Source organism: Mycobacterium sp. NGS56 (genome assembly GCF_059812425.1).
The window spans coordinates 1-44275 of the sequence record NZ_JCALCQ010000020.1 but is presented as its reverse complement, the minus strand read 5'-3'; the positions used below and the strand labels follow the sequence as shown (position 1 = coordinate 44275).

General features: G+C 66.7%; 40 protein-coding genes, 2 tRNA genes and 2 pseudogenes. 16 read left to right on the top strand and 28 right to left on the bottom strand.

What is annotated here, in order from left to right; all coding sequences use genetic code 11:
- Window positions 1–19: 19 nt before the first annotated feature.
- The 4 genes from rsmD to AC5Y4F_RS26170 form a co-directional block, all read right to left on the bottom strand.
- Complete coding sequence (rsmD, locus tag AC5Y4F_RS26185; RefSeq protein ID WP_499999514.1) at window positions 20–574, bottom strand: 16S rRNA (guanine(966)-N(2))-methyltransferase RsmD; 555 nt, start codon at window positions 572–574, stop codon at window positions 20–22.
- Between the two features lie 10 nt (window positions 575–584).
- On the bottom strand, window positions 585–1232 hold the full coding sequence (locus tag AC5Y4F_RS26180) for a vitamin K epoxide reductase family protein (RefSeq protein WP_067931971.1): 648 nt from the start codon (window positions 1230–1232) through the stop codon (window positions 585–587).
- The gene (locus AC5Y4F_RS26175; RefSeq protein ID WP_067931972.1) at window positions 1229–1996 is read right to left on the bottom strand and encodes a DsbA family protein; all 768 of its coding nucleotides are present in this window, start codon (window positions 1994–1996) and stop codon (window positions 1229–1231) included. Before AC5Y4F_RS26175 ends, AC5Y4F_RS26180 begins: the two co-directional genes overlap by 4 nt.
- A gap of 101 nt (window positions 1997–2097) precedes the next feature.
- On the bottom strand, window positions 2098–3213 hold the full coding sequence (locus tag AC5Y4F_RS26170) for an alpha/beta hydrolase (RefSeq protein WP_499999511.1): 1116 nt from the start codon (window positions 3211–3213) through the stop codon (window positions 2098–2100).
- A 455-nt stretch (window positions 3214–3668) separates the two neighbouring features.
- Here AC5Y4F_RS26170 and AC5Y4F_RS26165 point away from each other — a divergent pair, with 455 nt between their 5' ends.
- Window positions 3669–4514, top strand: a complete 846-nt coding sequence (locus AC5Y4F_RS26165) for an aldo/keto reductase (protein ID WP_499999521.1) — start codon at window positions 3669–3671, stop codon at window positions 4512–4514.
- 4 nt (window positions 4515–4518) lie between these two features.
- Here AC5Y4F_RS26165 and AC5Y4F_RS26160 read toward each other — a convergent pair whose 3' ends face one another.
- The 3 genes from AC5Y4F_RS26160 to AC5Y4F_RS26150 are packed head-to-tail and all read right to left on the bottom strand — an operon-like array spanning window position 4519 to window position 9154.
- Complete coding sequence (locus tag AC5Y4F_RS26160) at window positions 4519–5232, bottom strand: HNH endonuclease family protein (protein WP_499999508.1); 714 nt, start codon at window positions 5230–5232, stop codon at window positions 4519–4521.
- Window positions 5229–7448, bottom strand: a complete 2220-nt coding sequence (gene recG / locus AC5Y4F_RS26155) for an ATP-dependent DNA helicase RecG (RefSeq protein ID WP_499999505.1) — start codon at window positions 7446–7448, stop codon at window positions 5229–5231. Before recG ends, AC5Y4F_RS26160 begins: the two co-directional genes overlap by 4 nt.
- A gap of 2 nt (window positions 7449–7450) precedes the next feature.
- Window positions 7451–9154, bottom strand: coding sequence for a DAK2 domain-containing protein (locus AC5Y4F_RS26150; protein WP_499999520.1), 1704 nt, complete (start codon window positions 9152–9154; stop codon window positions 7451–7453).
- Window positions 9155–9403: 249 nt separating this feature from the next.
- Between AC5Y4F_RS26150 and rpmB the strand changes: the two genes are divergently transcribed.
- On the top strand, window positions 9404–9598 hold the full coding sequence (rpmB, locus tag AC5Y4F_RS26145) for a 50S ribosomal protein L28 (RefSeq protein ID WP_067931976.1): 195 nt from the start codon (window positions 9404–9406) through the stop codon (window positions 9596–9598).
- Window positions 9599–9707: 109 nt separating this feature from the next.
- Here rpmB and AC5Y4F_RS26140 read toward each other — a convergent pair whose 3' ends face one another.
- Together AC5Y4F_RS26140 and AC5Y4F_RS26135 are read right to left on the bottom strand one after the other, a co-directional pair.
- Window positions 9708–10529: a mycofactocin-coupled SDR family oxidoreductase gene (locus tag AC5Y4F_RS26140; protein ID WP_067931977.1), complete on the bottom strand. Its 822-nt coding sequence runs from the start codon at window positions 10527–10529 to the stop codon at window positions 9708–9710.
- Window positions 10530–10531: 2 nt separating this feature from the next.
- The gene (locus AC5Y4F_RS26135) at window positions 10532–11431 is read right to left on the bottom strand and encodes an SDR family NAD(P)-dependent oxidoreductase (RefSeq protein ID WP_499999503.1); all 900 of its coding nucleotides are present in this window, start codon (window positions 11429–11431) and stop codon (window positions 10532–10534) included.
- 84 nt (window positions 11432–11515) lie between these two features.
- On the opposite strand from AC5Y4F_RS26135, the gene AC5Y4F_RS26130 reads away from it, so the two are divergent.
- The 3 genes from AC5Y4F_RS26130 to AC5Y4F_RS26120 all read left to right on the top strand — a co-directional run bounded on the left by AC5Y4F_RS26130 (window position 11516) and on the right by AC5Y4F_RS26120 (window position 14127).
- Window positions 11516–11959, top strand: coding sequence for a nuclear transport factor 2 family protein (locus AC5Y4F_RS26130; RefSeq protein ID WP_067931980.1), 444 nt, complete (start codon window positions 11516–11518; stop codon window positions 11957–11959).
- A 93-nt stretch (window positions 11960–12052) separates the two neighbouring features.
- On the top strand, window positions 12053–13294 hold the full coding sequence (locus tag AC5Y4F_RS26125) for a hypothetical protein (RefSeq protein WP_067932029.1): 1242 nt from the start codon (window positions 12053–12055) through the stop codon (window positions 13292–13294).
- Between the two features lie 2 nt (window positions 13295–13296).
- Entirely contained in the window at window positions 13297–14127 is an 831-nt protein-coding gene (locus AC5Y4F_RS26120; RefSeq protein ID WP_499999499.1) for an oxidoreductase, read from the top strand.
- 89 nt (window positions 14128–14216) lie between these two features.
- Here AC5Y4F_RS26120 and AC5Y4F_RS26115 read toward each other — a convergent pair whose 3' ends face one another.
- The 3 genes from AC5Y4F_RS26115 to AC5Y4F_RS26105 are packed head-to-tail and all read right to left on the bottom strand — an operon-like array spanning window position 14217 to window position 16836.
- Complete coding sequence (locus AC5Y4F_RS26115; protein WP_499999518.1) at window positions 14217–15146, bottom strand: NADP-dependent oxidoreductase; 930 nt, start codon at window positions 15144–15146, stop codon at window positions 14217–14219.
- Window positions 15147–15151: 5 nt separating this feature from the next.
- Window positions 15152–15835 (bottom strand): uracil-DNA glycosylase, encoded by a 684-nt coding sequence (locus tag AC5Y4F_RS26110; RefSeq protein ID WP_067932030.1) that lies wholly within the window; start codon window positions 15833–15835, stop codon window positions 15152–15154.
- A 41-nt stretch (window positions 15836–15876) separates the two neighbouring features.
- Window positions 15877–16836: a thiamine-phosphate kinase gene (locus tag AC5Y4F_RS26105; protein WP_067931983.1), complete on the bottom strand. Its 960-nt coding sequence runs from the start codon at window positions 16834–16836 to the stop codon at window positions 15877–15879.
- Between the two features lie 180 nt (window positions 16837–17016).
- Here AC5Y4F_RS26105 and AC5Y4F_RS26100 point away from each other — a divergent pair, with 180 nt between their 5' ends.
- Window positions 17017–17577, top strand: coding sequence for a DUF3515 domain-containing protein (locus tag AC5Y4F_RS26100; RefSeq protein WP_082947502.1), 561 nt, complete (start codon window positions 17017–17019; stop codon window positions 17575–17577).
- A 176-nt stretch (window positions 17578–17753) separates the two neighbouring features.
- Here the strand turns inward: AC5Y4F_RS26100 and AC5Y4F_RS26095 are convergent, their stop codons facing one another.
- Window positions 17754–18890 carry a D-alanine--D-alanine ligase family protein gene (locus tag AC5Y4F_RS26095; RefSeq protein ID WP_067931985.1) on the bottom strand — a complete coding sequence of 379 codons (1137 nt, stop codon included), beginning with the start codon at window positions 18888–18890 and terminating at the stop codon, window positions 17754–17756.
- An 83-nt stretch (window positions 18891–18973) separates the two neighbouring features.
- Window positions 18974–20008: an NAD(P)H-dependent glycerol-3-phosphate dehydrogenase gene (locus tag AC5Y4F_RS26090; RefSeq protein WP_067931986.1), complete on the bottom strand. Its 1035-nt coding sequence runs from the start codon at window positions 20006–20008 to the stop codon at window positions 18974–18976.
- Window positions 20009–20176: 168 nt separating this feature from the next.
- On the opposite strand from AC5Y4F_RS26090, the gene cofC reads away from it, so the two are divergent.
- The 3 genes from cofC to mutT1 all read left to right on the top strand — a co-directional run bounded on the left by cofC (window position 20177) and on the right by mutT1 (window position 24147).
- Window positions 20177–20839, top strand: a complete 663-nt coding sequence (gene cofC, locus AC5Y4F_RS26085) for a 2-phospho-L-lactate guanylyltransferase (RefSeq protein ID WP_067931987.1) — start codon at window positions 20177–20179, stop codon at window positions 20837–20839.
- A gap of 82 nt (window positions 20840–20921) precedes the next feature.
- Window positions 20922–23111: an RNA degradosome polyphosphate kinase gene (locus AC5Y4F_RS26080; protein ID WP_067931988.1), complete on the top strand. Its 2190-nt coding sequence runs from the start codon at window positions 20922–20924 to the stop codon at window positions 23109–23111.
- Window positions 23112–23199: 88 nt separating this feature from the next.
- Window positions 23200–24147 (top strand): 8-oxo-(d)GTP phosphatase MutT1, encoded by a 948-nt coding sequence (gene mutT1 / locus AC5Y4F_RS26075; RefSeq protein ID WP_067931990.1) that lies wholly within the window; start codon window positions 23200–23202, stop codon window positions 24145–24147.
- A gap of 145 nt (window positions 24148–24292) precedes the next feature.
- On the opposite strand, the gene AC5Y4F_RS26070 is transcribed toward mutT1, so the two are convergent.
- The 3 genes from AC5Y4F_RS26070 to leuC form a co-directional block, all read right to left on the bottom strand.
- Window positions 24293–24937: an HU family DNA-binding protein gene (locus AC5Y4F_RS26070; protein WP_067931994.1), complete on the bottom strand. Its 645-nt coding sequence runs from the start codon at window positions 24935–24937 to the stop codon at window positions 24293–24295.
- A 211-nt stretch (window positions 24938–25148) separates the two neighbouring features.
- On the bottom strand, window positions 25149–25745 hold the full coding sequence (gene leuD, locus AC5Y4F_RS26065) for a 3-isopropylmalate dehydratase small subunit (RefSeq protein WP_067932033.1): 597 nt from the start codon (window positions 25743–25745) through the stop codon (window positions 25149–25151).
- A gap of 25 nt (window positions 25746–25770) precedes the next feature.
- A complete protein-coding gene (gene leuC, locus AC5Y4F_RS26060) occupies window positions 25771–27210 on the bottom strand; it encodes a 3-isopropylmalate dehydratase large subunit (protein ID WP_499999495.1) in 1440 nt (479 codons plus the stop codon).
- An 84-nt stretch (window positions 27211–27294) separates the two neighbouring features.
- On the opposite strand from leuC, the gene AC5Y4F_RS26055 reads away from it, so the two are divergent.
- Together AC5Y4F_RS26055 and AC5Y4F_RS26050 are read left to right on the top strand one after the other, a co-directional pair.
- Window positions 27295–27996, top strand: coding sequence for an IclR family transcriptional regulator (locus AC5Y4F_RS26055; protein WP_499999492.1), 702 nt, complete (start codon window positions 27295–27297; stop codon window positions 27994–27996).
- A gap of 131 nt (window positions 27997–28127) precedes the next feature.
- On the top strand, window positions 28128–28640 hold the full coding sequence (locus AC5Y4F_RS26050; RefSeq protein WP_067932035.1) for a pyridoxamine 5'-phosphate oxidase family protein: 513 nt from the start codon (window positions 28128–28130) through the stop codon (window positions 28638–28640).
- 12 nt (window positions 28641–28652) lie between these two features.
- Here AC5Y4F_RS26050 and AC5Y4F_RS26045 read toward each other — a convergent pair.
- From AC5Y4F_RS26045 to AC5Y4F_RS26030, 4 genes are all read right to left on the bottom strand, one after another.
- Window positions 28653–28725: transfer RNA gene (locus AC5Y4F_RS26045), tRNA-Glu, on the bottom strand.
- A 73-nt stretch (window positions 28726–28798) separates the two neighbouring features.
- A tRNA-Gln gene (locus AC5Y4F_RS26040) sits at window positions 28799–28870 on the bottom strand.
- 151 nt (window positions 28871–29021) lie between these two features.
- Entirely contained in the window at window positions 29022–30500 is a 1479-nt protein-coding gene (gltX, locus tag AC5Y4F_RS26035; protein ID WP_082947504.1) for a glutamate--tRNA ligase, read from the bottom strand.
- Complete coding sequence (locus tag AC5Y4F_RS26030; protein WP_067932000.1) at window positions 30497–31303, bottom strand: fumarylacetoacetate hydrolase family protein; 807 nt, start codon at window positions 31301–31303, stop codon at window positions 30497–30499. Before AC5Y4F_RS26030 ends, gltX begins: the two co-directional genes overlap by 4 nt.
- Window positions 31304–31580: 277 nt before the next feature.
- On the opposite strand from AC5Y4F_RS26030, the gene AC5Y4F_RS26025 reads away from it, so the two are divergent.
- Window positions 31581–32885, top strand: a complete 1305-nt coding sequence (locus AC5Y4F_RS26025; RefSeq protein ID WP_067932002.1) for an MFS transporter — start codon at window positions 31581–31583, stop codon at window positions 32883–32885.
- Here the strand turns inward: AC5Y4F_RS26025 and AC5Y4F_RS26020 are convergent.
- Window positions 32785–33795 carry a 3-isopropylmalate dehydrogenase gene (locus AC5Y4F_RS26020; RefSeq protein WP_067932004.1) on the bottom strand — a complete coding sequence of 337 codons (1011 nt, stop codon included), beginning with the start codon at window positions 33793–33795 and terminating at the stop codon, window positions 32785–32787. The two genes, AC5Y4F_RS26025 and AC5Y4F_RS26020, sit on opposite strands and share 101 nt — an antisense overlap.
- A gap of 37 nt (window positions 33796–33832) precedes the next feature.
- The gene (serA, locus tag AC5Y4F_RS26015; RefSeq protein WP_067932006.1) at window positions 33833–35419 is read right to left on the bottom strand and encodes a phosphoglycerate dehydrogenase; all 1587 of its coding nucleotides are present in this window, start codon (window positions 35417–35419) and stop codon (window positions 33833–33835) included.
- Window positions 35420–35430: 11 nt separating this feature from the next.
- On the opposite strand from serA, the pseudogene AC5Y4F_RS26010 reads away from it, so the two are divergent.
- Window positions 35431–35586 (top strand): annotated as a pseudogene (locus AC5Y4F_RS26010) (hypothetical protein); the annotation flags it as partial.
- A gap of 7 nt (window positions 35587–35593) precedes the next feature.
- On the top strand, window positions 35594–36196 hold the full coding sequence (wrbA, locus tag AC5Y4F_RS26005; RefSeq protein ID WP_067932037.1) for an NAD(P)H:quinone oxidoreductase: 603 nt from the start codon (window positions 35594–35596) through the stop codon (window positions 36194–36196).
- A gap of 71 nt (window positions 36197–36267) precedes the next feature.
- Here the strand turns inward: wrbA and ilvC are convergent, their stop codons facing one another.
- From ilvC to AC5Y4F_RS25990, 3 genes and pseudogenes are all read right to left on the bottom strand, one after another.
- On the bottom strand, window positions 36268–37269 hold the full coding sequence (ilvC, locus tag AC5Y4F_RS26000) for a ketol-acid reductoisomerase (protein ID WP_067932008.1): 1002 nt from the start codon (window positions 37267–37269) through the stop codon (window positions 36268–36270).
- A gap of 62 nt (window positions 37270–37331) precedes the next feature.
- Window positions 37332–37832, bottom strand: a complete 501-nt coding sequence (gene ilvN, locus AC5Y4F_RS25995; RefSeq protein ID WP_067932010.1) for an acetolactate synthase small subunit — start codon at window positions 37830–37832, stop codon at window positions 37332–37334.
- Window positions 37832–39657: pseudogene (locus tag AC5Y4F_RS25990) on the bottom strand (acetolactate synthase large subunit). The gene ilvN and the pseudogene AC5Y4F_RS25990 overlap by 1 nt, the downstream one beginning before the upstream one ends.
- Before the next feature lie 411 nt (window positions 39658–40068).
- On the opposite strand from AC5Y4F_RS25990, the gene AC5Y4F_RS25985 reads away from it, so the two are divergent.
- Window positions 40069–40425 carry a PH domain-containing protein gene (locus AC5Y4F_RS25985; RefSeq protein WP_067932038.1) on the top strand — a complete coding sequence of 119 codons (357 nt, stop codon included), beginning with the start codon at window positions 40069–40071 and terminating at the stop codon, window positions 40423–40425.
- 9 nt (window positions 40426–40434) lie between these two features.
- Here AC5Y4F_RS25985 and AC5Y4F_RS25980 read toward each other — a convergent pair whose 3' ends face one another.
- Entirely contained in the window at window positions 40435–41292 is an 858-nt protein-coding gene (locus AC5Y4F_RS25980) for a DoxX family protein (protein ID WP_067932013.1), read from the bottom strand.
- A 251-nt stretch (window positions 41293–41543) separates the two neighbouring features.
- Here AC5Y4F_RS25980 and AC5Y4F_RS25975 point away from each other — a divergent pair, with 251 nt between their 5' ends.
- Window positions 41544–42674, top strand: a complete 1131-nt coding sequence (locus tag AC5Y4F_RS25975) for a PQQ-dependent sugar dehydrogenase (RefSeq protein WP_067932014.1) — start codon at window positions 41544–41546, stop codon at window positions 42672–42674.
- Window positions 42675–42709: 35 nt separating this feature from the next.
- Here the strand turns inward: AC5Y4F_RS25975 and gatB are convergent, their stop codons facing one another.
- Window positions 42710–44224, bottom strand: a complete 1515-nt coding sequence (gene gatB / locus AC5Y4F_RS25970; RefSeq protein WP_067932015.1) for an Asp-tRNA(Asn)/Glu-tRNA(Gln) amidotransferase subunit GatB — start codon at window positions 44222–44224, stop codon at window positions 42710–42712.
- Between the last annotated feature and the right edge of the window lie 51 nt (window positions 44225–44275).

Here is a 44275-nt window from a genome sequence, read left to right as displayed (position 1 = left end):
ATGACGGTACACGCCCACCTCAACGACGCTCGGCCAGCTCCAAACGGGTGTCGCCGTAAACCCGTGGTGGCCATACCGACCAGCCGGACGGCCAATTCAGCGGCGCACTCCCGGCCGCCCGCTCCACCACAGCGACGCTGCCCTCGTGCACCCAACCATGGGCGGGCAACGCGGAAAGCACGGCCTCGACCTCGGCGGCGTCTACGTCGTAGGGCGGGTCGGCCAGCACCAGATCGAACGCGGCCGCGGTCCCGGCCGCCAGCACGGTTGCGACCGCTCCCCGGCGCAACGTCGCGCCGCGCAGACCCAGGGTTTCGATGTTGCGCGCGATGACGGATCCCGTGCGCGGGTCCGACTCCACGAAGAGCGCGGCGGCCGCGCCGCGGGACAACGCCTCCAATCCCAGTGCACCGGAACCGGAATAGAGGTCCAGCACGTTGAGGCCGGTCAGCTCGCGGCGGGCGGTCAAGATGTTGAAGAGCGACTCGCGCACGCGGTCGGTGGTGGGCCTGGTGCCGCGCTGCGGGACCGCAATGCGCCGGCCGCCGGCCACGCCGCCAATGATCCGGGTCACCTGCCCATACCTACAACAGCGTGGACCAGTAGTCCCAGAACCGCGCCATGATCATTGAGAACACTGCGGTGAACCAGAGTGCGGCGATGGACCACCGCCACTGGAAAAGCACCCATCCAGGACCGGACTGCCGACGTTGCAATACCGGGCGATAAGCGATCGAGGCGACCACTACCAAAAGCGAAATGGTGACCACCCACACCACCATGCAGTACGGGCACAGCGCATTGATCCGATACAGGCTCTGGAAGATCAGCCAGTGCACGAACACCGCGCCGACCGCCACGCCGATCGTCATCCCCAGCCAATACCATTGCGGCAAAGCCACTTTGGTCAACGCCAGTAGGCCGGTGACGACGACCACGGTGAAGGCCACCAGCCCCAACAGCGGGTTGGGGAAGCCCAGCACGGACGCCTGGGGGGTGACCATCACCGAGCCACAGGCCAGGATCGGGTTGATGTTGCAGGACGGCACGTATGACGGGTCGAGCAGGATGTCGATCTTCTCGACCGTCAGCGTCATCGATGCCGCCAGGCCGACCAGACCCGAGATCAGCACCCACCAGGCGCTGAGCGCCGGAACGCGCGCCGCCTCAGCTGGTTCCGGTGTCAGGTCCCCGGGGGGGTCGGCCGCTTCTGTCGACACCGCACCGGTCATGTGGAGGCTGGGGCGACCGCGCCGTCGATGCCCGGAATGTTGCCCACGATTTCTTTGATCTTGTTGACCATCGCCTCAGGTGTCGAGGGATCGTAGTCATCGCCGTTGATTTTGATGGTCGGCGTGGCGTTGATATGCGCGGCCGCCGCCGCACCGGTGACCTTGGAAAGGTATTTGCCGCTGTTGATGCAGTCCGGCACCCTGCCCACCACGCCCGCCTCGCGGGCGAGTTCGATCAGCCGCGCATTGTCGGGAAAGGTCTTGCCGGTTTCGCTCGGCTGAATGTCGGTGCTGAACAGCGCGGAGTGGAAGCGCCGGAATGCGTCCTGGTTCTCATCGGCGACGCACAGCGCCGCAGCACCCGCCCGCGAGGAATAGTTCTGGTTTCGTGAGCTGTCAAGGATGGACACCATGGAGTAGTCCGCCGCGATCGCGCCGATGTCGATGAGCCTGGAGACCGTCGGACCGAAGGTGCGCTCGAAGTTGCCACAGGCCGGGCACAGGAAGTCCTCGTAAAACGTCACCACGGCCTTGGGATTACTGCTGCCCGGCTGGGTGACCAGCTTGCTCGACGTCACCCGCACGGCATCGCCGGCGCCGCTGGGTGCGGCCTTCTTGTGATGCGACGTGACGATGTAGAAGACGAGGGCGACCGCGAAGATCACCACGAACGCGGTGCCGCCGATCTGGACGAGCCTGCTCGACTTACCGGCCGAGGCCGACTTCATGTCAAATCGGGGGGGACGTTTGGGTTTGTCGGCCACAGGTTCCCTGATCTTTCGGTACGAGTTATCGGTCTGTCAGGTTGCGGACAAAGCGATCGGACAAAGCGTCTCTAGGTTACCGGCGCCCGCGGCTCACCGAGTCAGACCCGGCTCAGGTGTGCCCGCAAGGCGGAAATCAGTTCGCTGGTCGCCACCATGCTGTCGCCGCCCAGCGGGAACAAATTGACGAAGCCATGGGTCAGCGAACCCAGGTAGCGCAGGTCTACCGAGACGCCGGCGGCCCGCAGCGCCTCGGCGTAGCTCTCGCCTTCGTCGCGCAACGGATCGAAGCCGGCGACCGCGATCAGTGCGGGCGCCAGTCCCGTCAGCGATTCGGCCAGCGCCGGCGACACTCGCGGGTCGGTCCGGTCCAGATTCGAACGCCGCAGATATTGGGATTCAAACCAGTCGATGTCCCGCTTGGTCAGCACGAAGCCGCGCGAGAAGAGGGTCAGCGACCGGTTCTGAGCGGTGCAGTCGGTCTTGGGATAGATCAGCCATTGCAGCGCCGGCGCGGGACCATCCTCGTCGCGCGCTATCTGGCTGACGACGGCGGCCAGGTTGCCGCCCGCGCTGTCCCCGCCGACCGCGACCCGTCCCGGAATCGCGCCGAGCTCGCCGGCGTGCTCAAACGCCCAGATGAAGGCCGCGTAAGCGTCGTCGATGGCGGCCGGGGCCGGATGTTCGGGTGCCAGACGGTAGTCGATCGACAAAACGTGAATGCCGGCGTCACGACAGATCAGCCGGCACAGCGCGTCATAGGTGTCCAGATCACCGATCGACCAACCGCCACCGTGGTAGAAGACCAGCAGCGGCGCGGCCGCGCCATCGGCCGGACGGTAGTGGCGGGCCCGGATCGCGCCGGCCGGGCCGGGGAGCGACAGTTCGTCGACGTCAACGTGGATCTGCGGACCGGGCAGCCCCACGATCTGCTCGCGCAGCTGGGTGCGCGACGCCTGCACGTCGTCGTCGACCACCAGCCCGTCGATCCCGACGGCGCGTAGGCCCGACAGCATCAGCTGCAGGGTCGGATCCAGTGTGTTGCCGTCGATGATGACCGAACGACTGCGGACCAGCCCTCGCCGCAGCGCGGTCGGGATCCACGGGATGACCTTGGTCCCGAGATTGGTGATGGCGCCCTGGATCCGACTGGCCAGCGGCACCGAATGTTCGGCCCCAGACGGAACTCCCGGCGCCCCTGACAGGAGCCTGGTCATGAACAACCCCCTTACGACAACACGTGCTAACGCTCGACGACGAACGGCCATCAGTTCTCACCGCACATCGGCACTCAAGGCTTACCGGCCCGGGTGGCCACCAAACGGAGCGGTCAACACCGCCGTCGATCATCCGGCCCATCGACATCACCGGCTCGCCGCATCGCGGAAGCCCGCCGATAGCGGACCGCCGCGCGACTAACTGTACGGGGTCGCCTAACGGGTGCCGACGGCGCGGATAGACGCCCGTCCAGGTGTTGGTTAGGTTGCCTTTACACACTCGGTACTATCGTGATCCCAGGTCGGTGAGCTTTCATCGAATTGCGAGCAACTTCGACGTGTTCGATATCGAGCGCCTCGAACTCGGCGCCGGACAGCGTCGATCTCGTCGCTCGATGACGGAACCCGGCTCGGTGCACATCTCGAACCTTCAATTTCACAGGCAGGTGAATGAATTGGCCGGCGAGTCGGGCTCCGCCTTACCCTCAATTGCTCTCAACGACGAAAACACGATCCCGGCCCTCGGCCTGGGCGTCGCGGAATTGTCCGATGACCAGACCGAACGTGCGGTGTCGGCTGCGCTGGAGCTCGGCTGCCGGCTGATCGACACCGCCGCTGCTTACGGGAACGAAGCCGCCGTCGGGCGTGCGATCGCCGCCTCCGGGATTCCCCGCGCCGAGCTGTTCGTCACCACCAAGCTGGCCACCGCCGACCAGGGTTTCAAGGGAGCGATGGACGCCTGCAACGCGAGCCTGGAGCGGCTCGGCCTCGATTACGTCGACCTGTACCTGATCCACTGGCCCGCCCCGGCTTTGGGGACCTATGTGAACTCCTTCGGCGGCATGATCCAGTCCCGCGCGCAGGGTCAGGCCCGCTCGATCGGTGTCTCCAACTTCACCGAGGAGCACCTGACCACGGTCATCGACCTCACCTTCGTCACCCCGGCGGTCAACCAGGTCGAGCTGCACCCGCTGCTCAACCAGGAAGCGCTGCGCAAGACCAACGCCGAACACAACGTGCTCACGCAGTCCTACACCCCGCTGGTGCTGGGCAAGCTGAACGACAACCCGACGGTGAACTCGGTCGCCGGCGAATACGGCAAGACCGCCTCGCAGGTATTGCTGCGATGGAACCTGCAGCTGGGCAATGCGGTCGTCTTCCGGTCGGCCAATGCCGAACACATCGCGTCCAACTTGGACGTGTTCGACTTCGAGCTGGCCGACGAGCACATGGATGCGATCAACGCGCTCAACGACGGCACTCGGCTGCGCCCCGACCCGGAAACCTACGAAGGCGCGTAACCCGTTACCCGGTCGGGCAGGTGGTCGCGGCCTGACGCAGGACGCCGGTCGACGCCAGGTCCACCGGCAAGGAGTAACCGCGCAGCACCGCGATGAACTGCATGGCGTACTGACACGCGAATGCCGCATTCGGCGGCATCCACTGCGCCGGCGGCGAATCGCCCTTGTCCTGATTGGCCTGCCCGTCGACGGCCAACAGGTTGGCGGGATCGTTGGCGAAGCGCAGCCGCTCGGGGGCCGGCCAGCCATAGGCGCCCATGTCCCAGGCGTAGGCGAGCGGGACGATGTGGTCGATCTGAACGGACTCGCCGATCTTGGGGCCGCGCTGGAACGCAATGGTCTTGTTGGTGTACGGATCGTGCAGCGTGCCGGCGGCCACGGCGTCCGGACACCGCTTGATCGACACGTAAGTCTTGTCGACGAGATCGCGGTTGAGGATGTCGTCGCGGGTGTCGCATCCGTTATGCCCCATCGGGGCGTCGTTTTCGTCGTCCCAGGCGGCGCCGAATGCCGACCGCAGGTAGTCGTAGCGGTGCTGGCGCAGCGGCACGACGGCGACGCCTCCCAGCACATCGGTGCCTGGCTGGACGGTCGGAACGTCAGCGCGCGCAGCGTATTCGGCGGAGCGTCGTGCGGTCGAGGATCCCACCGTCTGGTAGGCCACCAGCAACGCGAGCGCCGCCGCCGCGGCAAGCCACAGCAGTAGCTTGCGGTTCACGACTTGTCCAGATATTCGATGCGGTCGGTGTCGGTGAATCGCGCGGCCAGCACCGTCAAGCCGGGGTTCGAGCGGTCGTCGGTGTAGGCCTGCACGCAGAAGTCTCGGGCGGCCTCGATGAACTCCTGATGATCGGCCAGGGACAGCAGTCGCAATGTGATCGCCTTTCCGGACTGGTTGCGGCCTAACACATCTCCCTCACGGCGCTCCTTGAGGTCGAGATCGGCCAGGGCGAAGCCGTCCAGCGTCTCGGCCACCGCACGCAACCGCCGGCCGGCCGCCGAATTCGGCGCCGACCAGCTGGCGAACAGGCATAGGCTCGGATGCCGGCCGCGACCGATGCGGCCGCGCAGCTGATGCAACTGACTGATCCCGAACCGGTCGGCGTCCATCACCAACATGACGGTGGCATTGGGGACGTCGACGCCTACCTCGATGACGGTGGTGCACACCAGCACGTCGACCTCGCCGGACCGAAAGGCCGCCATCGCGGCGTCCTTCTCCTCGGCCGGCAGCCGCCCATGCATCAGGCCCAGGCGCAGATTCGCCAGCTCGCCGGAGCGCAGCCGGGCGTACAGACCCTCGGCGGTCTCCGGCGCCTTGCCGTTCTGCTCCTGATCCCCCGGGTCGTCGCTCTCGTCGATGCGCGGCGCCACGACGTAGGCCTGGCGGCCGGCGGCCACCTCCTCGGTGATGCGCTGCCAGGCCCGGCCCAGCCACGCCGGCTTTTCCCTGACGAAGATGACGTTGCTGGTGATCGGCTGGCGGCCGCGCGGGAGTTCGCGCAGCGTCGAGGTTTCCAGGTCGCCATACACGGTGAGCGCGACGGTGCGCGGAATCGGCGTCGCCGTCATCACCAGCAGGTGCGGCGTTACCCCGGGACGGGCCTTGGCCCGCAACTGATCTCGCTGCTCCACACCGAAGCGGTGCTGTTCGTCGACCACCACCATGCCCAGGTTGTCGAATTCCACCGCGTCCTGCAGCAGTGCATGGGTGCCGACGACGATGCCGACCTCGCCGCCGGCGACCTCGGCGCGGATCTGTTTCTTCTGGGCGGCAGTCATCGAACCGGTCAGCAGCGCCAGCCGGGTGCCGTTATCGGCACCGCCCAGCTGACCCGCCATCGCCAACGGGCCAAGCACGTCGCGGATCGACCGGAGATGTTGTGCCGCAAGTACTTCCGTGGGCGCCAGCAGTGCGCACTGATAACCGGCGTCGACCATCTGCAGCATGGCCAGCACCGAGACGATCGTCTTGCCGGAGCCGACCTCGCCCTGCAGCAATCGATTCAGCGGGCGGGTCGCCGCGAGCTCGTCGGTCAACACCCCGAGCACCTCCCGCTGCCCCGCGGTCAACTCGAAGGGTAAGCGCCCCAACAACTCTGCGGCCAAACCATCCGCACGCGGCTGCGCCGACGGCCCGGACTCCGACAACTCGCCGTGACGACGGGCCACCAGCGCCCACTGCAGGCCGACGGCTTCGTCGAAGGTCAGGCGCACACGGGCCCGCTGGCGCCGCGACTCGCTCTCGGCCAGGTGGATGTCGCGCAGCGCCTCGTCTTCAGAGACCAAGCCGAGTTTCTCGCGCAGGGCCTCGGGCACCGGATCCGGCACCGGATCGAGCACGTCGAGCACTTGGCGCACGCACGAAAAGATGTCCCAGCTCTGCATTTTCGTGCTGGCCGGATAGATCGGAAAGAAGTGGCGTTCGTAAGCGTCCAACAGTTCCTCACCGCTGGTCGCTTTCGAGGCGTTGGCGATGTTCTTCAGAGATCGGGTCCCGCGGTTGCGTCCGTCCGGGGAGTCGAGGATGAGGAACGCCGGGTGCGTCAGCTGCATGACGTTGTTGAAGAATCCGACCTCGCCGGAGAGCATCACCTTGGTGCCCTTCGTCAAATCCTTTTTCAGGTAATTCGCGTTGAAGAACGTCGCGGTCACCTTGCTGCGCCCGGCGCCGAGGGTGATGCGGTGGCACAGTTTCTTCGGCGTCTTCTTCATCGGGAACGTCTTGGTTTCGGCGATCGTGTCGATGATGGTGATGTGCTCGCCCGTTTCGGGCCGCTCGCCGTCGGCGTCCCATCGCGTCGCGCCCTCGGTGTAGCTGCGCGGATAGTGGCGCAACAGGTCGTCGACGGTGCGGATGCCGAACACCTCGTCGAGCGATTCGGCGGCCTTGGCGCCCACGACGAAGTCCAGCCGGTCGCTTAGCGAGACCATCGCTACTCGACCCCGATCAGCAGCGCGTCACCGTGGTGGCCGGTGCGGTAGGTGACCAGTTCGGTCCCGGGGTGGTGATCGTGCATGTGCCCTTCCAGGATGTCGCTGAGCGCGCCCGCGTCGGCGTCGCCTTCGACGGCGGCGCCCAGCAGCACCGTCACCAGGTCGCCGCCGGAGGCCAGCAGGAGATCGAGCAGACCTATCGCCGCCCCGATCACATCGGCGGCCACGATCAGCACCTCGTCGCCCGCGATGCCCAGGCCGTCGCCGGTGTGGCAGCGGCCCGCCCAGGTCAACGCGCTCTCGGTGGCGATGCGCACCGACCCGTGCCGTGCCGCGCCGGCGGCGCGGGCCATCGTGTAGCCGTCGTCAACCGCCTGGCGGTCGGTTTCGTGCACGGCCAGCGCGGCCAGCCCCTGCACCATCGACCCGGTCGGGATCGGCACCACGTCGATCCCCCAACCGATGGCCGCGGTGCAGCCGGCCACCAGTTCCTCGGCCGGCACGTAGCCGTTGGGCAGCACCATCACCTGTGCGGCACCGGTGTCGACGATGGCCCGCATCAGCTGGTGCGCACTGATGTTGGTGACGGGATCGCGCGCGGCCGGATCGCGTTGCAGCACGCAGGCCCCCTCACCGGCGAACAGGTCCGCGGCACCGTCGCCGTCGACCACCGCGAGCACCGCGCGCTCGCGCGTCCAGCCGCCGACGGGCAGCCCGGGGCTGGCGGAGCTCAACGCCGAGATGACGATGCGGCTGAGCCGCCCGGCCGCCAGCCCCGCCTCCACGACGGCGCCGGCATCGTCGGTGTGCACATGGACCGAGTACGTGCTTTTCGCCGCTGACGGCGCAGACGCGATGCCGACCGAATCACCCAGTTCTCCCAGCCTGTCGCGCAGCGCGTCCGCCGCCGTGCGGTCGCAGCCGTCCAGCCGGTACATCACCTCGAACTGGGGCGGCGGGCGCTGTGCGGGCACCTCCGGCTGCGGCGCGCGCGGCGACAGCTCGTACACCGTGCGGGCCGGTGCTTGCCCGGTGATGGTGGACCGCAGCGCGTCCAGCAGGACGAGCAGGCCTCGCCCGCCGGCATCCACGGCGCCGGCGTCGGCGAGCACATCGAGTTGTTCGGGCGTCTTCTCCAGCGCGACCACCGCAGCGTCACCGGCGGCGATGACCGCCGCCACCAGGCCGTCCCCGGCTGCGGCGCACTGCGTTACGGCGGTTGCGGCCGCCCGCAGCACCGAGACGACGGTCCCGGGGACTTCCTCACCGCCCATCGAGCTGATCACCAGCTCCACGCCGCGCTGCAGCGCGGCACCCAGGACCACCACGTCGATGTGGGACAGCTCACCCCCGGCGTCGGCCGCGGCGGTCGCGGTGACGTCGGCGATGCCCCGCAGGATCTGCGACAGGATCACCCCGGAATTGCCGCGCGCGCCGTTCAGGGCACCGGTCGACAGCGCGGCCGCGGCCCGCGCGACGCAGGTCGAGCCACCCTCGGTGCCGGCGCCCACTTTGGCTTCGGCCAGGGCCGAACGCATGGTGAACAGCATGTTGGCGCCGGTGTCGGAGTCGGCGACGGGGAAGACGTTGAGCCGGTTGATCTCGTCGATGTGCGTGATCAGGTCGCTGACGGCGGTGTGCGCCCAGTCGCGCAGGGTGATCGCGTCGAGCAGACGATCCTCCGACGTGTCAGCAGTGCCCAGGGTGACCCACCTCCTCCGCACCTGTCGTCGCCCAGCACCCGGTGGGCGCCAGCGTAGCCCGGCGACGCCCGCTGCGGCTGCCGGTAACCACGCGGGCCGAATCAGCCATCGAGCCTAGCCAGAGGGTGCGACAGCGGCGGTGACCGTTTTGGCGGATGCCAAGACAGTCGGTATCCTCAGGTGGGCCCGGGTGCACCCGGGTTGTCCCGGCCAGATTGCCGGACCCCCGAGATTTGAGGAGCTTGAACAATGGCCGCTGTGTGCGACATCTGCGGGAAAGGCCCCGGCTTCGGTAAGTCGGTGTCGCACTCCCACCGCCGCACCAGCCGCCGGTGGAACCCCAACGTCCAGACCGTGCACGTCGTCACCCGTCCGGGCGGCAACAAGCAGCGCCTGAACGTCTGCACCTCCTGCATCAAGGCCGGCAAGGTCGTCCGCGGTTAGTGGGCGATCGCCGGCGCGGCCGCGGCGCTGTAAGCCGGGCGCGGCGGGTCGCCGCACAGTCCGAGCCGCGCGCGCCGGGTCACCACCATCGGGCAAGCGCAGCCGTCGTTCACATGACGACGTGGCCGGCGTCCACGGGTAACGCCACGCCGGTGATGTAGCGCGAGCGCGGTCCGGCGAGCCAGAGCACCGCTTCGGTGACGTCTTGGACCTCGACCAACGCCGCGTCGGGCAGCAGCGTCTGGGACAGCGCCGGGTTGGGGTTCTCCAGCATCCGGTTCACCACGAAATCGTTGAGGATCATCGGCGTCGCGACACCGCCCGGGTGAATGGAATTGACCCGAATCTTGTGTGCCGCATAGGCATTCGCCGCCGAACGCATCAGCCCCACCACTCCGTGCTTGGATGCGGCGTAGGCGAACATTGCCGCGCTACCGTCGCCGCCGCGGCCGGTCAGGCCCTGCGATGAGCTGACCAGCACCACCGAACCGCCCCGGCCCTTGCGCACGATCGAGGGAACCGTCGCCAACAGCGTGTGCCACGCGCCCTTCAGATTGGTGTCGACGATCGTGTTGAACACCGGTTCGGACTCGGGGTCGGTGACCCCGATGGCCACCACCCCGGCATTGGCGATAACGACGTCGATGTCGCCGAGTTCGTCGACACCGGCCTGGACCCCAGCCTGCAGGGCCTTGAGGTCACGGACGTCCACCGCGACGGACACTGCTTTGCGCCCGGCCGCCTGGACCAGCTGCACGGTCTCGGCGAGCTCGGATTCGGTCCCCAAGGAATAGGGGATCGCGTCGAGATCGGCGCAGATGTCGACGGCGATGATGTCGGCGCCCTGTTCAGCCAGCGCGACGGCATGGCTGCGGCCCTGTCCGCGCGCGGCGCCGGTGATGACGGCGACCGTGTTCTCGAATTCACCCATGGCTATACCTCCAGTGTCGTGCCGGTTTCGTGCTCGGCGAAGGCCACCAGCCGCGCGGCCGTGTCGTAATCGCATGCCAGCGGCGCGCGGCCGATCAGCACCGGGCCGCCGCGCAGCCCGAACCTGCCAGTGACCCCAACGTAGCTGCCCGGCGGAATCGGCTCGCTAATGCAGTAGAGCGTGGGCGCCGCACCCTCGTCGATGTCGTTGGCCAACCGGTCGGCCACCGCCTTGACGCCCTTGTGGGCCAGCGACATCAGCGGCGAGTCGCCCAGGTTCGACAGGTTCGAGGCCACCCAGCCCGGATGGGTGAGCTGCGTGACGATCGGCGATCCGGCGGCGCGCAGCCTGCGATCCAGCTCCAGGCCCCACAGCATGACCGCGAGCTTCGACTGCGCGTACGCGCCCAACCGCGTCCACTTGTGCCGGCGCAAGTGCAGGTCATCGAGGTGCAGCGTCGCCGACCGGTGCGCGTCGGACCCGACGTTGATGATCTGCGAACGCACCTTTGCCAGCAGCAGATTGGTCAGCGCGAACGGCCCGAGCAGGTTGGTGCCGAGCGTCATCTCGAAGCCGTCGACCGTCTCGGTGCGCCGGTCGGTCAGGGCGCCGGCGTTGTTGATCAGGATGTCCACCGGCTCGTCGATCAGGCCCGCAAAACTCCGCACTGACGACTGGTCGGCGAGGTCTAGCTTGACCACAGATGTCGAGCCGCCCATCGCCGAAATCTCCGTGGCGCGTTGCTCGCCGAGTTCGGTATTGCGCACCGCGAGGATCACGTCTGCGCCGGCTTTGGCGAGCGCACGCGTGGTGCCGAGCCCGACACCGTTGGTCGCTCCGGTGACGATCACACGTTTGCCGGTGAGGTCGCCGAGCCTGCTCGGTGTCCACGGTAAGGTCACGGCGATCAAGGGTAATGGTCGGTTCTATGTAAGTTGAACCGGCACTGCCAACATAAGAGCCGAAGACTCCCGAGGCGGTTCGACATGAGTGACAGCGCCACCGAGATCACCAACCTCATCTACACCTACGCGCAGCTTCTCGACGGCGGCGACCTGGACGGGGTGGCCCGGCTCTTCGAGCGCGGCCGCATCTGCGGGGTGGAGGACGGCCCACCGGAGACGGTGTTCGACGGTTCCGCGCGGGTTCGAGAGATGTATGAGATGGCCACGCGGATCTATGACGACGGCACGCCGAAAACGAAACACAACACGACCAACGTGCAGCTCTACATCGACGAGGCGGCCGGGACCGCGCGGAGCACGTCCTACTACTGCGTCACGCAGGCCACCGCCGACCTGCCGCTGCAGGTGATCGTGACCGGGCACTACAAAGACACCTTTCACCGGGTGGACGGGGCATGGTGCTTCGACAGCCGCACCATGTTCGTCGACCAGGTCGGCGACGTCAGCCAGCATCTGAAGTTCTGACCCGTGGCATCCGTGAGCGCGTGCGACGGACCGATCGACCCGACGTGGTGCTCTGCGACAAGCTTTTTGGACAGCACATCGGAGGAGCAGCACATGCCTGATCACCCGATCGCGACGGCGTCCCAGCACGAACAGGAGCTGGCGGCCCTCGACCTGATCGAGCACGCTACCGTCAAGGCCGCCTACCGCACGATCGCCGAGACCTGGCTCGGGCGCGCCAAGGCGTCGGACGCGATGCGCGAACGGTTCAACGACGCGTTCGCCGAGGTGATGTTCTCGGCGGCGGTGTGGTCGTCCAATCAGGACAAGCTGCGGCCTAAGGTCAGCTGCATCACCCGCCTCGCCCACCCGGTAAATGGCCGGAGCATTCCCGGATCGCGTTGGGGCATCGACAATCCCGACAGCGTCTACCGGGTAATCCCGATCTCCGGGGAGGAACGTTACGAGATCCACGGCCGGGTCGGAGAGCACCGCATGACCGAGAACTATTTCACGCTGTGGGACGCGCACATGGGCACCGTCGCCGTGCTCAACGGCCGCACCATGCAGGTCGAGTCCGGCGGCTACACCATCACCGTCGACGCCGAACCCGCCAGCGGGCGGCCAAACCACGTGCAGACGTCGCCGGAAGCCCACGAGTTCTACATCCGCGACGTGTTACTGGACTGGGGCCGCGACGATCCCAATCACATTGCGGTGCAACGACTTGGCGGCCCACCGACCACGCCGGCGCGCACGCTCGACGAACAGGCCGAGGCCACGGCGGCGATGATGGATCGTTTCGCCAACTTCACCGGCAAGCTCAGCCACGGTATCTACAAGATGCCGGCCAACCATTTCAACCTGGCCTGGTCAGCCGACAAGGTCGGCGCGATGCGCAAGCAGGTCTACGTCATGGGCCGGTTCGACCTCGCCCCCGACGAGGCGTTCGTCGTCGACCTGAATGACGGTGGCGCCGAATACTTTACCGTCCCGCTGAGCAACATCTGGGGCACCACTTTGGATCTCGTCGACCGCACCGGCAGCCTCAATAAGGCGCAGTCGGTGGCAAACGAGGATGGTTCGTACACCTACGTGGTCTCGCCCGTCGACCCCGGCGTCGCGAACTGGATCGACTCCGACGGCTTGCGGGAAGCCATCTTGACCCTGCGCATGGCGGAGTTCGGCGAGGGCGGTCCGCGGCAGGACCTCGGCGCGCGGGGGCGGGTGGTCAAGCTGGACCGGCTCGACGCCGAGGCGCCCCACTTGCCGCGGGTGAACGAGGGCCAGCGGGCGATCGAGCTGGCGGTGCGGCGCAAGGCCTATCTGCGTCGCCTGCCGGAAGGGACGATCTGACGATGTCGCGCTGGCTGATCACGGGGTGCTCCACCGGCTTTGGCCGCGAGATCGCATGCGCCGCACTGCAAGCCGGCCACAGCGTGGCGGTAACCGCACGGCGGGCCGAGGCCGTCGCCGATATCGCCGACGAATTCGGCGACCGAGCCCTTCCCGTCGCCCTCGACGTGACCGATGCCGCCCAGATCGCGGCGGCGGTGTCGGCGGCCGAAGCGGCGTTCGGCGGAATCGACGTCCTGGTCAACAATGCGGGTCACGGGTATCTGTCCGCGGTGGAAGAGGGTGAGGACGCGGTGGTGCGAAAGCTATTCGACGTGAACTACTTCGGTGCCGTCGACTTGATCAAGGCGGTGCTGCCGGGCATGCGCGCCCGCGGGTCCGGTCACATCATCAACATGTCCTCGATGACGGGTCTGGTGGCCAACCCGCCCAACGCCTATTACTCCTCGACGAAGTTCGCGCTGGAGGCGGTGACCGAGGTGCTGGCCGCAGAGGTGCGCCCGCTGGGCATCAAGGTGACCGCCATCGAGCCGGGCGCGTTCCGCACCGATTGGGCGACGCGGTCGATGACGGAATCGGGCAACCCCATCGCCGACTACGCCGACGTGGCCGCGCGCAAGAACCTGATCAAGCAGTTCGCCGATCACCTACCCGGTGATCCCAAAAAGGTCGCCGCGGCGGTGCTGATGGTGACCACGCTCGACGAGCCGCCACTACGGCTGTTGCTGGGCCGTGACGTGCTGAAGGCCATGCGGGACAAGATCACTGCGATGTCGGCGTCGATCGAGCAGTGGAAGGCCGTCACAAAGGACGTCAATTTCGCGGACTCGTGACAGCTACTGGCCGCGACAAATTACCACGCACACGACACGCCGGGTGGAATGTGCCTGGTTTATGTCTCGAAAAGCGGTGCGCCAGCCCGTCAATCCCGCACGATGAGGACCGTCTTGCCGGCGCGCCTGTCGGCGTCGCGGCTTTCATACGCCTCCCGGCCCTCGTCAAGGCTGAACGTCCGGGCGATCGCGACATGCAACCGGTCGCCGTCCACCAGCGCGGCGAGTTCGTCAAGCTGGCTGCGATTCGGCGTGACGATGAAGAAGGTTGCGGTGACGCCGAACTCGTCGGCCCTGCCGTCCGGAGGCGGTGCCGACAAGGTGACCAGGCGGCCCCCTCGGCGCAGGACGCCGAACGATCGCTCCAGGGTCTGTCCGCCGACCGTGTCGATGACGACGTCGTAGCCGGCGCCGGCTTCGTCGAATGCCTCCGTGCGCACGTCGATCACTCGATGGGCCCCGCAGCCGCGCAGGAGGTTGGCGGTGCCGCTGCGCACTGTCGCGGTCACGTGAGCACCCAGCAGCGCGGCCAGCTGCACTGCCAGCAGGCCCACTCCCCCGGCGCCCCCGTGCACCAGCACGGCCTCGCCCGGTTGCACGGCGGCGTGGTCCACCAAAGCCTGCAGAGCGGTCAGGCCGGCCAGCGGCAGCGCGGCGGCGACGACGTGCGACACCGTTGACGGCTTGGTGGCCAGGTCGGCCGCGGGCACGGCCACGAATTCGGCCGCCGCACCGTCGCGGTCGAACCCGATCAACCCGTACACCTCGGCGCCGGGTGCGAAATCCGTGACGTCGGCGGCGACCGCTTCGACGACGCCCGATACCTCGTGTGATGGGATCACCGGGAGTCGGCTGGCCCCGTCGCGGGTCCAGGTCTCCTCCCACGTGAGCTCGTCGAAGGTGATCCCTGCCGCGTGTACGGCCACCAACACTTCGCCGGCGGCCGGCACCGGCCGCGGCGCACGTTCAAACACCAGCTCTTCCGGGCCGCCCCGCCGGTGCGCCCGCAGCGCGGTCATCTCGGTCATGGCAGGCGCCAATCGATCGCCTCTGCGCCCATCCCGGTCAGCAGCTCGTTGGCGCGGCTGAACGGGCGCGAACCGAAGAACCCTCGCGAGGCCGACAGCGGCGACGGATGCGGCGACTCGATCGCAACGCAATTTCCCTGGGCAAGAATCGGTTTCAGTGTCGAAGCATCACGCCCCCACAGGATCGCCACCAGAGGCCGCGACCGCTCCGTCAGCGCCCGGATGGCACACTCGGTCACCGCCTCCCAGCCTTTGCCGCGGTGTGAGGCGGGATTGCTGGGGCGCACCGTGAGCACCCTGTTCAGCAGCAGCACGCCGCGCTGGGCCCAGGGCGTCAGGTCACCGCACGAGGGTAGCGGATGGCCCAGATCCGTGGCGTACTCCTGAAAAATGTTGGCCAGACTGCGTGGCAACGGTCGCACGTCGGGCGACACCGAAAAGCTCAGGCCCACAGCGTGTCCGGGCGTCGGGTACGGATCTTGCCCGACGATCAGCACCCGGACGTCATCGAAGGGATAGGTGAAGGCTCGCAACACATTCGGTCCTGCGGGTAGATACCTGCGCCCGGCCGCGATCTCGGCCCGCAGGAATTGCCCCATCTCGGCCACCTGATCGGTCACCGGTCGCAGCGCACTCGCCCAGCCGGGCTCCACCAGTTCACTCAGCGGGCGCGCGGTCATCATCGGCTCTTCGCGATCGCGTAAACGGTCACCGCGTCACCCTAATACGACTGCCAGCCGGCGTAGCCCATCCACTCCTGATCGTCGACGAGCACCCGCGCCGGCCCGTCGAGAACCCGCCCGATGATGCGCCATCCGGCCGGCGCGGGACCAGCGAAACACGCCGCCAGCGCGTGGTCCTCACCGCCGCCCAGCACCCAGTGCCAGGGATCGGCGCCCACCGCGGCCGCGGCGGCGCCCAGCGCATCGCGGTCCGCGGCCAGCGCCGCCGTGGACACATCCATGCCCACCCCTGAGGCCTCGGCGACATGACGGAGGTCGGCGACCAGGCCGTCGGAGATGTCGATCATCGCCTGCGCACCCGCGGCGGCTGCCACCGCTCCCTGACCGTAGGGCGGCCGCGGCACCACATGCCGGCGCCGCAGCTCATCGTGGCCATCAATATCGTTGCGCCACAAGTCAAATCCTGCCGCCGAGCGGCCCAGCTCCCCGGCGACCGCGATCAGCGCACCGGGCTTCGCGCCCGATCGGAGCACCGGTGGGTGTCCGTTCGGGTCGCCCAGCACCGTCACCCCGATGACCCACTGCGGGCAGTGGACCAGGTCACCGCCGGCAATGCCCGCACCGATCCGTCGCGCTTCGTCCCACATCCCGTCGACCAGCTCGTCCAGCTTCGCCGCCGGCGTATCACCGGGTGCGCCGAAGGCCACCACAAATGCCGTCGGCCGACCGCCCATCGCCTCGATATCCGCGGCGTTCTGGGCAATCGCCTTGCGGCCGATGTCGTGCGGCGTTGACCAGTCCAGCCGGAAATGCCGATCCTGGACGAGCATGTCGGTCGACACCAGGGCGCGGCCATCACCCGAGGTCACCAGCGCCGCATCGTCCCCCGGCCCGAGCACGACCGCGGCGGGCTGCTCGCGGCCCCGCACCAGTCGATCGATCACGGCGAACTCGCCGAGTTGCTGCAATGACGGGTTTTCGCCCGATTCGTCTTGCACGCCACCTCCTTCGGCGCGTCGGTCCGGTGCGGGCCGGGCGCACCATAGGCCCCGCCCGCGGAACGGACCGCGCCAGTGTAGAACTTCGCGCGTGTGCGGGCCTTTTTTCGGCACGAGAATAAATTGGCACCCGGGTCAAGGCGGGCGATAGTGGTCAAGAGAGAAGGAGGTGCGTGGGCGGTGCCAACCCAGTCGGACGCCGATGTCGGGCCGCCGCGCGCGCTGATCATTGTCGCGATCGCGCTAGCGGTCGCGACAATCGGCGTGATCCTGGCCATCGCGGCAACCCGCGAGGCGCCTCCGCGTTCAGTTGCGGTTCCCGCGGTTCCGGCGCCGCAGGCCAGCGGCACCGCATGCGGGGCGTTGATGGGTGCGCTGCCGCAGCGGCTCGGCGATTATCAGCGCGCGCCCCTTGAGCAGCCGGCCCCGCACGGCGTCGCCGCCTGGCGGAGCGGGCCGGCCGGTGACCCGGTGGTGCTGCGTTGCGGGCTGGACCGCCCGGCCGAGTTCGTTTTGGGATCCCCGATCCAGGTTGTCGATCGGGTGCAATGGTTCCAGGTGCGTTCCGAGCAGCAATCCGCCGGTGATGCGGGCCGGTCCACCTGGTACGCGGTGGATCGCGGAGTCTACGTTGCGCTCACGCTGCCGAACGAATCGGGACCGGCGCCGATTCAGCAGCTATCCGAGGTGCTCGACCGCAGCATCCCGGCGGTGCCCATCGACCCCGGCCAGCCCCGCTAGATCGAATGGTGGCGACCCGACGCGCCCGGCCACGCCGCGCTGGCGATCGCCACAGGATCAAATGGTGGCGACCCGCCGCGCCCGGCCACGCCGCGCTTGCGATCGCCACATGATCAAATGGTGGCGACCCGCCGCGCCCGGCCACGCCGCGCTTGCGATCGCCACAGGGATCGCCACTAACGCAGGCCCACGCCGCGGGCCAGGGCGGTCTGAACCATCGTCGCAAGCAAGGTCGCGTAATCCACGCCGCTGGCCGCCCACATCCTCGGGTACATCGAGATCGTGGTGAATCCCGGCATCGTGTTGATCTCGTTGAGCACCGGCCCGTCTTCGGTGAGGAAGAAGTCCACCCTGGCCAGGCCCTGGCAGTCGATCGCCTTGAACGCCCGGACCGCCAATTGGCGCACCGCGTCGGCGATTTCGTCATCCACCTTGGCGGGCACGTCCAATTCGGCCGCGTCGTCGAGGTATTTGGTCGAGAAATCGTAGAAGGAATCCTCGCGCCCGCGCACCCCCGCGACCCGTATCTCGCCCAGCGTGCTGGCTTCCACTGTGCCGTCGGGCATTTCGAGTACGCCGCATTCCAGCTCACGACCGACGACGGCGGCCTCGATGATGACTTTGGGGTCATGCCGACGCGCCATCGCGATGGCGCCGTCCAGCTGATCCCAGCTCGACACCCGGCTCACGCCGATCGAGGACCCGCCCCGGGCAGGTTTGACGAACACCGGCAGGCCCAGCCGCTCGCACTCGTCAGGGCGTGGCCTCGAGCGCGTCGGGCGCAGCACTGCGTAGTCACCGATCGGCAATCCTTCGGCGGCGAACAGCTTTTTGGTGAACTCCTTGTCCATGCCGGCCGCGCTGGCGAGCACGCCGGCCCCCACGTAGGGCACACCGGCGAGTTCCAGCAGACCCTGGATGGTGCCGTCCTCGCCGTAGGGGCCGTGCAGCACCGGAAACACCACGTCCACCGACGCCAACACCTCACTGGCGCCGGGTGCAAGGGACACCAGCTGGCCGCTGCGCTGAGGATCGGCGGGCAGCGCCAATTCTGTGCCCGACCCGGCGGTTACCTCGGGCAGTTGCCGGTCGGTGATCGCCAGCGCGGCCGGGTCGCCGTCGGTGAGCACCCATGACCCTTCCGGAGTAATGCCGATCGCGAGCACCTCGAACCGCTCCGGGTCCAGATTGCGCAAAATGCTGCCCGCTGAGACGCACGAGATGGCGTGCTCATTGCTGCGCCCGCCGAAAACGACGGCGACGCGCACCCGCTCGCTTGAGCTGGGGCGCGGCGACCGCTGGCTGGCATTCACAATCTCAAGAGGCTACCGGGTGGTTCCCGGCCCGGTCGGGTGGCGGGCCTTGGCGTGGCCCTTTCTCCCATGTTCGGCGTCGCTTATTCGGGCTTGGTTCGGCGGCCTAGGAGCAGGGCCATCGCCTCGTCCACCGACAACCCTTTGTGACAGACGCGGTGAACGGCGTCCGTGAGGGGCATTTCGACGTCGTAACTGGCGGCCAGCGCCAACACCGCCTCGCAGGACGTCACACCCTCGACGACGTGCCCGTCGCCGCCATCGGGCGTGCCGGCCAGCACCGTCTGGATGGTCTCCCCCCGGCCGAGGCGTTCGCCCAGCGAACGATTGCGCGAACGCGGTGAGCTGCAGGTCGCCACCAGGTCACCGACTCCGGCCAGCCCGGCCAGCGTCGCGCCCTTGGCGCCGAGTGCTATCCCCAGCCGCATGATCTCGGCCAGGCCGCGGGTGATGATCGCCGCCGTGGTGTTCTCGCCGAGCCCGACACCGACCGCCATGCCGCACGCCAGGGCGATGACGTTCTTGCAGGCCCCGCCGATCTCGGTGCCGACCACGTCGCTATTGGTGTATGGGCGAAAGTAGCCGCTGTTCAGCATGCGCTGCAGGGCGACCGCCCGGCCCGAGTCGCTGCATGCGATGACGGTGGCGGCGGGCTGGCCTGCGGCGATTTCGCTGGCCAGGTTGGGGCCCGAGATCACCGCCACCTGGGACGGGTCGACACCGGTGACTGCGACGATGACCTGGCTCATCCGCATCAGTGTGCCCAGCTCGATGCCCTTGGCCAGGCTGGCCAGGGTCGCGCCCTCGCGGATCAGCGGCGCCCAGCGCTCGAGGTTGCCGCGCATCGTCTGCGCCGGCACGCCCAGCAGTACCGTCGACGCGTCGTGCAGGGCTTCGGCGGCGTCGGCGGTGGCACGGATGCCCGGCGGCAACAACGTCCCGGGCAGGTAATCGGGGTTGTATCGGGTGGAATTGATCTGCTCGGCGAGCTCGGGCCTGCGGGCCCACAGCGTGACCCGCGTCTCGGGCCCGCCAGCGTCGACCAGCACTTTGGCCAGCGCCGTGCCCCACGCCCCGGCGCCCATCACCGCGACGGCGCCCGATGATGCGCTGGTCATGTGTCACTCCCTGTCCGTGGTCGGTGTCGCTCGCGCGGCACGTGCAGCCGCTACACCCTAGATCAGCGACGGACCGGGCGTCACGGAGGCAAGCGTGTTCCGTGCGCCCGGCGGATCGCCCCCGATCGGCGAGCGATCCGCGGCGCATCGCTGGCAGGATGATTTCTCATGAGCGGCATACGAGCCGACGGTGCGGTCAACGGCACAGGCGATGTGGCGTTGATCATTGCCGTCAAGAGGTTGGCCGCGGCCAAGACCAGGTTGGCCCCCGTCTTCTCGGCACGCACCCGGGAAAGCGTGGTACTCGCCATGTTGGTGGACACCCTGACCGCCGTCAATCGGGTCCGATCGCTCGGTTCGATCACCGTAGTCACACCCGACGACGCCGCGGCCGCGGCTGCCAGCAATCTGGGAGCCGAAGTGCTGGTCGACCCGACACCCGAAGGTCATCCCGATCCACTGAACAACGCCATCACCACCGCGGAACGCGCGGTGGCGAGTTCTTTCGCCAATATCGTTGTGCTGCAAGGGGATTTACCTGCGCTACAGAGCCAGGAGCTGAACGAGGCCATAGCTGCGGCACGCCAGCACCGGCGCAGCTTCGTCGCCGACCGGCTGGCGACGGGCACCGCCGCGCTGTTTGCTTTCGGCAGCCCGCTCGACCCACAATTCGGCTCCGATTCCTCGGCACGGCACCGCAGTTCGGGTGCGATCGAGCTGACCGGCGCGTGGCCGGGCCTGCGGTGTGACGTCGATACTCCCACCGACCTCGCCGCCGCCCGTCGCCTCGGCGTTGGGGTGGCGACCGCCCGGGCCATCGCGACGCACTGATTTCGATCGGTCAATCTGTCGGTGGGGTAAACGGCATCCCAACGGCGAATGGATGTCCCTCGAGCGCTAGCAGCACCCGCGCATGATGAGCAATGATCGCAGGGTGACTGAAATCGAAGCTGAGGCGCGACCCGACGAAAATTTGTGGCATTCGGGCGACTCGGCCGTGGCGGCACCACCGGCGGCGACCCAGGCCACGCTGACCGATCTCCCCGAGGACCGCTACCTCAACCGCGAACTGAGCTGGCTCGACTTCAACGCCCGCGTGCTGGCGCTCGCCGACGACAACTCGCTGCCGCTGCTGGAACGTGCCAAATTCCTGGCGATCTTCGCCTCGAACCTCGACGAGTTCTACATGGTGCGCGTCGCGGGCCTCAAACGCCGTGACGAGATGGGGCTGTCGGTTCGCTCCGCCGACGGTTTGACGCCGCGCAAGCAACTTGCCCTCATCGGGGAACAAACTCAGCGGATCGCGACCCGGCACGCGCGGGTGTTCCTCGATTCGGTGCGGCCCGCGCTCGCCGAGGAAGGCATTCACATCGTCACGTGGGCCGATCTCGAGCAGCATGAGCGTGACGAATTGTCGAATTATTTCACCCAACAGGTCTTCCCCGTCTTGACGCCGCTGGCCGTCGACCCCGCGCACCCCTTCCCATTCGTCAGCGGCCTCAGCCTGAACCTGGCGGTCATGGTGCGTCAGCCCGAGGACGGCGGTCAGCACTTCGCCCGAGTCAAGGTGCCCAACAACGTCGATCGCTTCGTCGAGCTCGCCCCCATCAACAGCTCGGACGACGGCGGGCGGACCATCGTCCGCTACCTACCGACGGAAGAGCTGATCGCGGCCTTCCTTCCTCTTCTCTTCCCGGGCATGGAAATCGTGGAGCACCACGCTTTCCGCATCACCCGCAACGCCGACATGGAAGTCGAAGAAGACCGCGACGAGGATCTGCTGCAGGCGCTGGAACGGGAATTGGCGCGCCGCCGGTTCGGCCCGCCGGTGCGACTCGAAATCGCCGACGACATGACCGAAGGCATGCTCGAATTGCTGTTGCGCGAACTCGACGTGCATCCCGGTGACGTCATCGAAGTCCCCGGACTGCTCGACCTTTCGTCGCTGTGGCAGATCTACGATCTGGACCGGCCGGCACTCAAGGACCCGGCGTTCGTCCCGGACACCCACCCCGCCTTCGCCGACCGCGAATCTCCCAAGAGCATTTTCGCGACGCTGCGCGAAGGCGACGTCCTGGTGCACCACCCCTACGACTCCTTCTCTACCAGCGTGCAGCGCTTCATCCAGCAGGCCGCCGCGGACCCGAACGTGTTGGCGATCAAACAAACGCTGTACCGCACCTCCGGGGATTCGCCGATCGTGCGGGCGCTGATCGAAGCGGCCGAGGCCGGAAAGCAGGCCGTGGCGCTCGTGGAGATCAAGGCGCGTTTCGACGAACAGGCCAACATTCGTTGGGCACGCGCACTCGAGCAGGCGGGCGTGCATGTGGTCTACGGGCTCGTCGGCCTCAAGACGCATTGCAAGACATGTTTGGTGGTGCGCCGCGAAGGTTCTACCATCCGGCGGTACTGCCACATCGGAACCGGCAACTACAACAGCAAAACCGCCCGACTGTACGAGGATGTCGGCCTGCTTACGGCGAACCCCGATATCGGCGCGGACCTCACCGACTTGTTCAATTCGCTTACCGGCTATTCGCGAAAGGTCTCCTATCGCAATCTGCTGGTGGCACCGCATGGAATTCGGGCCGGCATCATCGAGCGTGTCGAACGCGAAATCGAAGCGCACCGCGAACGCGGAAACGGACGCATTCGGTTGAAGATGAATGCGCTTGTCGACGAGCAGGTGATCGATTCGCTCTACCGGGCGTCGCAGGCCGGGGTGCGGGTTGAGGTCGTGGTACGCGGCATCTGCGCGCTGCGCCCCGGCGCCGAGGGATTTTCCGAAAACATCTTCGTCCGCTCGATTCTCGGTCGTTTCCTGGAGCACTCGCGGATCATCCACTTCCGCAACATCAACGAGTTCTGGATCGGCAGCGCCGACATGATGCACCGCAACCTCGATCGGCGCGTGGAGGTGCTGGCTCAGGTCAAGGACCCCAAGCTCACGGCGCAGCTGGACGAATTGTTCGAATCTGCACTGGATCCGTCCACTCGGTGCTGGGAATTGGGTCCCGACGGGCAGTGGACCCCTTCGCCACAAGAGGGCCATACCGTGCGCGACCACCAAGTATCGTTGATGGAGCGCCATCGCAGTCCCTAGCTCTGTGCGGTGATATTCCGGTTATTTCTCCGGGCCGCATCCCGATTAAGCGTGCGGTTCTGAGGAAAATTGATCTGCAGGAGTTGAGGTGCCGACCCAGAATTCGTCCGCCGCACGGCGCTCCGGAAGCCGAGTCGTTTTTGCTGCCGGCGCGGTGCTGTGGCGACCCGGCACGGGTGATGCGGGCGACCACGACGTCGAGATTGCTGTCATCCACCGTCCCCGGTATGACGACTGGTCACTGCCCAAGGGCAAGGTGGACCCCGGCGAGACGGCTCCGGTGGCAGCCGTGCGCGAGGTGCACGAGGAGACGGGTCAGCACGCCATCCTCGGCAGGCGGCTCAACTTGGTGAGCTATCCGATCGACCAGGGCGTCAAAAAGGTGTGCTACTGGGCGGCGCGCTGCACGGGGGGAGAATTCGTGCCGGGCAACGAAGTGGACGGGTTGGTGTGGCTGCCCCTCCGCGAGGCGATAGAGAAGCTGGACTACACGCAAGACCGAAAAGTGTTGCGCCACTTCAACAAAAAGCCCGTGGACACGCACACCCTGTTGGTGGTCCGGCACGGCACGGCCGGCCGGAAATCGCGTTTCTCCGGCGACGACGCAAAGCGGCCGCTGGACAAACGTGGACGCGCGCAGGCTGAGGCGCTTGTGCCGCAGCTACTCGCCTTCGGTGCGTCGCAGGTGCATGCGGCCGATCGCGTCCGTTGCCACCAGACCGTGGAACCGCTTGCCGAAGAATTGGCCGTGCCCGTTCACAACGAGCCCACGCTCACCGAAGAGGCCTACGCCAAGAACCCGAAACGGGGACGCCACCGAATGCTGGATATCGCCGAGGAGAAAGGCACACCGGTTGTCTGCACCCAAGGCAAGGTGATTCCAGACTTGATCGCGTGGTGGTGCGAGCGCGATGGCGTGCGGCCGGACAAAGCGCGCAACCACAAGGGCAGCACCTGGGTGCTGTCACTGTCGGACGGACGGTTGGTGGCTGCCGACCACATCGGCGGCGCGCTGGCCGCCAATGTTCGGGCTTAACGTGATGGCGCCGGCCCACTGGGCCCGGCTCCGCCAAGCGTGTGACCGCCGCAAGCGTATGGCGGCGGCCCGCCGCAAGCGCACGAATACCCTTCGGGGGCTTCAATGCCGCCCGAAGGGTACTCGTGTCTAGAACTTGACTGCGCTACTTGCGACCGCGACGAGCGGTCGTCTTCTTTGCCGCGGCCTTGCGGGCCGGAGCCTTGCTCGCGGCCTTGCGGGCCGGAGCCTTGCTCGCAGCCTTCTTGGCCGGAGCCTTCTTGGCGGCAGTCTTCTTGGCCGGAGCCTTGGTCGCTGCCTTGCGAACTGGAGCCTTCTTGGCCGCAGTCTTCTTGGCGGGAGCCTTCTTAGCCGCGGCCTTGCGGGCCGGAGCCTTCTTAGCCGCGGCCTTCTTGGCCGGCGCCTTCTTGGCCGCGGCCTTCTTGGCCGGAGCCTTCTTCGCGGCGGTCTTCTTGGCCGCGCCACCTGCTACGACACCGCGCTTCACGGCGGGGCCCTCCGACGGGAGACGCTGTGCGCCAGACACAACCGCTTTGAACTGTGCACCGGGGCGGAACGCCGGGACGGACGTCGGCTTCACCTTCACCGTCTCACCGGTCCGCGGGTTGCGGGCCACCCGCGCTGCGCGGCGCCGCTGTTCGAACACACCGAACCCGGTGATGGTGACGCTGTCGCCCTTGTGTACCGCACGCACAATGGTGTCGACAACGTTCTCGACCGCTGCGGTCGCCTGTCGACGGTCCGTGTTCAATTTAGTTGTGAGCACATCAATGAGCTCTGCCTTGTTCATCAATCCCTCCGACACTAGTGGTCCTCGATTTGAACCGACTAGTGGACACGGTAAACCCTCACCCAGCAAATTTCCAAGAGCCACGCGCAATTTCAGGGCAAGGAGTGCGACGTTTTCGCAATCCGGTTGCCGCGCTTGACCGGTGGAGGGCATTAAAAATCGGCTCGGTTTAGTTAGCCGATCAAGCAGAAAGTCGGCTTCACGCAGCCGTTCAAGAGGCCGATAGAGTGCGCGGTTTCCAGTCCGGATACGCCGCCTCGAATGCCTCGATTGCGTCGAGTTTCCGCAGCGTAAGGGCTATATCGTCAAGACCTTCGAGCAGTCGCCAAGCGGTATGGTCGTCAATCTTGAACGGCAGCACCGTCGTTCCCGCGGTGATATTTCGATCTTGAAGATTGACAGTGATTTCCAAGCCCGGACTCTGCTCGATGAGCTTCCAGAGCAGTTCCACGCCGTCCTGAGAAACTTCGGCCGCCAGCAGCCCCGCCTTGCCGGCGTTGCCCCGGAAAATGTCACCGAATCGAGACGAGATGACCACCCGGAACCCGTAGTCCATCAGTGCCCACACCGCATGCTCACGCGACGATCCCGTCCCGAAATCGGGTCCTGCCACTAGCACTGACCCACGGTCAAAGGGGCTGAGATTTAGCACGAATGACGGATCCGAGCGCCAACTCGCGAACAATCCGTCCTCGAAACCGGTTCGGGTGACGCGCTTCAAATACTCCGCCGGAATGATCTGATCGGTGTCGACATTGGATCGTCGCAGCGGCACACCGATACCGGTGTGGGTGTGAAATGCTTCCATGGTCATCCCTTCAAAGTCGAATACGTCAGCTCAAATCGGCTGGAGCTGACAATCTGCCGCGAACCGCCGTCGCTGCGGCAACCGCCGGAGACACCAAATGCGTGCGGCCGCCTTTACCCTGGCGTCCTTCGAAGTTGCGGTTGGACGTCGCGGCGCATCGCTCGCCCGGCGCAAGCTGGTCGGGATTCATCCCCAGGCACATTGAGCACCCGGCTTGGCGCCATTCGGCCCCCGCGGCGGTGAAAACCTCGCCCAGCCCTTCGGCTTCGGCCTGCGCGCGCACCCGCATCGAACCCGGCACGACGAGCATCCGCACTCCCGGCGCGACCGTGCGGCCCCGCAGCACGTCGGCGACGGCCCGCAGATCTTCGATACGACCGTTGGTGCAAGAGCCCACGAACACCGTGTCAACGGCGACATCACGCATCGGCGTGCCCGGCCGAAGGTCCATATATGCCAAGGCTTTCTCAGCCGCCTGGCGCTGGGCGTCGTCGGCCATCAGCTCGGGATCCGGCACGGCGTCGCCCAACGGCACACCCTGCCCGGGGTTGGTGCCCCACGTCACGAACGGGCTCAGGGACGCGGCGTCGAGGTAGACCTCGGTGTCGAATTCGGCACCGGGGTCGGTGTGCAGCTGCTGCCAATAACTCATCGCCGCATCCCATTGCGCACCTCGCGGGGCGTGCGGGCGGTCACGCAGGAACTCGAACGTGGTTTCGTCTGGAGCCACCATTCCCGCCCGAGCCCCGGCTTCGATGCTCATATTGCAGACGGTCATCCGGCCTTCCATCGACAGCGATTCGATGGCGCTGCCTCGATATTCGATGACGTGGCCCTGCCCACCGCCGGTACCGATCTTGGCGATCAGGGCGAGAATGATGTCCTTGGCCGTCACACCGGCTGGCAGCTCCCCATCTACATTGACCGCCATCGTCTTGAACGGCCGCAGCGGCAAGGTCTGGGTGGCGAGCACGTGCTCGACCTCCGAGGTGCCAATTCCCATGGCCAGCGCGCCGAATGCGCCGTGCGTCGAGGTGTGGCTGTCACCACAGACGACCGTCATTCCGGGCTGAGTGAGGCCCAGCTGCGGCCCGACCACATGCACGATGCCCTGCTCGAGGTCGCCCATCGGATATAGCCGCACACCGAATTCGGCACAATTTCGCCGCAAAGTCTCGACCTGGGTCCGCGACACCGGGTCGGCGATCGGCTTGTCGATATCGGTAGTCGGAACGTTGTGGTCCTCGGTAGCCAGCGTCAAGTCGGGCCGACGCACCTGCCGGCCGGCCAGGCGCAGGCCGTCGAAGGCCTGCGGGCTGGTTACCTCGTGCACCAGATGCAGGTCGATGTAGATCAAGTCGGGCTCGCTGGCACCACCGGATACCACGACGTGGCCATCCCAAACTTTTTCGGCCAGGGTGCGCGGTTTGGTGGCGACCTCCGCCGCCCCTTGGTCGATTCCCATCTCGAACTCGCCTCACTTCGCCTCGTTAGCGGCTCGCCGATCATTCGGCTGTGATCTCATCATACGAGACGCTAGTATCTCCTTGTGAGACAGCATAGCGGCATCGGCGTCCTGGACAAAGCTGTGGGTATCCTGCACACGATCTCCCAATCACCCTGTGGATTAGCCGAACTGTGTGAGCGGACCTCTTTACCCCGCGCCACGGCATACCGGCTGGCCGCCGCCCTCGAAGTCCACCGTCTGCTGGCACGTGACGACGAAGGACGCTGGCTGCTCGGTCCCGCCGTCACCGAACTCGCCGCCCACGTCAACGATCCGCTTTTGACCGCCAGCACCGCGGTGCTGCCGCAGCTGCGCGAAACGACCGGGGAGAGCGTGCAGCTCTACCGTCGCGAGGGCGCCGACCGCGTTTGCGTGGCCGCACTGGAACCCGCTGCGGGCCTTCGCGATACGGTTCCGGTCGGGGCGCGATTGCCGATGACGGCCGGATCGGGCGCCAAAGTGCTACTGGCCCATAGCGACGCGGCCACCCAGAAATCGGTGCTCGCGACCGCGAAATTCACCGAACGAACATTGGCCGAAGTGCGGCGCCGCGGCTGGGCTCAAAGCGTGGCCGAGCGCGAGCCGGGGGTGGCGAGTGTGTCGGCGCCGGTGCGCGATGGCCGCGGGACCGTCGTCGCGGCCATCTCTGTCTCGGGTCCCATCGACCGGATCGGCCGGCGCCCTGGGGCGCGCTGGGCGGCCGATCTGCTGTCCGCCGCCGAAGCAATCACCCGCCGCCTCTGACCCGTTCCGGCCGCGAGTGTGCGTCCAGGGCGGCGTGATCGGCTTGGGCTCAAGGGGAATTTGTCGCCGTGGATGCACGCTCAACGCCACCAATGCACAGTGACCGCGGTCCGCCTGACAGACTGACCGGCATGGGAACCAATCAGCGCGCGAGCATCGTCATGTCCGAAGACGAGATCGCTGAATTCGTCGTGAAAAGCCGCACCGGCACGCTGGCCACCATCGGCGCCGACGGGCAGCCTCACTTGACCGCAATGTGGTACGCCGTCGTCGACGGCGAGATCTGGCTGGAGACCAAGGCCAAATCGCAGAAAGCCATCAACCTCAAGCGTGATCCGCGAGTCAGCTTTCTGATCGAGGACGGCCACACTTACGACACATTGCGCGGGGTGTCCTTCGAGGGCGTCGCCGAAATCGTCGACGATCCCGACGTCTCGCACCGCGTGGGCGTCAGCGTCTGGGAGCGCTACACCGGTCCCTATGACGACGACATGAAACCGTTCGTCGAGCAGATGATGAACAAGCGGGTCTGCGTTCGCATCGTGACCCGCCGGGCTCGTTCGTGGGATCATCGCAAACTCGGATTGCCGGCCATGCCGGTGGGCGGATCGACAGCACCAGCGGTGCTGGGGACCGACCAGTAGCCGCGATATTTGTAGCCCCGATGGGATTCGAACCCACGCTACCGCCGTGAGAGGGCGGCGTCCTAGGCCGCTAGACGACGGGGCCAGAAACGATCCGAGCAGTCAGCATAGCTCACCCTGTTAAGCCCACCTAATCGCTGGGAACGGCCAGAGTTTTGCTGGGGTACCAGGACTCGAACCTAGAATGGCTGAACCAGAATCAGCTGTGTTGCCAATTACACCATACCCCATTGGCTGCCTAAAACCGCTGGTCAGCGTCGATTGCGGGCTTTCATAAGCGCTTTGGAGTCCGCCGCCGCCAGCCGTTGTCGGCCTTTCGGTAAACCGCAGTGCAGACTACCAAAGTCTCGACGGACACTCCGCACACGCGGTCCCGGGCGCTCAAGCGGGGTCCCGCCCCGCCGTCTCCCGCGCCGCCCGCAGTCGCCGCATGCTGCGGTCGCGGCCCAGCAGCTCCAACGACTCGAACAACGGTGGGCTGACGGTCGTTCCGGTCGCCCCCACCCTGATCGGACCGAACGCCTTGCGCGGTTTGAGGCCCAGCTTCTCGATGAGCGCGGCCTTGAGCGCGGCTTCGATCTGCGGAGCGGTCCAATTCGCCACGGCGTCCAGTGCGGGCAGCGCCGCGTCCAGAACCGCGGCGCCGTCAGCTCCCAGTTCCTTGGCGACGGCCTTGGGGTCGAGCGCGTAGTCGTCGTCGTTGAGGAACTTCAGCAGGTCCCACGCGTCACCGAGGACCACGATGCGGGTCTGGACCAGGCCGGCCGCGGTGGCGAAGCTTGCGTCATCCAGTTCGAGGCGATGACCGTGAACGTCGAGATAGTCGCGCAACCTTGCGGCGAAGTCGTCGGCCGTCAGCATCCGGATGTGCTCGGCGTTGAGCGCGTCGGCCTTCTTCTGGTCGAAGCGGGCGGGATTGGAGTTGACGTTGACCACGTCGAACGCGGCCACCATCTCCTCAAGGGTGAACACATCGTGGTCGTCGGCGATGGCCCAGCCGAGCAACGCGAGATAGTTGAGCAACCCTTCGGGGATGAAGCCCCGGTCGCGGTGAGCAAACAGGTTCGACTGCGGGTCGCGCTTGGAGAGCTTTTTGGTTCCCTCGCCCAATACCGTTGGGAGGTGCGCAAACTGCGGAGTGCGCTCGGCGACACCGATCCGGATCAGCGCCTGATACAGCGCAAGCTGGCGCGGCGTCGACGGCAGCAGGTCCTCTCCCCGCAGCACATGGGTGATCTTCATCAGCGCGTCATCGCACGGGTTGACCAAGGTGTACAACGGATCTCCGTTGGCGCGGGTCAACGCGAAGTCGGGCACGGACCCGGCCGCGAAGCTGGTGGTGCCGCGAACCAGATCCTCCCACACGAGGTCTTCGTCGGGCATCCGCAACCGCACCACGGGTTTACGGCCCTCCGTCAGGAACGCGGCGCGCTGCGAATCGGTCAGCTGCCGGTCGAAATTGTCGTAGCCCAGCTTCGGATTACGGCCCGCGGCGACGTGGCGCGCCTCGACTTCCTCCGGCGTCGAAAACGCGTAGTACGCCTCTCCGGCTTCGAGCAGCCTGGCCACCACGTCGTGATAGATCTCACCGCGTAGCGACTGGCGGTAGGGGGCGTAGGGTCCGCCCACCTCTGGTCCCTCGTCCCAATCCAGGCCCAGCCAGCGCAGCGCGTCCAGCAGCGCCAGATAGCTCTCCTCGCTGTCGCGCTGCGCATCGGTGTCCTCGATGCGAAACACGAAGGTGCCCCCGGTGTGTCGGGCGTAGGCCCAATTGAACAGCGCCGTGCGGACCATTCCGACGTGCGGTGTGCCGGTGGGCGAGGGACAGAATCGGACGCGGACTCGGGCTGGTGCAGTCACGATTTTCCTTTGCGGACCACGGGATTGGTCAGGGTGCCGATGCCCTCGATGGTGATGGAGACGGTGTCGCCGTCCTCGATGGGGCCGACACCTGCCGGCGTTCCGGTGAGGATTATGTCGCCCGGCAGCAAGGTCATCACCGCCGAAATGAACTCGACGATCGAACCGATGTCGTGAATCAGCAGCGAGGTACGGCTGTGCTGCTTGACATCGCCGTTGACCTCGGTGCGCAGGTCCAGATCGCCCGGGTCCAGGGGTTTGAGGTCGGTGACGATCCACGGCCCCACCGGGCAGAAAGTGTCATGCCCCTTGGCCCTGGTCCACTGGCCATCGGATTTTTGTTGATCGCGCGCCGTCACGTCATTGCCGACGGTGTAGCCGAGGATGTTCTCCGCCGCCTGAGCGGCCGAGACGTCCTTGCAGGGCCGGCCGATGACGACCCCGAGCTCACCCTCGAAGTGCACCGGTGATGCGTTGGCCGGCAATCGAATAGGCACGTTCGGCCCGATGATCGCGGTGTTGGGTTTGAGGAAGATCACCGGATCCACCGGCGCCGGGCCGGTCATATCCTTCATTTCGGCGATGTGATCGGTGTAGTTCTTGCCTACACACACCACCTTGCTGGCCAGTATCGGGGCGAGCAGCCGCACGTCGGCCAGCGGCCATGATCGCCCGGTGAAGTTGGGCGTGCCGAATGGATGTTCGGCGATCTCGCGCGCGATCATCTCGGCTGGGGCGTTGAGTTCACCTTCGATACTGACGAAGGCGACACCTTCCGGGCTGGCGATTCGACCAAGGCGCATTTGGTTGAGCCTAGTGACGGTCGCGAGCGCGGCGTAGCCGGGCGTAGCGGGCTGCCACCGTCGGAGCCAGTGACGGTCGCGAGCGCGGCGTAGCCGGGCGTGGCGGGCCGTCACCATCGGAGCTAGTGACGGTCGCGAGCGCGGCGTAGCCGGGCGTGGCGGGCCGTCACCATCGGCCCATCTCGCCTAGTCGGCGGGGCCTCGGGCCGGCATGGCACTGGCGAGCACCGGCACCAGTCCTACCCCTGAATTTCGCGCAGGTATGCAAGCATGGGGAATGCAGACCGACCCGGCCGCGACGCCCGAACTGGGTGCGGGCGCGCGCTGGTCAATCATGATCGTTTCGCTGCTGGCAACGGCGAGTTCCTTCCTCTTCATCAATGGCGTCGCGTTCCTCATCCCGTCGCTGCAAGCCGCGCGTGGAATACGGCTGGACGAAGCCGGTCTGCTGGCCTCGATGCCCAGCTGGGGCATGGTGGTCACGCTGGTGCTCTGGGGGTACGTGTTGGACCGGGTCGGCGAGCGGGTGGTCATGACCACCGGCTCGGCGCTCACCGCGATAGCCGCCTACGCCGCGGCCTCGGCGCATTCGATCGTGATGATCGCCGTATACCTGTTTCTCGGTGGTATGGCCGCCGCCAGTTGCAACACGGCCGGTGGGCGGCTGGTGTCCGCCTGGTTTCCGCCACACCAGCGCGGACTGGCGATGGGCATCCGCCAAACTGCGCAACCATTAGGAATCGCGTTGGGCGCATTGGTAATTCCCGAGCTTGCCGAACACGGGCCACAGGCCGGCCTTCGATTCGCCGCGTTCGCGTGCGCGGTCGGAGCGATAGCGAGCGTCGTCGGAGTCGTCGACCCGCCACGCAAACCCCGTGCCAGCGCAAGCAATCAGGAACTCGCCAGCCCTTACCGAGGGTCGTTGACACTGTGGCGAATTCACGCAGTGGCAGGTCTGTTGATGATGCCGCAAACGGTGACCATCACGTTCATGCTGGTATGGCTGATCAAGAACTTGCACTGGTCTGTCGCAGCCGCCGGCGGGTTGGTGACTCTCTCGCAGCTGCTCGGCGCGCTCGGTCGCGTGGCCGTGGGCCGTTGGTCCGATCGGCTCGGCTCACGCATGCGACCGGTGCGCTACATCGCGGCCGCAGCCGTGCTGATCCTTGTGTTGCTGGCGTGGGCCGATTACCTGAACAGTCGCTGGCAAGCGGTGCTGATGGTAGCCATCACGGTGATCGCGGTCCTCGACAACGGGCTGGAAGCCACCGCAATCACCGAATTCGCCGGGCCGTACTGGAGTGGGCGAGCCCTGGGCATCCAGAACACCACCCAGCGGATGGTTGCTGCGGCCGGTCCCCCACTGTTCGGAGCCTTGATCTCGGCCGCGAAATACCCACCGGCATGGCTGTTGTGCGCGTTGTTCCCCTTGGCGGCGGTGCCGCTGGTGCCGGCGCGGTTGCTGCCGCCCGGCCTGGAGACTAGAGCCCGGCAGCAATCCGTTCGCCGATTTCGGTGGTGGCGCGCCGTTCGCTTCCACGCGTCGCCAAATACTGCTCGACGGCCCGGTCCACCCGCGTAGCGGCGGCTTCCTCGCCGAGATGGGCGAGCAGCAGCGCCACCGACATGACGGCTGCGGTCGGATCGGCGATGCCCTGCCCGGCGATGTCCGGAGCGCTGCCGTGTACCGGCTCGAACATCGAGGGGTTGGTCCGCGTGCCATCGATATTTCCACTGGCCGCCAAGCCAATTCCGCCGCACACCGCTGCGGACAGGTCGGTGATGATGTCGCCGAATAGGTTGTCGGTGACGATCACGTCGAAGCGACCGGGGTCGGTGACCATGAAGATGGTCGCGGCGTCGATATGTTGATACGCCACCTCGACGTCGGGGTAGTCCCGGCCGACCTCGGTCACGATGCGCGACCACAGCCTGCCGGCGAAGGTCAACACGTTGGTTTTGTGCACCAATGTCAAGTGCTTGCGCCGTCGCCGGGCCCGCTCGAACGCGTCGACCACCACGCGACGCACACCGAAAGCCGTGTTCTGGCTTACCTCCGTCGCCACTTCGTTGGGAGTTCCGACGCGGATGGCGCCGCCGGTGCCGGTGTAAGGACCTTCGGTCCCCTCGCGCACCACCACGAAGTCGATCTCGGGGTTGCCGGCCAGCGGGCTGTTCACTCCTGGATAAAGCCGGCCCGGCCGCAAGTTGATGTGGTGGTCCAGCTCGAAACGCAGGCGCAGCAACAACCCTCGCTCCAGCACCCCGCTGGGCACCGACGGGTCCCCGATAGCACCGAGCAGTATGGCGTCATGCGCGCGCAGCTCGTCGACGACCGAGTCCGGCAGTAGCTCTCCGGTGGCGTGGTACCGCCGCGCCCCCAGGTCGTAGCTGGTCTTGTCCACCCCGGGCAGGACCGTGTCCAGGACTTTGATGGCCTCGGAAATGACTTCGGGGCCAATACCGTCGCCCTCTATCACCGCCAGCTTCATCGGCGCCGCTTTACATCGCGTCGGCGCGCATCAACGGTCACGACAGATCAACCACCTCAAGCTTGTTGGCGCCGACGGCTGCGCCGATTTCGGCCCGCACGTCGCCCGGTACGTCTTGATCCAGCCGCAGCAGGATCGTCGCACTCGGACCTTCCGTGTCCTCGGAAAGCTGCGCCGCTTCGATGTTCACCCCGGCCGAACCCAGCAGAGTGCCGATCTTGCCCAGCGCGCCGGGCTGGTCGACATAGTTGATCACCAGGTTGATACCTTGGGCGCGCAGATCGAAGTTGCGGCCGTTGATCTGCACGATCTTTTCCACCAGCTGTGGTCCGGACAGGGTGCCGGCGACGTTGGCGGCGGTGCCATCGGGCGCTACCGCGCGTACGTCGACCACGCTGCGGTGGTTCGGGCTTTCCGACGCGGTGCTGATTTCGGCTATGATGCCACGTTCGTCGGCCAGCGCCGGGGCGTTGACGAACGTCACCGGCCCCTCGACGACAGCCGAGAACAACCCGCGCAGCGCCGAAAGCTTAAGCACCTCAACATCTTCGGAGGCCAGCTCACCGCGCACCTGCACCGACAACGACACCGGCGGACCGTCGGACAGCGTGGCGGCCAACACCCCGAGCTTGCGCACCAGGTCCAGCCAGGGCGCCACCTCCTCGTTGACCACCCCGCCGCCGACATTGACCGCGTCGGGAACGAATTCCCCGGCCAGCGCGAGTTTCACGCTTGCGGCGACGTCGGTGCCGGCCCGGTCTTGCGCCTCTTCGGTCGATGCCCCCAGATGCGGAGTGACCACCACCTGCGGCAGCTCGAACAGCGGGCTATCGGTGCAGGGCTCTTTGGAGAAGACGTCCAGACCGGCCGCGCGCACGTGGCCACTGCGCACCGCGTCGGCCAGCGCGGCCTCGTCCACCAGACCACCGCGGGCCGCGTTGACGATGATGACGCCCGGCTTGGCCTTCGCCAGCGCATCCTTGTCGATCAAACCCGCGGTTTCGGGCGTCTTCGGCAAGTGCACCGAGATGAAGTCGGCGCGCGTCAACAGTTCGTCCAGCGTCAGCAACTCGATGCCCAACTGTGCGGCACGGGCGGGCGACACGTAGGGGTCGTAGGCGATCAGGTGGGTGCCGAAGGCGCTGAGCCGCTGCGCGACCAACTGCCCGATGCGGCCCAGGCCCACAACGCCGACCGTCTTGCCGAAGATCTCGGTGCCCGAGAAGGACGACCGCTTCCAGGCGTGCTCGCGCAGCGAAGCATCGGCGGCGGGGATCTGCCGGGCGGCGGACAGCAGCAGCGCGAGCGCATGCTCGGCGGCACTGTGAATGTTCGACGTCGGCGCGTTGACCACCAGCACACCGCGCTCGGTGGCGGCGTCGACGTCGACGTTGTCCAGGCCTACTCCGGCGCGGGCGACGATCTTCAGCTTGGGCGCCGCGGCCAACACCTCGGCGTCGACGGTGGTGGCCGAACGCACCAGCAGCGCATCGGCCTCCGGCACCGCCGCCAGCAGCTTCTCGCGATCGGGGCCGTCTACCCAGCGCACCTCTACCTGGTCGCCCAGGGCGGCGACGGTTGATTCGGCTAGCTTGTCGGCAATGAGTACAACAGGCAGATTCACCCGGCCAGCCTATCGGCTGTAATCGACGCGTTGACGTCACCGTCGTCGGGAGCGGACCCCACGGGCTGCCCGCCGCCCTATTCTTCCCCCGGGCCCGCCTGAAAGTGCAGGTCGCCGAAGCTCAGCCGGCCTTTCGCCGGGGGCGCGGGCACCGGTGCGCCTACGATGACGCCCGTGACGAAACTCGCGATCATCTACTACTCGGCCACCGGCCACGGCACCACGATGGCGCACCGCGTTGCCGCCGCGGCCGAATCGGCGGGGGCCGAAGTCCGCCTGCGGCACGTCGCCGAAACGCTGGATCCCGAATCGTTCGCCCACAACCCCGCCTGGACGGCGAACTACGAGGCCACCAAGGACCTTCCGTCGGCCACCGGCGACGACATCGTCTGGGCCGATGCGGTGATCTTCGGGTCACCGACCCGGTTCGGCTCTCCGGCAGCGCAATTGCGCGCATTCCTCGATTCGCTGGGTGGGCTGTGGGCGCAGGGCAAGCTCGCGGACAAGGTGTACGCGGGCTTCACGTCGTCCAACACCATCCATGGCGGTCAGGAAACCACCCTGCTCTCGCTGTACATCACGCTGATGCACTTCGGCGGCATCATCGTGCCGCCGGGATACACCGACCCGTGCAAGTTCGTCGATGGCAATCCCTATGGGGTGAGCCTGGTCACCACCCACGACAACATCAAGGAATTCGACGAGCCCACCGGCACCGCCCTCGAACATCTGGCCCGCCGGGTGGTCGAGACGGCGGGGCGCCTTGCGGCGTCGTAGCCGTCGAACGTGCACTCACGGCGAAAAAGTCGCAAAATATTCGCCCTGAGTGCACGTTCGGCGCAAATAAACTAGGCGGTTTCGGTAATCGGCCGGTCGACCCAGCTCATCAGGTCGCGCAACTTCTTGCCGGTGATCTCGATGGGGTGCTCGGCGTTTTCTTTGCGCAATTGCTCGAGTTGCTTGTTGCCGCCTTCGACGTTGGCGACCAGCTTCTTGGTGAAGTCGCCGTTCTGAATGTCGCGCAGGATCTCTCGCATCCGCTCCTTGGTGCCGGCGTCGATGACTCGTGGGCCGGAGAGGTAGCCGCCGAATTCCGCGGTGTCGGAGACCGAGTAGTTCATCCGCGCGATGCCGCCCTCGTACATCAGGTCGACGATCAGCTTGAGTTCGTGCAGCACCTCGAAGTAGGCCATCTCCGGCGGGTAGCCGGCCTCGACCATCACATCGAAACCGGCTTTCACCAATTCCTCTGTGCCACCGCACAACACGGCCTGCTCACCGAACAGATCGGTCTCGGTCTCGTCCTTGAAGGTGGTCTTGATGACACCGGCGCGGGTGCCGCCGATGGCCTTGGCGTAGGACAGCGCGAGCGCCTCGCCGTCGCCGTTCGGGTCCTGGTCGACGGCGATCAGCGCGGGCACACCCTTGCCGTCGACGAACTGACGACGCACCAGGTGGCCGGGTCCCTTGGGGGCGACCATCGCGACGGTGACGTTGGCCGGCGGCTTGATCAGGTCGAAGTGGATGTTGAGCCCGTGACCGAAGAACAACGCGTCCCCATCCTTCAGGTTGGGTTCGATGTCGTTCTTGAAGATGTCGGCCTGCGCGGTGTCGGGCGCCAGCAGCATGATGACGTCGGCCCACTTGGCGACCTCGGCCGGGGTGTCCACCTCCAGTCCCTGCTCGGAGACCTTGGCCCGCGACTTCGAACCCTCCTTGAGGCCCACCTTCACCTGCACACCGGAATCGCGCAGGCTCAGCGAGTGCGCGTGTCCTTGGCTGCCGTATCCGATGACACCGACCTTGCGACCCTGGATGATCGTCAGGTCCGCATCGTCGTCGTAAAACATCGGCAATGTCTCCCCAGACGGGTTAGCCACTTCTCTATCTCCTTCTTGTTTGCGCTGAAAATCTATTTGGCCGTGCCGATTCCGCGCGGACCGCGGGCCAACGACACCACTCCGGATTGGACGATTTCGCGAATCCCGAAGGGTTCCAGGACCCGCAGCAGCGCCTCGATCTTGCCGCGGTCACCCGTCGCCTCAATGGTCAGCGCCTCTGTCGACACGTCGATCACCTTGGCGCGGAACAGATTCACCGCTTCGATCACTTGGCTGCGGACGCCGGCGTCGGCGCGCACCTTGATCAGCGCCAGTTCGCGTGACACCGAGTTGTCGTCGTCGAGCTCGACGATCTTGATGATGTTGATCAGCTTGTTGAGCTGCTTGGTGATTTGCTCGAGCGGGGTCTCCTCGGCGGAGACCACAATGGTCATCCGCGACATGTCCTTCTGCTCGGTGGCGCCCACGGCCAGCGACTCGATGTTGAACCCGCGCCGCGAGAACAGCGCCGCCACCCGGGCGAGCACGCCGGGTTTGTCCTCGACCAACACCGACAGAGTGTGCGTGTGCATCAGGCGTGGCCTTCGCTCTCGTCGTCGAACAGCGGACGGATTCCGCGCGCCGCCTGGATCTCGTCATTGCTGGTGCCGGCGGCCACCATCGGCCACACCTGCGCGTCGGCGCCGACGACGAAGTCGATCACCACCGGGCGGTCGTTGATCGCCCGCGCCGCCTTGATCACGTCTTCGACGTCTTCTTCACGCTCGCAACGTAATCCGACGCAGCCCAGCGCCTCCGCGAGCTTCACGAAATCCGGGATGCGATGCGAGTGCGTGGCCAGATCGGTCTGCGAGTAACGCTCGTCGTAGAACAGCGTCTGCCACTGGCGCACCATGCCCAGGTTGCCGTTGTTGATCAGCGCCACCTTGATCGGCACACCTTCGACCGCGCAGGTGGCCAGCTCCTGGTTGGTCATCTGGAAGCAGCCATCGCCGTCGATCGCCCACACCTCGGCGTCCGGGCGGGCCATCTTGGCGCCCATGGCCGCCGGAATGGCAAACCCCATAGTGCCCAGCCCGCCGGAGTTGAGCCAGGTGCGCGGCTTTTCGTAGGAGATGAATTGTGCGGCCCACATCTGGTGCTGGCCGACGCCGGCCACGTACAGGGCATCCGGGCCGGCGAGCTTACCGAGTTTTTCGATGACGTACTCCGGCCCCAGGCTGCCGTCGCTCTGCGGCCCGTAGCTCAGCGGGTAGGTGGACTGAACTTGGTTCAGGTAGGCCCACCACTCGGTCATGTCGACCTTGCCGGGAATGCCGTCCTGGCGCAGCAACTCCACCAGCTCGGCGATGACGGCTTTGACGTCGCCGACGATCGGCACGTCGGCGTGGCGGTTCTTGCCGATCTCGGCCGGGTCGATGTCGGCGTGAATGACCTTGGCTTCGGGGGCGAAGGTGTCCAGCTTCCCGGTCACCCGGTCATCGAAGCGGGTTCCCAGCGCGATCAGCAGGTCGCTGCGCTGCAGCGCCGCCACCGCGGCGACGGTGCCGTGCATGCCGGGCATGCCCATGTGCTGCGGATGGCTATCCGGGAACGCCCCGCGCGCCATCAGCGTGGTCACCACGGGGATGCGGGTCAGCTCGGCCAGCTCGCGCAGCTGTTCGGTCGCTTCACCGCGGATCACGCCGCCGCCCACGTAGAGCACCGGCTTGCGGGCCGCCGCGATCAGCTTGGCGGCCTCGCGGATCTGCCGGCTGTGCGGCTTGGTGTTCGGCTTGTACCCGGGCAGGTTGACGCGTGGCGGCCAGGTGAACGTGCACTGGCCCTGGAGCACGTCTTTCGGGATGTCGACGAGCACCGCGCCGGGGCGGCCCGAGGAGGCGATGTGGAAAGCCTCGGCGAGCACCTGCGGGATCTCGTTGCCCGAGCGGACCAGGAAGTTGTGCTTGGTGATCGGCATCGTGATGCCCGAGATGTCGGCTTCCTGGAAGGCGTCGGTGCCGATCAGCGAGCGTCCGACCTGGCCGGTGACGGCGACGACGGGGATCGAATCCATCTGAGCGTCGGCCAGCGGGGTCACCAGGTTGGTGGCCCCGGGCCCCGACGTCGCCATGCAGACGCCCACCTTGCCGGTGGCGTGCGCGTAGCCACTGGCGGCGTGGCCAGCGCCCTGCTCGTGGCGGACCAGCACGTGGCGCAGCTTCTTCGAGTCGAACAGCGGGTCGTAGACGGGCAGTACCGCGCCGCCGGGGATGCCGAAGATGACCTCTACGCCAAGTTCCTCCAGCGAGCGGATCACCGACTGTGCGCCGGTGACTTGCTCGGGCCCGATACGTTTCGGCTTGCCGGCCGCGGATTTCGCGGCGGGCTTGGCCGCGTCCGTGGCGATGTCCGCAGCGTCGGGCGCCGCGGAGACGTGCTGCCTGATGGGAGCGCTCACTGTCGTTCAGTCCTTATTCGTTTGGGGAGTCTCACTGGGGGCAACAAAAAACCCCCGACAGCTCATCTGCTGCACGAGGGTTGCGCGTTGGTTCTGGATTGCTTCAAATGCTGAAGGGCAAGTCAGGCACCAACGCGCCGACCAATTACTACGAGCATCCCGGGCTGTCCGGCGGTATCCATAGCGTCCGACGGTAGCCTTCGCACAGCTCAGCAGTCAAATCCGGAATCGTCGGCGCCACCGTCACCGAGTTGGCCGGCCGAGGCGCAGCAACGCGCGTGCTCGCGGGATCGACCCCTGGTGCCGGATGAAATGATGGTTGGGTGGCCACCAGCTCATCTCCCCAAACCCCGTCCACAGCGCCCGTCGTGATCAAAGTGTCGCCAATAGCGCATCTGGCCGTCGGATTCCTGACCTTGGGGTTGCTGATTCCGGTGCTGCTGTGGCCGCCGTCGCTTCCGCTGCTGATCCTCCCGGTGCTGCTATCGGCGTTGATCATCCGGTTACGCACCGTCGCCGACGACCAGGGTGTGACCGTGCGGACGCTTTTCGGCAGCCAGAAGGTGCGCTGGGACGATATCGACGGGCTGCGTTTCCACCGGGGTTCGTGGGGGCGCGCGCGCCTCAAAAGCGGCGCCGAGCTGCGGTTACCGGCGGTGACGTTCTCCACCCTGCCGGAGCTGACCGAGGCCAGCGCGGGGCGGGTGCCGAATCCCTACCAGTGACTAGGCCGATCAGCCGATCGGATTCACGCCGTTGAGGGCCACCCAGACCCCGACGCCGGCCGCGATCCCGGCCAGCAGGGCGACAAAAGACCCGATGAAGGGGCGATGCGCCCAGCCGCGGCGCACGTCCAGGCCGTAGCGGCCGGGTCCGCACAGGATGATCGCGGCGGCCATGACGATCAGGCTGATCTGGTATTCGTGGCCCTCGGGCAAAAAGAACGAGAAGGTTCGCCCGTGCGGCCGTGCCGAGACGCTGGCCAGCAGGCCGTTGATCAAAAATGCCAGCGCACCGGCCGCCGCTAGGGGAGTGAACAGGCCGAGTATCAGCAGCGCGCCCGCCACGGCCTCCCCGCCCGCGCTCACGTAGGCGAGGATGTCGGCGTGCTGATAGCCGACATCGGACAGTGAGTTCTTGAACCCCGCGACGCCCGCTCCACCCCACCAGCCGAACAGCTTCTGCAGCCCGTGAGCGCCGAGTACCACACCCAGCCCGACGCGCAGCAGCAGCAAACCGAGATGCTGCGTTCCGCGCCGGCCGACATCGTGGAACCGGTCATGGTGTTCGTCATCGTGGCCATCGGCGGACTCGGAAGCGTGCCGGGCCGCCGAATGCGGCTCGACGTAGGGCAAGGGCTCCTGCTGTTCCAACAGGTTGTAGCCCCCGGCGCCGGGTCCGGCGACCGCGGCGGCGCCGCCGTAAGGGATGACGGTGGTGGTCCCGGTCGACGGATTGAAGTCGCCGGGGTAGCCGACTGGCGTCAGATCATCTTCGGGATCGACCAGCCGCGCCGAGGCGGGGCGTCCCGGGGTCGGCTCCGGAGATTCGCCGGGCCGTTGCCAATGTGCGTCATTCGGTTGACTGGTCACGGGTGTCAGGGTAAGGGCATTCAGTCCTGAATTGGGGATTTGAGCGGCGCTTTCGCCTGGCAATCGGTGGTTTGCCCGCCGAATCGGCCCGGATCGGCCCCAAATGGGCCCGCAAACCGCTCCCGGCGGCCCTGACGGGAATCGCGGGACCTCCGAAGGAGGCGGTGGCAAAGCGGTCGCGAGCGAGTTTTCGGCGTCGGACAAGAGGCGTGTGTGGCGGCGCCGCTGGCAGTGTCCGTAGCCTGACGGTCATGCGACTAGGGCGATCGGGGCGGTCGGTTCGGCGGGGGTTCGCCGCGCTGTGCGCCCTCGTGCTGGTAACGAGCGGGTGCGCGCGCTTCAACGATGCCCAATCGCAACCGTTCACCACGGCCCCCGCGCTGAAGCCGCAGCCCAGCTCGACGCCTCCCCCGCCGCCGCCACTGCCGCCCACACCGTTTCCCAAGGCCTGTCCCGCTCCCGGGGTGATGCAGGGCTGCCTGGAAAGCACCAGCGGCTTGATCATGGGCCCCGACAGCAAGACCGCGCTCGTCGCCGAGCGCACCACCGGCGCGGTCAAGGAGATCTCCGTCAACGCCGAGCCGAAGGTGAAGACGGTGATCCCGGTGGACCCATCCGGCGATGGCGGCTTGATGGACATCGTCATGTCGCCCACCTACAAGCAGGACCGCCTGATGTACGCCTACATCAGCACGCCGGCCGACAACCGGGTGATCCGCGTCGCCGACGGCGACATCCCCAAGGACATCCTGACCGGCATCCCCAAGGGCGCCACCGGGAACACCGGAGCGTTGATCTTCACCAGCCCCACCACGCTGGTCGTGATGACCGGCGACGCGGGCAATCCGGCGCTGGCCGCCGACCCCAAATCGCTGGCCGGCAAAGTGCTCCGGATCGAGCAGCCCACCACCGTCGGCCAGGCACCTCCGACGACGGCGCTGACCGGCGTGGGTGCCGGCGGCGGCCTGTGCACCGACCCTGTCGACGGCTCACTCTATGTCGCCGACCGGACTCCGACGGCAGATCGCTTGCAGCGCATCACCAAAACGTCGGATGTTTCCACGGTGTGGACCTGGCCGGACAAGCCGGGGGTGGCCGGCTGCGCGGCGATGGACGGGACCGTGTTGGTCAACCTGATCAACACCAAGCTGACGGTCGCGGTGCGGCTGGCGGCGGCCACCGGCGCGGTTACCGGTGAACCCGACGTCGTGCGCAAGGACACCCACGCGCACGCCTGGGCACTGCGCATGTCGCCTGACGGAAACGTCTGGGGCGCAACCGTTAACAAGACGGCCGGGGACGCAGAGAAGCTGGACGACGTCGTGTTCCCACTCTTCCCGCAGGGCGGCGGATTCCCGCGCAACAGCGACGACAAGAGCTGATCGCTCGCCGTGCGGCGTGGCGTACGATCAGCCCGCTAACCCTGCCCGCAGGCGGTCAACACCAATTCGCGCACCCGGGCGGCGTCGGCCTGGCCGCGGGTGGCCTTCATTACCGCGCCGACGATCGCGCCGGCCGCGGCCACCTTGCCGCCGCGGATCTTCTCTGCCACATCCGGATTGGCGGCCAGCGCCTCGTCCACCGCGGCCTGCGTCACCGAGTCGTCACGCACCAGCGCCAAGCCCCGCGCGGTCATCACCTCTTCGGGCTCGCCCTCCCCGGCCAGCACACCCTCGACCACCTGGCGGGCCAGCTTGGTGGACAGCTTGCCGTCGTCGACCAAAGCCACCACCGCGGCGACCTGCGCGGGCGTGATGGCCAGCTCATCCAGCGCCACGTTGGCCTCGTTGGCCTTCTGCATCAAAAAGTTTCCCCACCAGGCGCGGGCCTGCTCGCTGGACGCGCCGTGCTCGATGGTCGCGGTGACCAATTCGATCGCCCCGGCGTTGACCAGGTCGCGCATCACCTCGTCGGAGATGCCCCACTCGTCCTGAATGCGTTTGCGGCTCAACCACGGCAGCTCGGGAATGGTCTGGCGTAACTGCTCTACCAGTTCACGGCTCGGCGCGACCGGTTCTAAGTCCGGCTCCGGGAAATACCGGTAATCCTCGGCGGTTTCCTTGGTGCGCCCCGGGCTCGTGTAGCCACCGGTCTCGTGAAAGTGCCTGGTTTCCTGAGTGATTCGCCCGCCGGACGCCAGAATCGCAGCCTGGCGCTGCATTTCGTAGCGCACCGCAACCTCGACACTTTTTAGCGAGTTGACGTTCTTGGTCTCGGTTCGGGTGCCGAACTCGGTCGTTCCGATCGGCTTCAGCGACACGTTGGCATCACACCGCATGGAGCCCTGATCCATGCGGACGTCGGATACGTTCAAGGCGCGCAACAGGTCTCGCAGTGCCGTCACGTAGGCTCGGGCGATCTGCGGCGCCCGGGCACCGGCTCCCTCGATGGGTTTGGTGACGATCTCGATCAATGGCACCCCGGCGCGGTTGTAGTCGATCAACGATGTGGTCGCGCCGTGGATGCGGCCGGTCTCACTGCCGATGTGGGTGAGCTTGCCGGTGTCTTCCTCCATGTGCGCGCGCTCGATCTCGACCCGCCAGGTGGTGCCGTCCTCAAGCGGGGCTTCGAGGTAGCCGTTAATGGCGATGGGCTCGTCGTACTGCGAGATCTGGTAGTTCTTCGGCTGGTCCGGGTAGAAGTAGTTCTTCCGGGCGAAGCGGCACCACGGCGCGATTTCGCAATTGAGCGCCAGCCCGATCCGAATGGCCGACTCGACCGCGCTCTGGTTGAGCACGGGCAGCGAGCCGGGCAGACCGAGGCATACCGGGCATACCTGGGTATTCGGTTCGGCGCCGAATGCGGTGGTGCAGCCGCAGAACATTTTGGTGACGGTGGACAGCTCCACATGCACCTCGAGGCCGAGTACCGGATCGAAACGCGCGATGACGTCGTCGTAGTCCATCAGATCGGCGCTGGCGGCAACACTCATGCGCCCGATCCTAGTGGTGATCGCGAGCGCGGCGGAGCCGGGCGAAGCGGG

Coding starts and splice junctions, on each gene's coding strand:
- leuC (WP_499999495.1), bottom strand. CDS start 27,210: ATGGGAATCGACCAAGGGGCGGCGGAGGTCGCCACCAAACCGCGCACC.
- ilvN (WP_067932010.1), bottom strand. CDS start 37,832: ATGCACACGCACACTCTGTCGGTGTTGGTCGAGGACAAACCCGGCGTG.
- AC5Y4F_RS26110 (WP_067932030.1), bottom strand. CDS start 15,835: ATGACCGCGCGCCCGCTGAGTGAACTGGTGGAGCCCGGCTGGGCGAGT.
- AC5Y4F_RS26090 (WP_067931986.1), bottom strand. CDS start 20,008: ATGACCAGCGCATCATCGGGCGCCGTCGCGGTGATGGGCGCCGGGGCG.
- AC5Y4F_RS26070 (WP_067931994.1), bottom strand. CDS start 24,937: ATGAACAAGGCAGAGCTCATTGATGTGCTCACAACTAAATTGAACACG.
- AC5Y4F_RS26125 (WP_067932029.1), top strand. CDS start 12,053: ATGCCTGATCACCCGATCGCGACGGCGTCCCAGCACGAACAGGAGCTG.
- cofC (WP_067931987.1), top strand. CDS start 20,177: ATGAGCGGCATACGAGCCGACGGTGCGGTCAACGGCACAGGCGATGTG.
- ilvC (WP_067932008.1), bottom strand. CDS start 37,269: ATGTTTTACGACGACGATGCGGACCTGACGATCATCCAGGGTCGCAAG.
- AC5Y4F_RS26180 (WP_067931971.1), bottom strand. CDS start 1,232: ATGACCGGTGCGGTGTCGACAGAAGCGGCCGACCCCCCCGGGGACCTG.
- AC5Y4F_RS26140 (WP_067931977.1), bottom strand. CDS start 10,529: ATGGGTGAATTCGAGAACACGGTCGCCGTCATCACCGGCGCCGCGCGC.
- AC5Y4F_RS26050 (WP_067932035.1), top strand. CDS start 28,128: ATGGGAACCAATCAGCGCGCGAGCATCGTCATGTCCGAAGACGAGATC.
- AC5Y4F_RS26080 (WP_067931988.1), top strand. CDS start 20,922: ATGATGAGCAATGATCGCAGGGTGACTGAAATCGAAGCTGAGGCGCGA.
- gatB (WP_067932015.1), bottom strand. CDS start 44,224: ATGAGTGTTGCCGCCAGCGCCGATCTGATGGACTACGACGACGTCATC.
- AC5Y4F_RS26120 (WP_499999499.1), top strand. CDS start 13,297: ATGTCGCGCTGGCTGATCACGGGGTGCTCCACCGGCTTTGGCCGCGAG.
- leuD (WP_067932033.1), bottom strand. CDS start 25,745: ATGGAAGCATTTCACACCCACACCGGTATCGGTGTGCCGCTGCGACGA.
- recG (WP_499999505.1), bottom strand. CDS start 7,448: ATGGTCTCGCTAAGCGACCGGCTGGACTTCGTCGTGGGCGCCAAGGCC.
- AC5Y4F_RS26025 (WP_067932002.1), top strand. CDS start 31,581: ATGCAGACCGACCCGGCCGCGACGCCCGAACTGGGTGCGGGCGCGCGC.
- rpmB (WP_067931976.1), top strand. CDS start 9,404: ATGGCCGCTGTGTGCGACATCTGCGGGAAAGGCCCCGGCTTCGGTAAG.
- AC5Y4F_RS26170 (WP_499999511.1), bottom strand. CDS start 3,213: ATGACCAGGCTCCTGTCAGGGGCGCCGGGAGTTCCGTCTGGGGCCGAA.
- AC5Y4F_RS26030 (WP_067932000.1), bottom strand. CDS start 31,303: ATGCGCCTTGGTCGAATCGCCAGCCCGGAAGGTGTCGCCTTCGTCAGT.
- AC5Y4F_RS25975 (WP_067932014.1), top strand. CDS start 41,544: ATGCGACTAGGGCGATCGGGGCGGTCGGTTCGGCGGGGGTTCGCCGCG.
- AC5Y4F_RS26020 (WP_067932004.1), bottom strand. CDS start 33,795: ATGAAGCTGGCGGTGATAGAGGGCGACGGTATTGGCCCCGAAGTCATT.
- AC5Y4F_RS26130 (WP_067931980.1), top strand. CDS start 11,516: ATGAGTGACAGCGCCACCGAGATCACCAACCTCATCTACACCTACGCG.
- AC5Y4F_RS26115 (WP_499999518.1), bottom strand. CDS start 15,146: ATGACCGCGCTGCGGGCGCACCGGCGGGGCGGCCCGGAAGAGCTGGTG.